Origin of the sequence: Frisingicoccus sp., assembly GCF_048388605.1 — a bacterium.
Taxonomy (GTDB): Bacteria; Bacillota; Clostridia; order Lachnospirales; family Lachnospiraceae; genus Frisingicoccus.
In genome coordinates this window covers 57,672-98,771 of the sequence record NZ_DBGCTU010000052.1, presented here as the reverse complement: position 1 = coordinate 98,771, position 41,100 = coordinate 57,672, and the positions used below count along the sequence as shown (strand labels likewise).

At 45.8% G+C, this 41,100-nt stretch carries 34 protein-coding genes and 3 tRNA genes (1 of these 37 cut by a window edge); 2 read left to right on the top strand and 35 right to left on the bottom strand.

The features are described 5' to 3' along the window. Window positions 1-495 precede the first annotated feature (495 nt). The 27 genes from ACMN7X_RS14480 to ACMN7X_RS14350 form a co-directional block, all read right to left on the bottom strand. Window positions 496-584, bottom strand: a tRNA-Ser gene (locus ACMN7X_RS14480). 136 nt (window positions 585-720) lie between these two features. Next, window positions 721-806, bottom strand: a tRNA-Ser gene (locus ACMN7X_RS14475). 240 nt (window positions 807-1,046) lie between these two features. Further along, window positions 1,047-2,069: a tRNA (adenosine(37)-N6)-threonylcarbamoyltransferase complex transferase subunit TsaD gene (gene tsaD / locus ACMN7X_RS14470; RefSeq protein WP_418748158.1), complete on the bottom strand. Its 1,023-nt coding sequence runs from the start codon at window positions 2,067-2,069 to the stop codon at window positions 1,047-1,049. A 12-nt stretch (window positions 2,070-2,081) separates the two neighbouring features. Next, window positions 2,082-2,990: a ribonuclease Z gene (locus ACMN7X_RS14465; protein WP_418748157.1), complete on the bottom strand. Its 909-nt coding sequence runs from the start codon at window positions 2,988-2,990 to the stop codon at window positions 2,082-2,084. Between the two features lie 16 nt (window positions 2,991-3,006). After that, on the bottom strand, window positions 3,007-3,213 hold the full coding sequence (locus tag ACMN7X_RS14460) for a hypothetical protein (RefSeq protein ID WP_418748156.1): 207 nt from the start codon (window positions 3,211-3,213) through the stop codon (window positions 3,007-3,009). Window positions 3,214-3,311: 98 nt separating this feature from the next. Next, window positions 3,312-3,767, bottom strand: coding sequence for a ribosomal protein S18-alanine N-acetyltransferase (gene rimI / locus ACMN7X_RS14455; protein WP_418748155.1), 456 nt, complete (start codon window positions 3,765-3,767; stop codon window positions 3,312-3,314). Further along, window positions 3,749-4,513, bottom strand: coding sequence for a tRNA (adenosine(37)-N6)-threonylcarbamoyltransferase complex dimerization subunit type 1 TsaB (gene tsaB / locus ACMN7X_RS14450; RefSeq protein ID WP_418748154.1), 765 nt, complete (start codon window positions 4,511-4,513; stop codon window positions 3,749-3,751). Before tsaB ends, rimI begins: the two co-directional genes overlap by 19 nt. Then, the gene (gene tsaE / locus ACMN7X_RS14445; protein ID WP_418748153.1) at window positions 4,513-4,947 is read right to left on the bottom strand and encodes a tRNA (adenosine(37)-N6)-threonylcarbamoyltransferase complex ATPase subunit type 1 TsaE; all 435 of its coding nucleotides are present in this window, start codon (window positions 4,945-4,947) and stop codon (window positions 4,513-4,515) included. The genes tsaB and tsaE overlap by 1 nt, the downstream gene beginning before the upstream one ends. Before the next feature lie 43 nt (window positions 4,948-4,990). Further along, the gene (locus ACMN7X_RS14440; RefSeq protein WP_418748152.1) at window positions 4,991-5,590 is read right to left on the bottom strand and encodes an ECF transporter S component; all 600 of its coding nucleotides are present in this window, start codon (window positions 5,588-5,590) and stop codon (window positions 4,991-4,993) included. Between the two features lie 26 nt (window positions 5,591-5,616). After that, entirely contained in the window at window positions 5,617-7,761 is a 2,145-nt protein-coding gene (locus ACMN7X_RS14435) for a Tex family protein (protein ID WP_418748151.1), read from the bottom strand. A gap of 71 nt (window positions 7,762-7,832) precedes the next feature. Next, window positions 7,833-9,041, bottom strand: coding sequence for a cofactor-independent phosphoglycerate mutase (locus ACMN7X_RS14430; RefSeq protein ID WP_418748150.1), 1,209 nt, complete (start codon window positions 9,039-9,041; stop codon window positions 7,833-7,835). Window positions 9,042-9,057: 16 nt separating this feature from the next. Continuing rightward, entirely contained in the window at window positions 9,058-9,501 is a 444-nt protein-coding gene (locus ACMN7X_RS14425) for an ACT domain-containing protein (RefSeq protein ID WP_418748149.1), read from the bottom strand. Window positions 9,502-9,517: 16 nt separating this feature from the next. After that, a protein-coding gene (gene prfB / locus ACMN7X_RS14420) for a peptide chain release factor 2 (RefSeq protein ID WP_418748148.1) occupies window positions 9,518-10,640 on the bottom strand; the annotation gives its coding sequence in 2 pieces (ribosomal slippage) (window positions 9,518-10,564 and window positions 10,566-10,640; 1,122 coding nt in all). A 16-nt stretch (window positions 10,641-10,656) separates the two neighbouring features. Then, window positions 10,657-13,272, bottom strand: a complete 2,616-nt coding sequence (gene secA / locus ACMN7X_RS14415) for a preprotein translocase subunit SecA (RefSeq protein ID WP_418748147.1) — start codon at window positions 13,270-13,272, stop codon at window positions 10,657-10,659. Between the two features lie 249 nt (window positions 13,273-13,521). Further along, the gene (hpf, locus tag ACMN7X_RS14410; protein WP_418748146.1) at window positions 13,522-14,049 is read right to left on the bottom strand and encodes a ribosome hibernation-promoting factor, HPF/YfiA family; all 528 of its coding nucleotides are present in this window, start codon (window positions 14,047-14,049) and stop codon (window positions 13,522-13,524) included. A gap of 550 nt (window positions 14,050-14,599) precedes the next feature. Next, the gene (locus ACMN7X_RS14405) at window positions 14,600-16,090 is read right to left on the bottom strand and encodes an SH3 domain-containing protein (RefSeq protein WP_418748145.1); all 1,491 of its coding nucleotides are present in this window, start codon (window positions 16,088-16,090) and stop codon (window positions 14,600-14,602) included. Window positions 16,091-16,332: 242 nt separating this feature from the next. Then, window positions 16,333-17,166: a S1 RNA-binding domain-containing protein gene (locus tag ACMN7X_RS14400; protein ID WP_418748144.1), complete on the bottom strand. Its 834-nt coding sequence runs from the start codon at window positions 17,164-17,166 to the stop codon at window positions 16,333-16,335. A gap of 9 nt (window positions 17,167-17,175) precedes the next feature. Then, window positions 17,176-17,880 carry an acyl-[acyl-carrier-protein] thioesterase gene (locus ACMN7X_RS14395; protein WP_418748143.1) on the bottom strand — a complete coding sequence of 235 codons (705 nt, stop codon included), beginning with the start codon at window positions 17,878-17,880 and terminating at the stop codon, window positions 17,176-17,178. Between the two features lie 83 nt (window positions 17,881-17,963). Further along, window positions 17,964-18,035 (bottom strand) — tRNA-Gln (locus tag ACMN7X_RS14390). Window positions 18,036-18,177: 142 nt separating this feature from the next. Continuing rightward, entirely contained in the window at window positions 18,178-20,166 is a 1,989-nt protein-coding gene (gene uvrB, locus ACMN7X_RS14385) for an excinuclease ABC subunit UvrB (protein ID WP_418748142.1), read from the bottom strand. A 753-nt stretch (window positions 20,167-20,919) separates the two neighbouring features. Beyond that, entirely contained in the window at window positions 20,920-21,999 is a 1,080-nt protein-coding gene (locus tag ACMN7X_RS14380; protein ID WP_418748141.1) for a hypothetical protein, read from the bottom strand. A 117-nt stretch (window positions 22,000-22,116) separates the two neighbouring features. Next, complete coding sequence (locus ACMN7X_RS14375) at window positions 22,117-23,514, bottom strand: MATE family efflux transporter (protein ID WP_418748140.1); 1,398 nt, start codon at window positions 23,512-23,514, stop codon at window positions 22,117-22,119. 213 nt (window positions 23,515-23,727) lie between these two features. After that, window positions 23,728-24,906 carry a S41 family peptidase gene (locus ACMN7X_RS14370; protein WP_418748139.1) on the bottom strand — a complete coding sequence of 393 codons (1,179 nt, stop codon included), beginning with the start codon at window positions 24,904-24,906 and terminating at the stop codon, window positions 23,728-23,730. 140 nt (window positions 24,907-25,046) lie between these two features. Continuing rightward, on the bottom strand, window positions 25,047-26,309 hold the full coding sequence (locus tag ACMN7X_RS14365; protein ID WP_418748138.1) for a murein hydrolase activator EnvC family protein: 1,263 nt from the start codon (window positions 26,307-26,309) through the stop codon (window positions 25,047-25,049). A gap of 15 nt (window positions 26,310-26,324) precedes the next feature. Beyond that, on the bottom strand, window positions 26,325-27,233 hold the full coding sequence (gene ftsX, locus ACMN7X_RS14360; protein WP_418748137.1) for a permease-like cell division protein FtsX: 909 nt from the start codon (window positions 27,231-27,233) through the stop codon (window positions 26,325-26,327). After that, on the bottom strand, window positions 27,223-27,906 hold the full coding sequence (ftsE, locus tag ACMN7X_RS14355) for a cell division ATP-binding protein FtsE (protein WP_418748136.1): 684 nt from the start codon (window positions 27,904-27,906) through the stop codon (window positions 27,223-27,225). Before ftsE ends, ftsX begins: the two co-directional genes overlap by 11 nt. A gap of 40 nt (window positions 27,907-27,946) precedes the next feature. Continuing rightward, on the bottom strand, window positions 27,947-29,035 hold the full coding sequence (locus tag ACMN7X_RS14350) for a PucR family transcriptional regulator (RefSeq protein ID WP_418748135.1): 1,089 nt from the start codon (window positions 29,033-29,035) through the stop codon (window positions 27,947-27,949). Window positions 29,036-29,332: 297 nt separating this feature from the next. Between ACMN7X_RS14350 and ymfI the strand changes: the two genes are divergently transcribed. Then, on the top strand, window positions 29,333-30,064 hold the full coding sequence (gene ymfI, locus ACMN7X_RS14345) for an elongation factor P 5-aminopentanone reductase (protein ID WP_418748134.1): 732 nt from the start codon (window positions 29,333-29,335) through the stop codon (window positions 30,062-30,064). A 95-nt stretch (window positions 30,065-30,159) separates the two neighbouring features. Here the strand turns inward: ymfI and ACMN7X_RS14340 are convergent, their stop codons facing one another. Genes ACMN7X_RS14340 through ACMN7X_RS14330 form a run of 3 tightly spaced genes read right to left on the bottom strand, consistent with a single transcriptional unit; the run spans window position 30,160 to window position 34,618 of the window. Continuing rightward, window positions 30,160-32,001, bottom strand: coding sequence for an ABC transporter ATP-binding protein (locus ACMN7X_RS14340; protein WP_418748133.1), 1,842 nt, complete (start codon window positions 31,999-32,001; stop codon window positions 30,160-30,162). Beyond that, on the bottom strand, window positions 31,998-34,151 hold the full coding sequence (locus ACMN7X_RS14335) for an ABC transporter ATP-binding protein (protein ID WP_418748132.1): 2,154 nt from the start codon (window positions 34,149-34,151) through the stop codon (window positions 31,998-32,000). Before ACMN7X_RS14335 ends, ACMN7X_RS14340 begins: the two co-directional genes overlap by 4 nt. After that, window positions 34,145-34,618 (bottom strand): MarR family winged helix-turn-helix transcriptional regulator, encoded by a 474-nt coding sequence (locus tag ACMN7X_RS14330; protein ID WP_418748131.1) that lies wholly within the window; start codon window positions 34,616-34,618, stop codon window positions 34,145-34,147. The genes ACMN7X_RS14335 and ACMN7X_RS14330 overlap by 7 nt, the downstream gene beginning before the upstream one ends. A 181-nt stretch (window positions 34,619-34,799) precedes the next feature. On the opposite strand from ACMN7X_RS14330, the gene ACMN7X_RS14325 reads away from it, so the two are divergent. Then, a complete protein-coding gene (locus ACMN7X_RS14325) occupies window positions 34,800-35,750 on the top strand; it encodes a 2-hydroxyacid dehydrogenase (protein ID WP_418748130.1) in 951 nt (316 codons plus the stop codon). 87 nt (window positions 35,751-35,837) lie between these two features. On the opposite strand, the gene ACMN7X_RS14320 is transcribed toward ACMN7X_RS14325, so the two are convergent. The 5 genes from ACMN7X_RS14320 to thiM all read right to left on the bottom strand — a co-directional run. Beyond that, entirely contained in the window at window positions 35,838-36,872 is a 1,035-nt protein-coding gene (locus tag ACMN7X_RS14320; protein WP_418748129.1) for an STAS-like domain-containing protein, read from the bottom strand. A gap of 201 nt (window positions 36,873-37,073) precedes the next feature. Then, on the bottom strand, window positions 37,074-37,922 hold the full coding sequence (locus tag ACMN7X_RS14315) for a MerR family transcriptional regulator (RefSeq protein ID WP_418748128.1): 849 nt from the start codon (window positions 37,920-37,922) through the stop codon (window positions 37,074-37,076). 90 nt (window positions 37,923-38,012) lie between these two features. Next, the gene (locus tag ACMN7X_RS14310) at window positions 38,013-39,347 is read right to left on the bottom strand and encodes an alanine/glycine:cation symporter family protein (protein ID WP_418748127.1); all 1,335 of its coding nucleotides are present in this window, start codon (window positions 39,345-39,347) and stop codon (window positions 38,013-38,015) included. A gap of 52 nt (window positions 39,348-39,399) precedes the next feature. Continuing rightward, the gene (locus tag ACMN7X_RS14305) at window positions 39,400-40,746 is read right to left on the bottom strand and encodes an MATE family efflux transporter (protein WP_418748126.1); all 1,347 of its coding nucleotides are present in this window, start codon (window positions 40,744-40,746) and stop codon (window positions 39,400-39,402) included. Between the two features lie 28 nt (window positions 40,747-40,774). Further along, on the bottom strand, window positions 40,775-41,100 hold the final stretch of the coding sequence (gene thiM / locus ACMN7X_RS14300) for a hydroxyethylthiazole kinase (protein WP_418748125.1). It continues 535 nt past the right edge of the window; the window shows 326 of its 861 coding nt (coding positions 536-861); its start codon lies beyond the right edge, outside the window; it ends in the stop codon at window positions 40,775-40,777.

Below are 41,100 nucleotides of genomic sequence, written 5' to 3'. Positions count from 1 at the left end.
AAGCACGCCGCCAGCGTTCATCCTGAGCCAGGATCAAACTCTCATGTTTGTGTCCTTCACTTAACGAGGTCTTTCACGAGTTTAGTGAAGACCAACCTCCCGACCCTTAGCGAGATGCGCCTGCATCGAGCTTAGTGGAGGGAGATCTCCTTGTTAAGTATAATCCTAACAGAATGACAACTAGCTGTTATCTTCCCGTTTTTTACTGACTGTTTTCACTTAATGAATCTGTCCTACAGATGAATTTAGTGAAAACGTCGTTACCTGTCCGCTTAGTGAGGTTCTTTCGAACTTAGCGGCAGCGTAACTACCTTTTTAGGTTTTGTTCGTTTTCTGAAATTCTTTATAAAGAACTTTTCGGGATTGTTTTATTGTTTAATTGTCAATGTTCGTCTTTTTTGATGTTGCAATCTTCTGTCGTGCAACTTCTTTATATTAGCACAACATTCGATTTCTGTCAACATCTTTTTCTTTTCAAACTGTTCTGTTTGAAAACGGAGAAGGAGGGATTTGAACCCTCGCGCCGCTATTAACGACCTACTCCCTTTCCAGGGGAGCCCCTTCGGCCTCTTGGGTACTTCTCCAAGTATGGCAGAATCAAAATTCTTTTATTTCATTTTCAGACGAATCTCCATTCAACCGGAATCAACAGGCTTCACTAAGATTCGCGAAATACGTTTCACGCCAATCCGAAACACATTTTCTTAAGCGTTCACGCAACGGAGAAGGTGGGATTCGAACCCACGGCCCCTTTCGGAGTCACTGGTTTTCAAGACCAGCTCCTTAAACCACTCGGACACCTCTCCAAAACAGTGCTTTAATAGTTTATCAGGTCTTTTTATGCTTGTCAAGCATTTTTTCTCATCCGCACATTTTTCTTCGCTATTTATCCATCGCCAAACGCAATGATTATAATATCATCAAGCCCTGTATATGTCAACATTTTTTTGACACTTTTTTCCCTTTCTACAGCGCAAAATTTTACCCCCTAAATATGGTATTTTTCGACCTGCACAAACACCAATTCAGAGGGCATTTTTCACAATTTATCGCTGACCGATTTTTAAATTTGGAACTGCATTCAAATCCAATCCGTGGCGTGTCCCGGCAAGATATTCATAATAAGCCGCACAGCCGATCATCGCCGCATTGTCCGTACAGAGAATCGGGGATGGATAATAAAATTTAAGTCCCGCAGCCTCACAGCGTTCCTTCATCGCCCGCCGGAGCGCTGAATTGGAAGCGACGCCTCCGGCCAAAGCCACTTTATCCATTCGGTACATTTTTGCCGCCTCAATAGTATGACTGACAATAGCATCCACCACCGCATCCTGGAAGGATGCCGCCACATCGGCACGGCAGATCTCCTGATGTTTCATCTCACAGGAATTGATATAATTAAGCACGGAAGATTTCAGACCGCTAAAGCTGAAATCCAGAGGTGCATCCGCCACATGGGCTCTCGGGAAAGCAATGGCCTTCGGGTTACCTTCTTTGGCCAACCTGTCAATTTTAGGTCCTCCCGGATATCCCAAGCCTATAGCCCTTGCTACTTTATCAAAGGCTTCTCCGGCGGCATCATCCCGCGTTTTTCCAAGAATCTCATATTTTCCGTAATCCTTAACCATCACTAAATGGGTATGGCCCCCGGAAACAACCATCCCGAGAAAAGGCGGCTCCAAATCTTTATTTTCAATATAATTTGCGGAAATATGTCCCTCAATATGATGCACGCCAATCAGGGGAATATGCTTCGCATAGCTGATCGCCTTCGCCGCGGCAACGCCGACAAGCAATGCCCCCACCAGTCCCGGGCCGTAGGTGACGCCGATCGCATCCATATCTTCCAGTTTCATATCCGCTTCAGCCAGGGCTTCGCGAATCACCGGATTGATTTTTTCTATATGCTTTCTTGAAGCGATTTCCGGCACAACTCCCCCATAAAGTTTATGCAATTCTATCTGTGATGAAATAACATTGGACAAAACCTCTCTGCCATTTTTCACAACAGCCGCCGCCGTCTCATCACAGGAAGATTCAATTGCCAGAATATAAATATCTTTTTCCATATCTGTACGCCTCTATTCCTCAAAATTCAATTCCATCGAACGTCGATCCTTCGCCGCATGGGCATTCGGAAAAATCCGCCGGACATCTTCCATAAATATCTCCGGATGATTAATTGCCGGACTGTAATGGGTCAGCCACAGTTCCTTAACCTGCGCATCTCTGGCTAGCCCCGCCGCCTCTTCAAAGGTCATATGCTTATATTTCACCGCATTATTAATATCGCCTTTTTCGCCGTACATACCCTCGCAGATAAACAAATCTGCATTTTTTGCATTCTGCCGGATAGAATCTGTCGGCCTCGTATCCGTTGTATACGTTACTTTAATCCCTTTTCTCGGTTCCCCAAGAACCATCTCCGGTTTATAAAACCGTCCTTCCGCCTCAACGGTTTCACCCTTTTGAAGGCGATTCCAATATTTCAGAGGCACATCATTACTCTTTGCCTTTTCCACATCAAAAAGGCCCGCCCTCGGTATAGAAATACTATAGCCGTAGCAGGTAATTTTATGATTGACGCGAAAAGCATCGATATGATATCCGTGGGTCTCTATATGCTGTTCTGTTTGTGTGAGCTCAATAAACTCTATTTGAAACGGAAGTTCCGGCGCGATCACCCGCAGAGAGTTTACCACCCGGGTAAGCCCCTTCGGCCCGATCATTACCAGGGGTTCTTTTCGGTCAGAATTTGCCATCGCCAACAGAATTCCCGGAAGGCCGCTGATATGATCGCCATGAAAATGCGTAATGCAGATGACATCCAGCGGGCGAAAACTCCAGCCCTTTTCCCGAATAGTTATCTGCGTTCCCTCGCCGCAGTCAATCAACAGACTGCTTCCATTATAACGGAGCATGAGGGACGTCAGCCACCGATAAGGCAGTGGCATCATCCCTCCTGTCCCCAACAAACACAAGTCCAACATATTATTCCCTCTTTATTTATATAAGTTCCGTTGTCTCTAAAATTTCCGGCGCATATTTGAAATTCCGAATCAAACGGTCATAACAATCCTCACACAGATTAATGACGTGTTTTTGTCCGTCCTTTTCTCTGGAGAAATATCCCCAGATTTTTTCAATATGCACATATTCTTCCTGCCCGATAATACGACCGCAGCAATTACAAATTTTTGTATTTTTTTCCATGATTTACTCCTTTGCATACCCTGCGCAGCGCGCCCATAATCTTGTCATCCGGTTTCGACCTGATTATACAAAATCTATCCAATTTAATACATAGGAGATTACTGGCAGATTGATTTTTCCTGCCAAACCATCAGTACAGCATCTTCTCTGGGATCAGAATAAAAGTCTTTCCGTATTCCGCATGTTTCAAACCCAATACTTTCATACAGCCGTTTTCCTGCTGTATTTCCCGCCCGAACTTCAAGGTAAAAACTTTCTGCTCCAAGGGACCTTCCGAGTTTCATCAACGCCCCGACCATGGCGGCCCCGTACCCCTTCTGCCGATATTCCGGCGCAATGGCCACATTGACAATTTCACCTTCGTCCAGCGCCTGATACAGACAGCAATAACCAATAACCTCATCTGAAGCCTCATCCGCTGTCACCAGCAAATGAGCCGACGGTTCTTTCAGGGAATCCTCAAAATTTTTCCGGCTCCACGCATCAGAAAAACAAACCTCTTCAACATGAGTCACCGCATCCAAATCCATTTCCGTCATTGGCCGGATCTGCATAACACTTCCTCCTGAGCTTCTCCCTTTTGGCGCTCCTGCGCCTCCCGTTTCCGGCGTTCCATCAATTCCCGTTCAGCCTGAGACAATCTTAAATATTCCGGCACATGCTCATCCGCTGTCTCCATACGTCCCTCTTCAAAATAAATCTTTCCGAGGGCTGCCAAAGCTCCGGCCCGTTGTGCATTCAAATGCGGCGGTGCGAAATGACATTCCACCTGAATATTTTCTTCGATATAGGCGCGATGAACCGGAACTCCATCACCCAAAAACACCACCGGTTTCCCCATGGCATTGATTTCCTGAACAATATCGCCAATTCCCACAGCCTTTTCCTTACAGAGGACACGGAATTTTTCCCCTTCAAAGGTATACAATCCCGTATAAACCTGCTGCCTTCTCGCATCCATGATCGGACATATCACCTGTTCCAGTCCATATAAATTGTAGGCAAGCGCATCCACCGTCGGCACATTGACAAGCGGTTTATTCAGCGCCAGTCCCAGCCCTTTCGCTGTCGCCGCGCCGATCCGCAGCCCGGTAAAGGACCCCGGTCCTCCGGATATTACAATAGCATCCACCGATTCCAGAGAAATCCCCGTCATCCGCACCACTTCATCCATCATCGGCAAAAGTGTCTGCGAATGGGTCTTTTTAAAATTCGTTGTATATTCTCCGATCAGTTTATCTTCCGTCATCAAAGCAATCGATGCCACAAGTCCCGAGCTCTCAATAGCCAGCAAAAGCATTATACGACGCCTCCTCTTTCCAGCGTAATTCTTCGATAGTCAAACCCTTTTTCCATATCCTTTTCAATAAAGATGCCGACAAAGTCCTCCGGCAATATCTCGCGAATCAAATCCGCCCACTCAATCAGGCAGACGCCCTCGCCATAGATATAGTCGTCAAAACCGATCTCATCCATTTCCTCCACATCGCCGATGCGATACACATCAAAATGATAAAAGGGCATTTTTTCTCCTTCATATTCCTGAACGATCGTAAAAGTCGGACTGCATACAGATTCTTTCACGCCAAGTCCGGCCGCAAAGCCCTGCGTAAACACGGTTTTTCCCACGCCCAGATCCCCGCTCAGGCAATACACATCCCCGGGCTGGGCTTCAGCGCCCATTTTACGTCCATATTCATATGTTTCATCCGCCGAAAAAGTTTCTACAATCATTTGAACCTACCTTTTTTAATGTAATATTATAACATACGCTTATTTAAAATTGAAGCGGTTTTTTCACCAGCTTAAACACATAATAGGACACAACCGCCATCATGATTCCCTTCAGCACATTAAAAGGCGTAATGCCGATAATAATAATTTTCCAAAGGCTGTTGATTTCCGGAAGGAATCCCGGCGTCATACTTCCCACAAATCCTATCAGTGCATCCACACCGCCGAACATGTTGGAATAGAGCGGCAAGGTGACAAAATAGTTGACGATCATGCCGGCAACGCACATCGTTATTGTTCCAACCACATATCCTGTCAGCAGACGGTGTTTTCCCTTCCACTTTCTGTAAATAAGACTCAGCGGAAGTACATAAGCGCTGCCCACGACAAAATTGGCCAATTCGCCGGCGCCAATTGTTTTTGTTGAAAGTGCTTTAATAATATTCTTGATCAGCTCAATAAATACACCGGCAGCCGGACCAAGGCCGAGGCCTCCAAGTATGGCCGGCACATCGCTGAATTCAATTCGGAGGAAGCCAAGATATCCCGGCGACTCCAGCAGCATCAGCACATAGGCCAATGCCGAAAACAAACCTACAATTACCAAATCTCTTGTTGAAAATAACGTCTTTTTTGACTGCATCTTTCCGTCCCCTCTTCGTGATGTATTTATATTTTCATGGTCAACTGAATGCGTTTTTTTGCCAGATCGACACTCATAACTTTAACATCAACCACATCGCCCACACTGACTACCTCCATCGGATGTTTGACAAACTTCTTGTCTGTCAGCTGGGAAATATGAACTAATCCGTCCTGATGGACGCCGATGTCCACAAAAGCTCCAAAATCAATAACGTTTCGCACCGTCCCCTTCAGAATCATACCTTCTTTTAAATCCTTCATATCCAGTACATCGGTGCGGAGGATCGGTTTCGGCATTTCATCCCTCGGATCCCTTCCCGGCTTTTCCAGTTCTTTGATAATATCCCGCAGGGTAATTTCGCCAACGCCGACTTCCTCACTCATTTTTTTATAATCTTTCATTTGCCGTCCGATGTCCGACAGCCTGCCGTTCAGAATATCTTCTTTTGTATATCCCAGCCGTTTCAGCAGTTCCTCAGCAGCCCCGTAAGATTCGGGATGAACGCTGGTCCTATCCAGAGGATTGTCCCCATCCGAAATTCGCATAAATCCGGCACATTGCTCATAGGCTTTCGGTCCAAGTTTCGGCACTTTTAAAAGCTGTCGGCGATTTTTAAAACGACCGTTTGTTTCCCGGTAAGCGACAATATTTTTTGCAATTGTCTTATTAATCCCGGAAACATATTCCAAAAGGGAGGCCGACGCCGTATTCAGATCCACTCCGACCCGGTTTACACAATCTTCCACTGTTCCTTCCAGCACATCGCCCAGCTTTTTCTGGTTCATATCATGCTGATATTGCCCCACGCCGATAGCCTTCGGCTCAATCTTGACAAGTTCAGCCAACGGATCCTGGAGTCTTCTTGCAATGGAAGCCGCACTTCTCTGTCCCACATCAAATTCCGGAAATTCCTCTGTGGCAAGTTTGCTGGCGGAATAGACCGAAGCTCCCGCCTCATTGACAATGACATATTCCACCCGGCTGTCCAGTTCTTTCAGCAGATCAACGATAACCATTTCAGATTCCCGGGATGCAGTGCCGTTGCCCAAAGAAATAAGGGTAATATTATATTTTTTTATCAATCGTTTTAAAACCGTCTTCGCCTCAGCAATCTTTTTCTGCGGTTCCGTTGGATAAATGACAACCGTATCCAGTACTTTTCCCGTTTCATCCACAACCGCCAGCTTACACCCGGTGCGGAAAGCCGGGTCCCATCCGAGAACAACCCGTCCCACAATCGGCGGCTGCATTAAAAGCTGCTCCAGATTTTTTCCAAACACTTTAATACCGCCGTCTTCCGCCTTTTCGGTCAACTCGCTGCGCACTTCCCGCTCAATCGCCGGTCCTATCAAACGATGATAGCTGTCCTCCACAACCGATCTCAACAGTGCGCTCATCGGCGAATCATCCCTGTGGATCACCTTTTTTTCCAAATACCGCAGTATCTTTTCCTCCGGCGCCTCAATCCGGACAGTCAAAAACTTTTCCTTTTCGCCGCGGTTGATCGCTAAAATCCGATGACCCGGAATCTTCTTCACCGCTTCCTGATAGTCATAATAATTTTCATAAACGGATTTTTCGTTTTCATCTCTTCCCCTGGAAACAATTTTTCCTTCATTTGCCGTCACCCTGCGGATATAAGTCCGATACTCTGCCGAATCGGAAATCATTTCCGCCAGAATATCCTTCGCTCCATCCAGGGCCTCCTCTGCCGTGGCCACACCCTTTTCCTCAGAAATATAGGCGGCAGCCTCCTCTTCTAATGGCCGTTTTGTCATCTGAAGCAGCAGAATATTCGCCAGCGGCTCCAACCCTTTTTCTTTGGCAATCGTTGCCCGTGTACGACGTTTCGGCCGATAAGGACGGTATAAGTCATCCACCGCCACCATCGTCGCCGCCGCTTCAATGGCCTTCTTTAATTCCGGCGTCAATTTCCCCTGTTCCTCAATAGAGCCAAGCACCTGAGCTTTTTTATCCTCCAGATTTCGGAGATACAAAAGCCGCTCATGGAATTGGCGCAGCACTTCGTCATTCAGCGAGCCCGTAACCTCTTTCCGATAGCGGGCAATAAAAGGAATTGTATTGCCTTCATCAATCAACTTGATCGCAGCCTCTGTCTGCCACGGTTTAATATTTAATTCCTGACTTATTGTTTTTACAATATCCATAGATTCTCCCATCGCAGAAACAGGCCGCCCATTACTGCGCAGCCTGTCCCTGACAATCGCCGTTTTTCCGGCTATTCACTCAACAGCCGGTCAATTAATTCATAGCCTTCTTCAATCACAATATTTCCGCTTTCAGCAGCTTCTCTTTCATTATAATTCCAGGATTTGCGCAGATCCTTCCGGCTGTCATACAGCATAAACGGTACCGGATTCGAGGAGTGGGTACGAATACAGATTGGTGTCGGATGATCCGGCATGATCAGAAGACGGTAATCTTCCCCGGATGCATCCATTGCCTCCACCAGAGGTTTAATGAGCCTTGCATCCATATTCTCAATCGCCTGGATCTTACGTTCAACACTGCCCTGATGTCCCATCTCATCCGGCGCTTCCAGATGTATGTACACAAAATCGCTGCCGCCTTTCAAAAGCGTCTCTGCAGCCGCCCGGGCTTTGCCTTCATAATTGGTGTGAAGCCCGCCGTTGGCGCCCTCCACATAAATATTTTTCATTCCTGCGCCCACGGCAATCCCCTTCAACAAATCCACTGCAGAAATCATTGCGCCTTTCAAATTTGTTTTTTCTTCAAAAGACGTCAGAGCCGGGCGTGTGCCCGCTCCCCAAAACCAGCAGGAATTTGCCGGCTTCAACCCTTTTTTGCGGCGTTCCACATTTAAAGGATGATTCTCCAGAATATCATAGCTTCTTCTCATCATTTCCCGCAAAGCCTCATTCTTTGGAAGGAAATCTTTAATCACCTTTCCCAGGTGATCATGGGGCGCGGCCAATTCAACAACCCTGCCTCTGTCCCAGATAAGCAAATGCCGATAGCTTGTTCCCAGATAAAATTTATAGGTTTCTGTTTCCAGCTCTTTACGAACGGCATCCAGTAGAATCGCTGCATCTTCCGTGGAAATCTCATCGGAGCTGTGATCAATGATCGTCCGCTCCTCATAGGGAATACCTTCTTCTTCAGAAAGTGTTACGATATTACACCGCAGGGCGATATCGGTTTCTTTCATATCGACACCGATGCTCAGAGCTTCCAGCGGAGAACGGCCGGTGTAATAGAGTCTCGGATTATAACCAAGGACAGACAGATTTGCCGTATCGCTGCCGGGACTCATGCCCTCCGGCACTGTGTGAGCCATGCCGATTTCTGATTTTTTAGCCAGCGCGTCCATAGTTTTTGTTTCTGCATACTCCAGCGGGGTCTTTCCGCCAAGCACTTCCAGCGGTTCATCGGCCATACCGTCGCCTAACATTATGATATATTTCATAACTCTTCCTTCCTCTCTATTCCCTGGATAATATTTTAAGGTAATGAACCCCCTGCGCCTTCTCCAACGCATCAATTAATTCCGACACATCGCCGGTCGTATTTAAAATTTCAATACTCAAAGTCACCGAAGCAATCCCATTCACCGGAATCGCCTGATGAATTGTCAGTATGTTCGCCTGATATTTCGCCACACAATTCAGTAATCCGGACAAAAATCCCGGTTCATCATCCAATTGAATCATCACCGTCAATGTCCGCCCCATGGAATGTTCATGAAAAGGGAAAATATCATCCTTATATTTGTAAAACGAACTGCGGCTGATGCCGACCTGTTCGGCCGCCTCCTGAACCGTCGAAACCTTTGACGACTCCAGGAGATGTTTTGCTTCCACAACCTTCAGAAGCACCTCCGGCACCGCTTTCCTTTTTACAACATAATAATCGCTGCGTTCCTTCATACTTTAGCCTCCGGCACTACTCTGCCTTGTTTTTGCCAATGCTCCGCCATTTCAGATAAGCGTTAATAAACGGATCGATATTGCCGTCCATGACACTGTCCACATTGCTGATCTCCGTGTTGGTTCGATGATCCTTTACCAGCTTATACGGCTGCATAACATAGGAACGAATCTGGTTGCCCCAACCGATTTCCTTAACTTCCCCGCGAATATCTGAAGCTTTTTCCTCATTTTCCTGCTGCTTCAAAAGATATAATTTAGCTTTCAGCATCTGCATTGCCTTATCTTTATTCATATGTTGTGAACGTTCATTCTGACACTGCACCACAATTCCCGTCGGCAGATGGGTGATACGGATCGCCGAAGATGTTTTATTAATATGCTGACCGCCGGCACCGCTGGAACGATACGTATCGATCCGCAAATCTTTATCATTGATCTCCACATCCAAATCCTCTTCGATATCCGGAATAACGTCACAAGAGGCAAAGGACGTCTGCCGCTTACCCGCTGCATTGAACGGGGAAATGCGCACCAATCGATGGATGCCCTTCTCCGCCTTCAGATAACCGTAGGCGTTGTCCCCGTTGATCTGCATGGTGATCGCCTTAATACCGGCTTCATCACCATCCAGAAAATCCAGGACTTCTGTCGCAAATCCGTGTTTTTCGGCCCAGCGGCTGTACATACGGTATAACATTCCCGCCCAGTCGCAGGCTTCCGTACCGCCGGCCCCCGCATGTAGGGTCAAAATGGCATTGTTGTCATCATATTCATCACTCAACAGTGTCGATATGCGCAGCTCCTCCAGTTCCTCAATGAACAGGTTCAGCGCATCCTCAATTTCAGGAATAAGACTTTCGTCATTTTCCTCATAGCCCATTTCAATTAAAGTCTCCACATCCTCATAGGCCGTTTCCAAAGCTTCATACTTTTCCACCGTATCCTTCAGATGTTTCAATTCCTTCATGGCTTTCTGAGAGTTGTCCGGATCATCCCAAAATCCGGGTTCCTCCATAATATTTTCTAATTCACCGATCCTGGACTTTTTGTAAGCCAAGTCAAAGTGAATCCCTCACTTCCGCTAATGGTGTTTCGTAACTGGTTAATGTTACTTTAAACTGGTCTAATTCAACCATTGCTTCACCTTCTTTCTTATTTTTTGCGTCCGCAGCACTGTTTATATTTTTTACCGCTGCCGCACGGACATGGGTCATTCGGATAAACCTTTCCTTCTTTACGGCGTACCGGCTGTTTTGCAGCGGAATCGTCTTTATTTGTTCCAGTGACCTTGGCAACCTCTTCCCGTTCGACGGTCTGCTGGATACGGATGTGCATAAGCGCCTGAACCGTATCCTCAGAAATTCCCTGAGTCATTTCATCAAACATATCGTAACCGGCAAAACGGTATTCTACCAACGGGTCCCTTTGGCCATAGGCTTGAAGTCCGATACTCTGACGCAGCTGTTCCATATTGTCGATATGGTCCATCCAGCGACGGTCGATCATTTTCAAAAGAACAACACGCTCCAATTCACGAACATGCTCTTCCTCCGGAAATTCTTTTTCCTTGGCCTCATAAATTTCAATAGCCTTATCCTGGAGTTCCTGAATCAGCTGGCCTGCGTTCTTACCGGCATGATCCTCCGGTTTCCAAGATACATTTGTATACGGGATCACCGGGATCAGGCCCTGAGCCAGGCTTTCCATATCCAGGTCTTCCACGGCAATCTTCTGCTCCAGCTTTTCCAAATCCTTCTCTTCCACCTGGCTTTCCGCCGGGATATGCATGTGAACATGATTTTTGACAACATCGCGGATCATCTTGAAAATGACGTCACGCATATTATCCCCGTCAAGCACACGGAGACGCTCTGCATAGATGATCTCACGCTGTTCGTTCATTACCTGGTCATATTCCAGGACATTTTTTCGAATTCCATAGTTATTGGACTCAATTTTCATCTGGGCCTTTTCCACTGCGCTGGAAAGCATCTTATGCTGAATTGCCTCGCCTTCTGGAAATCCGAGAGAATTAAAGACACCCATCAGTCTTTCTGAGCCGAAGAGGCGCATCAGATCATCCTCCAGAGAAATATAAAATCTGGATTCACCCGGATCTCCCTGACGGCCGGAACGTCCACGGAGCTGATTATCGATACGGCGGGATTCATGCCGTTCCGTTCCAATGATCATCAAACCGCCCAGCTCGGCAACGCCTTCGCCCAGCTTAATATCCGTACCGCGGCCCGCCATGTTGGTGGCAATGGTAACAGCCCCGGCCTGCCCGGCCTGAGCAACGATCTCCGCTTCCATCTCATGGAACTTGGCGTTCAATACTTTATGCGGAATTCCCCGCTTCTTCAGAGCATCACTGAAAATTTCCGAAGATTCAATAGTGATCGTGCCGACCAATACCGGCTGACCCTTTGCATGGGCCTCAACAATCGTATCGGTTACCGCATTCACCTTTTCCCGTTTTGTTTTATAAACTAAATCTTCATGATCAACACGGCGCACCGGTTCATTCGTTGGGATCTCGATAACATCCATGCCGTAAATGTCACGAAATTCCTGTTCCTCGGTAAGCGCTGTACCGGTCATGCCTGCTTTTTTCTCATATTTGTTAAAGAAATTCTGGAAGGTAATGGTTGCCAGTGTCTTGCTCTCCCTTTTAACCTTCACGCCCTCTTTCGCCTCAATGGCCTGATGAAGACCGTCGGAATAACGGCGGCCCGGCATAATACGGCCGGTAAACTCATCCACGATCAATACCTGATCATCTTTGACAACATAATCATGATCTCTATGCATCAGGTTATGGGCGCGAAGCGCGAGGATGATATTATGCTGAATCTCCAGATTCTCCGCATCTGCCAGGTTAGCAATATGGAAGAACTGCTCTACCTTCTTCACGCCATCCTCCGTCAGAGATACATTCTTCTCTTTTTCATTGACAATGTAATCACCGGTTTCAATAATTTCTTCACCCATGATCGCAGTCATTTTTGTCATTTCGCCGCTGGCCTCGCCCCGTTCCATCTGGCGCGCCAGAATATCGCAGGCCCGATAAAGCTCCGTGGACTTTCCGCTCTGCCCGGAAATGATCAACGGTGTTCTGGCCTCATCGATCAAAACGGAATCGACCTCATCGATAATGGCATAATGAAGTCCCCGCTGAACCAGTTTTTCTTTATAGACAACCATATTATCTCTCAGATAATCAAATCCCAATTCATTATTGGTTGCATAAGTAATATCGCAGGCGTAAGCCGCCTTTCTTTCTTCCGGCGTCATGCTGTTTAAAACAACGCCTACCGTCAGGCCAAGAAATTCATGAACCTTCCCCATCCACTCTGCATCACGTTTGGCAAGATAATCATTAACCGTAACAATATGCACGCCTTTGCCTTCCAATGCGTTCAAATAGGCAGGAAGTGTGGAAACAAGCGTCTTTCCTTCACCGGTTTTCATCTCGGATATACGGCCCTGGTGCAAAATGATACCACCGATCAGCTGCACCCGATAATGACGCATTCCCAATACCCGGTATGCGGCCTCGCGGACAACCGCGAATGCCTCAACAAGTAAATCATCCAAGGTCTCTCCGCGTTCCAAACGTTCTTTAAAAACAGCGGTCTTATTTCTCAGTTCTTCATCAGAAAGCTTTTCTACGGTTGGGGCAAGAGCCTCAATTTTATCCACCAACGGATAAATCCGTTTCAACTCTCTCTGGCTGTGAGTTCCCATAATCTTTGAAAACAAGCCCATCTTATCACTCCTACTAATCTTTCTATTTCATTTTCAGTATCTTCTATAAAACACGCACAAATTATTGTACCACAGAAACGGCGGTTTGCCAACGATAAAATCTCTCATATGGCGGACACCGGTCCACCCCGGGCGAACAAAAAAGGCCGCATCTCCGGTTCAACAAAGAGGCCGCTGCCCCATAGATATCGAAATATCTTTGAAGCAGCAGCCCCTTTTATAATTTATACCGGTTCAGATATATATTTTTTAATATTCCGGTTCAATCAAACCGTAAGTATTTCCTTTCCGTTTATACACCACATTCACATCATCCGTCTCCGCATTCCGGAATACAAAGAAATTATGACCGGATAACTCCATCTGGATGCAGGCCTCTTCCGGGTCCATCGGCTTCATTGCGAATTTTTTGGAACGCACGATTCGAATTTCTTCCGGTTCTTCGGTTTCCAGTTCAATAAATGCCTGCTGGAAATTGCCGCCGCCCCGATATCTGTTTACAAGGCGGGTTTTGTGCTTACGCATCTGACGCTCAATAATCTCCTGTACCAGATCAATCGAAACATACATATCATCACTTACCTGTTCAGCACGAATCACGCTGCCTTTAATCGGCACAGTCACTTCGATTTTCTGACGATTCTTTTCTACACTGAGTGTAACGATTGCTTCTGTCTCGGGGGTAAAATATTTATCCAGCTTACCTAACTTCTCATAAATCGTATCTTTGAGCCCCTGAGTCACATCGATATTTTTTCCGCTAATCGTAATACGCATAGATCTCACTCCTTACTGTGTAATGATGTTTTAATTATATCACATTTATTCATTCTTTCAAGTCAACTTGTTATATTTTCTGAAAATATTTTGTAATTTAACACATTTTTACAAGAAAACAGACGAAATAAAACCATTCGACACTATATAATAGACAACAAAAAAGTCAAGCGATTATTCTTATTTTTTACGATTTTTACGTTTTCACCAAAACATATTTTTGCCTCTTTTTTATTTCATTCAGCCTTTATACATTGTGGATAAAGTGGATAACTCTGTGTATAAGTCGATTTTTCCGAGAAAATCTAGATTTTTCAATGTGGATAACTCTGTGAATTGTGGATAACGTCAAATGAATATTTTTTGTTTTATACATTGCTTCGACATGTTTTTTGTGCATTTTTAATAAAATCCCCTATTTCGAGCTTTTTTTACATATTTTCTATCCACACCCTTCTCATTATTATGTGAAATTATAAAAAACACCCGATAAACCGTAAAGATCTATCAGGTGTTTTTTAAGATTATTATCAGAAAAAGGAAATCAAATTTAATCTACAATCCTTCTACAGCAATAGATATCGCCGCTGTAAGAAAGGCTGGTTTCAATAATACCTGTATCCCAGTTGCTGGCATGAATCGTGTTGCCATTACCAGAATAGATAGCAATATGCTCAATTTCTCCGTAAACAGAATAAATAACCAAATCACCCGGCTGTAATTCATCCACTGATACACCCCGCCCGCATACCGACTGAGTTGTACACGTTCTAGGAAGTGAATAACCAAAGTGTGCATATACGCTCTGAACAAAACCAGAACAATCAGTTCCGTTTGTCAAGGATGTTCCTCCATAAACATACGGGTTACCAAGGAACTGCCTTGCATAGTCAACAATCTCTTGTCCCTGGCTGCTGCTTGAAGATGAACTATTGTAAACTGGCTCTTCCTGAACCGGTTCAGTGGTTGTCAGGTAATCACTATGAATATAAGCAATTGTTCCATCGTAATCTACGCGGCTCCAGCCATTATCACAAATCCCCGTACGGGTAATATTGGCTCCCTTTCCAAGGCCTCCCACTCTGTCGGAAGCGGCATCTGCATTTATTCTGACATTCACTGCATCCGTTGTCCACACAGTTTCAGATACGTCTTCAATATATAAAGAGGATTCACTTCCTGTCTGCTCTGCAGGTGCCTCGGTTTCTTCAACAGGTGCTTCTGTCTGTTCCGCAGGTGCTTCCGTCTGTTCCGCAGGTGCTTCCGTTTCTTCAACAGGTGCTTCTGTTTGTTCCACAGGCGCCTCGGTTTCTTCGGCAGGCGTTTCCGTCTGCTGCGCAGCAGCCTCTGCGGCTAAACGTTCTTCTTCAAGCGCTCTCTGCAATTCTGCTTCACGCTGTGCTTCTTCTTCCATAGTAATTGCTGAAGTATAATCAACGCCGACTTCAACAGCCTGATTCTTTACATAACCTTCAACACCGTCTTTATTTACCTTTGTCCAATCCGACTCCGGAATCACGGCAATAACTTCAAGAATTTCTTCACTGCCGGCGGTGGCAATGACTTCTGCATCATCAGAGGCAGCAGCCTTAATCTCCACACTATCGGCAATAATCTTTGCATAACTGTTTACTGTCTCCGTGTTCTTTGCGACTTCCTCTGCAGCCTTACCTGTAACAACATAATCTGCAGATACATAACCCTCGCAATTGCCGGACTGAATATGTATCCATCCGTCAGCCTCATCAAGAATCTCAAAACCAGCGCCAAAATAAAGCTTTCCTACAGCTTCACTATCTACGCTCGGCTCCTTACGAATCATTACACAATCTTCCGCTGTGGAAATCCCTTTCTTATAAAATGGGGAAGCAACTTCCTCTGTTGCTGTATAAATAATTTTTCCCTGGATATCCAAATCTCCAAACGAAACATCATATTTTGTTGTAGTAATCGGAGCGGCCTGAACACCTATTGGATTTGTACCGAATACAACTGCTGCGGCAATACCAAAAACGCACGGTGCAAATTTTAATTTTCCCATTGGTCATTTCCTCCTAATCTAAGTAATTTTATGCAATCGTAATTTTTTTGTTATATTTACGTACATATATTACATTTTTGTTACAGGTATCATTTTAACAAACTCTCACCCCCTTGTCAACCTTTATTGTAATTTTTTTGTAACAATTCATTTACATTTTTAACATTCTTCCGTAATATGCCCTCGATTTTCTCCTATAAAATGAAAAACCGGAGGATCCTAATTCCTCCGGTCATAATCATTTACTGTTCATCATTAATACGTATTTTGTGCTGCTCTACCTGAATCTTTTTCATTTTAAGCAAATGTCCTACCGCCCGTTTAAAGGCTGCTTTGGACATGTTCAACTCCCTCTCAATCACCTGCGGCGACGCCTTTTCTGAAAACGGAAGCACGCCGTCATAACTCTCCAACACCTCCATGACAACCGCGGCATCCTTATCTATCTGAAATTCAACCCGCTCCCGCATACTTAATTCCAATTTTCCATCGTCTCTCACTGCGACGACTCGGGCCTTCACCATATCGCCAACCCGAAACTGTCCATGGGCATTTTTCTTCGGAATCATCCCATGATATTTACCGTCCACGGCAATGAACACACCCAGATTCGGATTTATCTGATACACAATTCCCTGCACCGTTTCATCTTTCGCATAAGGTGACTCTGCCGAGAGATATTCATAAATTTTCATCGTCGCGCAAAGCCGTTTACTCTTATCGATATATAACGCCACCGGATAACTCCTGCCGGGACGCACCTGTACTGTCTGTTCTTTATATGGAAGGAATAAATCTTTTTCCAATCCCCAATCTAAAAATGCACCGATCTTTCCAATCTCTTTAACTTTGAGAAGACCGATCCGACCCAAAGTAAGCATCGGCTCTTCGGTCGTCGCAATCAAACGGTCCCTGGAATCCCGATAAACAAAAACCTCAACCGAATCTCCGACACAGGTTCCCGCCGGAACATATTTTTTCGGCAGAAGAACAGCTTCCTGTTCGTCACCAACATACATTCCAAAATCCTTCATTCGGACAACCTTTAATATTTGCTTTTCACCCAATTGTATCATAATCTGCTCCTACTCTGTAAACTCCGTAATTACACATACTTCTCCCTCAATATCTTCCAGAAGAACGACGATCCGTCCCGATGCCTCCTGGCGTTTTGGAATCAATATGTCACCATACTTTGCCGAACGTTTATACTCCACTCGAATCTGCCGCACCGAATAATTATCCGGAAGATATTCCATCGCCACAGCCACATACCTGCCATTATTCATATGATGATTTGTATCCAGACAGGCTTTTGTGACCCGCACCGGTTCCAACGTCTCAAAATCACCGGAAATGGCTATTTTTCTACCGGCATAATCCATCGGCTCCTTAGGCTCCATTTGATAAGCCTCTATTTGAGCCGCATCCACCCTTACCGGCCTTCCCGTGGCAATATCGACCATAGCCCACACCGAATTAGCTCTCGCCATCCGGCATCCGGACGCATCATCGATAATAAAATTACGCATTCCCAAAGGACCTCTAAAATCATAAGCCCATGTTCCCACCGTTATCTGTTCACCGTATTTTGGATATCGCTCTACAATAATCTGCCAACTGTTCAGAATCCATACTTTTCCCGACCTTTCCATATACTCCGGACCAACGCCGAGAAAATCCGACTGAAAACAACTGCAATCCTGAAAATAATTAATCACCTGGGCCATATCCGCTTTATAATCCGCTCCAACTTCACTGTAAGTTACCGGCCGCTTCATACAATACATATTCCCACTCCTCTGCATACCTGTAAATGAAAAAATCAGACATTTCACTAAAGGTTTCCTTTAATAAAATGTCTGATTGATAACTGGGCTGGAAGGATTCGAACCTTCAAATGCTGGAGTCAGAGTCCAGTGCCTTGCCATTTGGCGACAGCCCATCATTGGCTCAACAATTGCATTATATACTATAATATACTTTTTGGCAAGTACTTTTTTAAATTTTTTTAATTGTTGCAAAAAAACTCTTTTATCCTATTTATTACAATAATATTCACAATTATTGAACCATTACACCCGAAATTAATCTTCTATGCTTTCCAACGCTTTCTTCAATTCAATTAACTTATCACGCAGCTCTGCCGCCTGCTCGAAGTTTAAATCTGCCGCCGCCGCACGCATCTGTTTCTCCACCTTGCCAATCAACTTTAAAAGTTCTTTCCGGCTCATAGATTCCGGATCTTTTATAAACTGCTCTTCTGTTTCGGCAATCGCTTTCGAAACAGCGATCAAATCCCGAACCGCCTTTTTAATTGTCTGCGGTGTAATTCCATGTTCCTCATTATAAGCCTGCTGGAGTTTCCGACGCCTGTTCGTTTCATCAATCGCCCGCTGCATGGAATCTGTCATTGTATCCGCATACATAATAACATGGCCTTCAGAATTTCGGGCCGCACGCCCGATTGTCTGTATCAACGAAGTTTCTGAACGCAAAAATCCTTCTTTATCCGCATCCAGAATAGCCACCAATGTTATCTCAGGGATATCCAGACCCTCTCGTAAAAGATTAATGCCGACAAGCACGTCAAACACATTCATACGCAAATCCCGGACAATCTCTGTCCGTTCCAGCGTATCAATATCGGAATGCAGATATTTTACCCGGATTCCGGCTTCCCGCATATAATCCGTCAAATCTTCGGCCATCCGTTTTGTCAGCGTTGTGATCAAAACTTTATGGCCCTGACTTGTCTCCCGATTGACCTCACTGATCAAATCATCAATCTGCCCCTTCACCGGACGGACAGATACCTCCGGATCCAGCAGCCCCGTTGGACGAATAATCTGTTCAGTCCGCAGCAGTTCATGCTCAGCCTCATAGACATTCGGCGTAGCCGAAACAAAAAGCATCTGATCGATCTTGCTCTCAAATTCCTGAAAATTCAGAGGCCGATTGTCCTTGGCCGAAGGAAGCCTGAACCCATAATCCACCAGTGTTGTTTTTCTGGATTGGTCCCCTGCATACATCCCCCGCACCTGGGGAATCGTCATATGGGACTCGTCCACAATAATAAGAAAATCATCCGGGAAATAATCCAGCAACGTATGCGGCGTTGCCCCCGGCTCCAATCCGGCCAGATGACGCGAATAATTCTCTATTCCCGAGCAAAAACCCGTTTCCCTCATCATTTCTATATCAAAATTGGTTCTCTCCGAAATACGCTGTGCTTCCAGCAATTTATCCTCGCTCTTAAAATACTGCACCCGCTCTTCAAGTTCCTTCTTGATATTTACAATCGCGGCCTCCATTTTCTCTTTAGAAACAACATAATGGGAAGCCGGAAAAATCGCCACATGCTCCAGCCGTGCTTTGATCTCCCCTGTCAGCGGGTCAAAGGAGGTAATGCGGTCAACCTCATCTCCAAAGAATTCCACCCGAACAGCCTCGCCTTCAGCAGCCGCCGGATAAATTTCCACGACATCGCCGTGGACACGAAATGTTCCGCGCTTAAAATCCATATCATTTCGCTCATACTGAATGTCAATCAGCTTTCGAATGACATCATCCCGCTCCTTCTCCATGCCGGGACGCAGCGAAACAACCATTTCCTTATAGTCAATCGGGCTTCCCAAACCATAGATGCAGGATACAGAAGATATGATGATAACATCCTCCCTCTCCGTGAGCGCTGCAGTCGCCGAATGGCGCAGCTTGTCAATTTCATCATTAATCGCCGAATCCTTTGCAATATAAGTGTCTGTCTGGGGCACGTAAGCCTCCGGCTGATAATAATCATAATAGGACACAAAATATTCCACCGCATTCTCCGGAAAAAATTCTTTAAATTCACCATATAACTGGGCGGCTAACGTCTTATTATGAGCCAGTACCAAAGTCGGCTTATTTAAAGCCTGAATGACATTTGCCATTGTAAAAGTCTTGCCGGAACCCGTAACGCCTAATAATGTCTGAAACTGGTTGCCCTCTTTAAAGCCTCTGACAAGGGCTTCTATCGCCTGTGGCTGATCGCCGGTTGGGGCGTATTCTGATACTAATTTAAAATGATCCATACATTTCTCCCTTTTTAATGTTTAATCAATATGTTTTAATACCCAATAGCCTTTCCTGTTAGATCCCTCTCTGGCAAGAGCGCCTTCTTCCTGTAGCCTTTTTATATTTATCTGAACCTGTTTTCTCGACAAATCCAGTTTCTCCATAAGCTATGACTAAATTATCGCTGGATTTTCAGCTATAAGGTCTAATATTGTCTGCCTTCTTTCGACTCCTTTTTGGCTCCTTTTCAGCTCCTTTTTCGGCTCTTTTTTCGGCTCTTTTGGAAACGCATCTAAAAATCCCTCATGAATATAAAATCTCGATATAAAATAACTGCGTGCCTCGTCCGTCTCAAACTCCGGTTTCGGAGAGCCATTTGATTCTAATGAGTCAAGAATTTTCTTAAATCCTGTGCAAGAGCTTTCTCCCGATTAGCAATACTTGCTTGACGTTCAGCAATTTGATTTGTCTGATTTTCCAACACAACCGTCACTAGTGTTCCCAAACAAATTGTAGTTAATAGAGAGATTACTGCCTGTCTTTCTTTTATCCTCGTATCTCCCTGCCTTTTCCATGCTCACCATTTTTCTCTCATTATACCACAGCACAAAAAGAAATTACAGAACAATTCAAACATTTGTTCTATCTTTTTTCTGGATTTTTATTCTCCGGTTCTTTTTGTTTCGCGAATTTTATCTCCCAAAAAAATGGAGCTGGCGCTTCACGATTTTTCAATCGAGAAAACGACAGCTCCTTTATTTTTGTGTTTATCACAGTTTTTCCAGCTGGGAGAGCCACTGAAGTGTAGGTTCTTTGGTATTCATGCCATAAATACGGTCGCTATGACCCAGCCACTGACTCAGATTCTCCAGGGTCAGAGAGCGGCAATAGTCCTCTAACTCCTGCCGGGACCGGAAAGGTTTCATATCCTCCCAGCCTTCCATCTCCCCAGGATACGGGTGCCCGTTCATGGCGGCATAGAGCAGGTTGCCCCAGTAAGCGGCACTCTCCTGCCGCAATAGGGCGGCAGCCACATCGCCCTTATAATGGGCGGCCAGGATTTCCAGCCGCTGCTCCGGATTGCTGTTTTCCAAAGCCTGGGGACAATCCTCCTGACAAAGCTGCGCCAGTACGGCGGCGCTGAGAGGATCTTTATCCTCCCATCCGTAGAGGTAGCTGCTGCATGGGCACTCAAAAGCCCTCTCATAAAACTCGTTATTTAAGCGATTCAGTGTATAAGCATAGACATAGACTCTGCCATGGTCCAAAGGGTTGCTGAAGCCGGTGAGTCCGTCAGCCTCTAAGGCCTCCCAGGCTTTCTCCCACACAAACTGTTCACAGCTATCGCTGGCCGTATACATCAGAGGCAACACGTCTGCAAAGGGAACTTTTGTCATAGGAACTCCTTCTTTGTGGTCAGAACATTCATTGACAGGCTTCTGCTCCCGGCTGGGTGATACCCCTGATGGCGCGGTCCGCGGCGCCGCCGATTCCTCCATCGACGAGGCTTTTGGCGCAGGTTGGAGTTCCGGCTTTGGTGCGGGTTCCTGAGGCAGATAGTCCTGAACACCAAATTCCTTAGCCAGCAAACGGGCAGCCTCCGCATGCCCCTCTTCGGCAGCAAAGGTTAAATACTGTTTTGCCTGCTTTTTGTCGCCTTTAGCTGCTTTCTTTTCATAGTTGGCAAGAAAGCAACGCCCAATCCAATAGTCAATCTCCCCATTCTCTTTTCCAAATGCCTTAAGAAGTGTGAGAGCGGCCCTTGAATAGTCTCCGCTGTCATACTGCTTCCGGCCCTCTGCTAAAATTTCAGCAGGTGACTTTTTCTTCCCGAATCCGAACAATCCCATAGTGCATACCTCCTGACATAAACATTATTTTTCTTCTCTTCATTATATAACGGACAACAAACGATTACAACAAATGAACACACATTCGGAGCATCTTTTGTCATACTATATCGAAGATTATAAAGATGGGCTGGAAAAGATTTCAAATGTCAATTTAAAACTTTTAGAAACCATCGCCAGAGACAGCGCACAGGCTAAAACATCCGCCGCCGGTCCGGCATACAAAACGCCGTCCAATCCAAAAATCGCCGGCAGCAAAATCAGCATTGGTACTAAAAAAAATCCCTGTCGTGGCAGAGACAGTATGATACCCTGCCTTACATTTCCTGTCCCGGTAAAATAACCGGCGGACAACGGCTGAACACCTGACAAAGCTATCGTCAACATATGAATTCTTAAATAGCGCTCAGCGAACTCGAAGTAAAGGTCATCGCCTCCTCCAAAAATTTGAATCAGTTCACGGGGAAAGATCTGACATATGAGGAAGGAAGCAAAGCCTATGATAAAGGACATCGTAAGCGCTTTATCATAAGCCTCTTTTACCCGTTCATAGTTTCCCGCTCCCATATTATATCCAAAAATCGGCTGACACCCCTGGTTTAATCCCATGATAAAAGCCCCGAGAAGCCCGTTGAGTTTCCCTGCAATTCCTGCAACAGCCAAAGGAATATCGTCCCCATAAACAGAAAGGCCTCCATAATAAATCAATGTATTGTTCATAACAATACCCACAAACATCATGATCATCCCATTGATAAATCCGCACAATCCCAATTTCACAATGCGGATGACATATCCCGGCCGTAATACCATCATCTCCCACTTTATGCTAAAGGTTTTAAACCGCAAAAAATAGCGAAAACAAAGAAAAAAGGAAATCGCCTCTCCGGCCAGCGTTGCCAGAGCTGCTCCCTGTATACCCCAATGAAAGCCAATAATAAAAAGCCAATCCAGCAGCATATTTATGACGGTGCCTGTCACATTACAAAACATGGCATAAACCGGACTCCCATCAGACCGAATCAGTGAACCGGCCCCATGAGTAAACACCTGAAAAGGAATCCCCAACGACATTGTTTCCAGATAAAGCTGAGCATAGGGCAATGTGTTTTCTGTTATTCCGCATAATTTTAAAATCTGTGTACTAAACGTCTGAATTAAAGCTAAAATAATAAATCCGAGGATAATCATCAGTGTGAGTCCGGTTCCCACAAAGCCTTTGGCCCTTTCTTTTTGTTTAGACCCCAGACACAAATTAAAGTTTGCCGCCGTTCCCACTCCGATCAATTGGGCAAAAGCTCCGGACAGCATCATCACCGGAAAAGTCACATGTATCGCTGCGTTTCCCAACATACCAACAGCATGACCGATAAAAATCTGGTCAATTATACTATATGCTGAATTAACAAGCAGGCCAACGACCGAAGGAACCGCGAATCTGCCGATCAATCCTATCACAGAGGCATATCCCAGAGAATTATCTTCAGCACGCATGCATCGTTCTGATTTTTCCATGCCCTCCCCTCCTGCTTTATCTCTACGCTTTACCCATTCAAAATATCCATTGATTTTTCCCTTTCCCACAGATAATTGCAGATACCCGCACTGTGCAGGGTACACCCTCTGCGCGACAGCTTTTTCCAATGCTTTGCATAAAAAAAAGCCCCATCCGATAATCATTTTATCCGATGGGGCCGCCCAAACTTTTATAAACTATTCAACTTTCTATTATTTTGCCTCGCCATTTAAATAATCCATGGCAGCCCGGAGCTGATTATCCTCCTCAGCCTCCCTGTCATATTCAACCACCTTATCCGGTTCAATCCCCGTTCCATGAATGCAGACGCCGGACGGCGTATAATATTTCGCCGAAGTCAATTTCACTGCCGAACCGTCCGACAACGGGATGATCGACTGGACAATCCCCTTGCCAAAAGTTGTCGTTCCTATAATTTCGGCTTCATCATAATCCTTCAAAGCCCCGGTGAAAATTTCTGACGCGCTGGCCGTATTTCCATTAACCAACACCGCCATAGGCACATCGATCCGATCATCATCCAATGCCCATTCTTCCTCCCGGTTGCCGTCTTTATCCTCCGTATAGACAAGCAATTCTTTCGGAAGTACCGTGTCCAGAATATCACAGACACTGTCCAGAAGACCGCCGCCATTATCCCTCAGATCGAAAATAAAGCTCTGCGCTCCCTGAGCTTCCAAATCCTCTGCCGCCGCTGAAAACTGCTCCGCGGTCACCTCGCCGAATTCAGAAATCTGGATGTAGCCGATCTGATCCTCCAGCATCCGATAAGATACCGTCGGCACATCGACAACCGCCCGCGTCACCTCAACATCGATATATTTATCCTCCGAAGCCCGGTAAATCGTTACCTGCACCGACGTGCCCTCTTCGCCTTTGAGTTTTGCGACCACCATATTCAAATCCTCGCCGCTCACCTCTTCGCCTTCCACCGCATAGAGGATATCATCTTTTTGAATACCGGCTTCCGCCGCCGGTCCGCCCTCAAAAGGCTTGACGATCGTAATCAACCCCGTACTCATATTCTGGGAAACATAGGCGCCGATCCCCGAATATTTTCCGGATGTGGACTCCATCACTGAGGCAAATTCTTCCGGCGTATAATAGGTTGTATAGTCCTCTTCCAGTCCGGCCACATATCCGGCATAAATCCCCTGTTCCAGCTTATCCAGATCAATATCTTCCGGATTCAGATAATAACTGCTGATCAGCTTATCGATTTTATCTATTTTTTCTTCAATTTCATCATAGCGCTGTCCCAGTCTTCCTGTTGACTGACCGCGGTAACTCTGCACACCGCTGACTCCGGCCCAGACAACTCCCATAACGGCTAATCCGGCCGCAAAGCTTACAAAATTTTTCTTATTCATATCTCTCAGCCTCACATTTTTTCATTCCATCCTATTGTACAACAAGTATTCCGGAATGCAAAGGGAAAACACAGATTTTTCACCGAATCTCAAAAAGGAGGCAGGATAATTCCCGCCTCCCTATATGTAATGTAAATTGATCACGGGCTGACATAACCCAACGGGTCTACCCAATAACCGTCATATCCGCCGGAAGAGCCGACCATCACACCAAAGTGAAGATGAGGACCTGTGGACCATCCGGTACTTCCGACTGCCGCGATCGACTGGCCCGCGCTGACATACTGTCCTGAGCTGACATACAATGCCGATGCATGCATGTACACGCTGAGCACACCGCCGCCATGGTCGATAACTACCCAGTTTCCGGCGCTGCTGCTGTATCCCGCAATCCATACGGTTCCGCTGGCCGCCGCATAGATCGGACTGCCATAGCTTGCGCCGATATCAATACCGTTGTGGCTGCCGCCGCGCCAATCCTGATAACCGAAAGTATCTGTCAGCATTGTCGTATCGCTCGGCCAAACCCATCCGCCGCCATAGGACGGTTTCGAAGCGCCGGACACATCCGGCACATAACTGCTGCCGCCGCCATCGCCGGAAGCCGCTGCTTCCTGTGCCGCTGCTTCAGCAGCCGCTGCAGCTGCCGCCGCTGCAGCGCGGATTTCCGCCTCAATCTCTGCCAGTGCCTGCTGCTCCATGGAAATATTTTCTTCCAGTTCCGCAATATACTCCTCCGTATACTCAATCGTCGCATTTAAAGACTGAATATAAGCGGCCTTTTCATCCAGAATTCCCTGAAGCTCAGCCTCCTGATCTTCCAGCTCCTGCTTGAGCTGTTTGATCCGCTCAACTTCCTCTTCCTGCTGTTTTTCAAGGGCTTCAATCTGTGTTCTTGTCTCCTGAAGACTCTGAAGCAGATTGCTGTCATAATCAGAAATCTTGGAAATATATTCTGTGCTGTTAAGCAGGGATGTAATATCCTCCGCCGCAAGAAGAATCTCCAGATAACCGGTCTCACCCTTTTTATACATCACTTTAATACGAAGTTTTAAAGTCTCATACTGCTGCTGCTCCTTTTCACGGGCAGCCGCCAGATCAATTTTTGTCTGCTCCAGCGCGGCTTCCGTCTGCTCCAGTTCAAGGTTTGTCGCATCAATCTGTCCCTGAACATCGGCTAACTGGCTGTCCAGAGCTGCAATCTCAGCCTCCGTATTTGCCTTATCCGTCTGCAATTCACCCAGAGCTGCATTCTGAGCCTCTTTTTCCTGCTCCAACGCCTCAATCTGCTGTTCTTTTTCCTCTTTATCGCCTTCATCCACGGCAAAAGCCGTCAAACTCAGCGAAAAAGCCATCACACAGGCCATCAGTCCGCTGAGCAGCCTTGTATGTAAACGTTTCATATCTTTTCTCCCTTCCTATACTCTCACATGTTTTCTCAAAGTCATATAACTTCCGATAAAACCAATACCCAATCCGATCGCAAGCGATATCGGAATAAGGATATTAAATACGTCATTCACATCCATGAATGTCAGTATTTTGTTTAATATTGAAAAGTGTTCCAAAACGAAGTCTACAACCATCGGATAAAGCAGCCGCAAACCGACCACCGGAATTGCAGAACCGATCAAACCAATCGTCATACCTTCAACAATAAACGGCCCGCGGACAAATAAATCCGTCGCACCAATGTATTTCATAATTGCAATCTCGTCCTTACGCACCGTAATACCGATCATAACCGTATTACTGATAAGGAAAATCGCAACGAATACCAAAATTAAAATAATGCCGATAGACACATAACCGATCAACCGGCTGAAATTCGTAAAGCTGTCCGCAATAATTTCAGAACCGTTGACTTCCGAAACACCGTCCAGCGTTTGAATATAATCGATCAGCTCCGCCTGTCTTGATGTATCCGACAGATAAACCTGTACGCTGGCACAATCCCACAACGGGTTGTCCTGATCCAATCCGGCAAGAATTCCTTCATCCCCATCCGGGAAATAATCCTGTTTAAAATTCTCCCACGCTTCATCCGCAGAAATATAAGTTGTTGAGTCAACCTCTTCCCGCGCCTCGATCAACCGCTGTACTTCCAGCATATGTTCCTCTGCCACTGTATCATCAAAAAACACCGTCAGCCCGACATTGGTTTCCGCCGCATGCACCATGTATTGAAAATTCGCTACAATACAATAGAAAATACCAAACATAAACAAACATGCGGTAATTGTTCCAATCGACGCCAGGGAAAACAACCGGTTGCGGCCAATATTTTTAAAGCCCTGCCGGATGGCGTAAAACATTCTACCAATCATTTGTTATTCCACCTTTTTCATCGCTGATAACCACACCTTTGTCTATCGTGATAACCCTCTTCTGCATACGTTCAACAATATCCCGATTATGGGTAACAACGACCACCGTGGTCCCTCGTTTATTAATATCCTCCAGAAGTTTCATAATCTCCCACGCATTCGCCGGATCCAGATTACCTGTCGGCTCATCCGCCAGCAAGATTGGGGGATTATTCACCAAAGCTCTCGCCAGAGAAACTCTCTGCTGTTCACCACCGGACAACTCACCCGGCAATGATTCCGCCTTATCCGCCAGCCCGACCAGGGTCAGCATCTGCGGCACCGTTTCCTTGATCACCTTCGCCGGTTTCCCGACAACCCGCTGTGCAAAGGCAATGTTCTCATAAACATTTCTGTCCTTGAGCAAACGGAAATCCTGGAACACAACGCCAATACCGCGGCGCATTTTCGGAACTTTGCGGCGGCGCAGACGTCCGATATTCTGACTGTTAATATAAATTCTTCCCGAAGTTGGCTCCAGCTCCTTTAATAACAATTTAAACAGTGTTGTTTTACCCGAACCGCTGCTTCCTACGATAAATACAAATTCACCCTTACGAATTCTAAGATTAACACCATTTAAAGCAGACACGCCTGTGCTATAAGTTTTGCAAACGTTATCTAAAACAATCACGTTATGACCTCCTTTTATCGCCGGTACCTTGCTTTAAATTTTAATACTCAAATGTCTCCATATACCTCATATACTTGACAACCATCAACGCGATCTTAAAGGTGATGGCGTCCTCAAATACTCTCAAATCCAGCCCCGTACTTTTCTGAAGCTTATCCAAACGGTATACCAGCGTATTTCTGTGAATATACAACTGTCTGGATGTTTCCGAAACATTCAGGCTGTTTTCGAAAAATTTATTAATTGTGATCAATGTCTCCTCATCCAGATCATCCGGAGACTTGCCGTCAAAAATTTCTTTAATGAACATCTTGCACAACGGCACCGGAAGCTGATAGATCAAGCGGCCGATACCCAGATTACTGTAAGCTACGATCGCTCTCTCGCTATAGAAAATCTTTCCTACGTCAAGCGCCATCTTCGCCTCTTTATAGGAACGGGAAACATCTTTGATCTCATGGACGATCGTTCCCAAAGCGATCCGGCACTTTGTCAGCCCTTCACCGTGCAGCATATCCAATAACCCTTTGCAGGACTTCGTCAATGCCTCATAATTTTCATTTTCCTTCACTTCGCGGACAACAATGACGCTCTTCTCATCAACCGCCGTAATGAAATCTTTTGTCTTTCCCGTATAAATCCCACGGACAATTTCCAGCCCGTTTAATTCTTTATCATTGTTTAACTCAATAATTACGGCGATCCGCCGAACATCCGTATCGATTCGAAGCTTCTTTGACCGATTATAAATATCTACCAAAAGTAAATTATCCAAAAGCAGATTCTTAATGAAATTATCTTTATCAAATCTTTCTTTATAGGCTACAAGCAGATTCTGAGTCTGGAAAGACGCAATCTTTCCAACCATATAAACGTCATCACTGTCCCCCTTGGCCAGAATGACAAATTCAAGCTGATGCTCGTCAAATACTTTAAAAAACTGAAATCCGCTGAGTACCTGACTGTCCGCAGGAGAATTGACAAAGTCCAAAACAGCATTCTCATATTCTTCTGCATTATTCATTGTGGATGCCAAAACCTTCCCCTCGGTATCCATAACGCACAAATCAACTCTGGTGATTGCTTTTAAGCCTTCCATTGTTGTCTGCAAAATCTGATTTGAAATCATATCTACCACCCTTACTTCTTATCATATAGTCCTGTTCCTATCAACTCCTTTCTCTATAATAGTGCAAATATGCCAAAAAGTAAAGGTTTTTTTATCCGTTTTTATAAAACAGACCCATGTAAATTACAAATTTGTTACAGAATAATTTCATTTATGAATTCTAACACATTTTTTAATTTAATTTTGCCTAAATTTTTTTGATGCTTTTTATTAAAAATGTATACACCCTCCGTCTTTTTATGCTATACTCAAAATTACTCAGTAATATTCAATAAAATAAGTAAGAGGAAATAGACTATGATACGTAAAACTGTCCTGATCACCGGTGCTTCCAGAGGCATCGGGCGGGCCATCGCCGAGACTTTTGCCGGCGCGGGATGGGCCGTTGGTATCTGCTGCAGGAAAAGCAAAGAAGATTTGCTTGATGTAAAAAAACATATTGAAGCCATGGGATGCCAATGCTATGACTTTATTGGCGATATGGGGGGCTATGAAGACGCGCAGCGATTTGTCGCCGGAGCCCGCAGGGTCCTCGGCCCGGTGGATTGTCTCGTCAACAACGCAGGCATCTCTCACATCGGTCTTCTCAGCGACATGGATGCCGGAGAATGGAATGAAGTTATTCGAACCAATCTTACATCGGTTTTTAACTGCTGTAAACAGGTCATTCCTGACATGGTTGCCCGCCAAACCGGAAGCATTATTAATATTTCTTCCGTCTGGGGCAATTGCGGCGCCTCCTGCGAAGCGGCCTACTCAGCCTCCAAAGGCGGCATGAACGCCCTCACAAAAGCGCTGGCAAAGGAACTGGCTCCGAGCCATATCACTGTCAACGCCATTGCCTGCGGCGCTATCGATACAGAAATGAACCACTTTTTGTCCGAAGAAGAACGATTTCAATTGATCGATGAAATTCCTGCCTGCCGGATGGGAACTCCGGATGAAGTCGGACGGCTGGCTCTCCGGCTTGCCGGAGAACATTCCTATCTGACCGGTCAGATCATCTCGCTGGACGGCGGCTGGATTTAAAAAAGTCCGGCCTGCGGCAAAATCACCGCGGGCCGGACTTTTCCTGTATACCTTATCGCGCGAAACTTGACGCAGCGCGCCCATGTGAAAAAATCTCAGGCAGTTTCTTCAAACTGAGAGTTATATAAGTCGGCATAAAATCCGCCTTTTCTGAGCAATTCTTCATGATTGCCCTGCTCGATGATGTCGCCGTCCCTCATAACAAGAATCACGTCGGCATCTTTAATCGTCGATAATCGATGGGCGATGACGAAGCTGGTCCGCCCTTTCATCAGATTATTCATCGCTTTCTGGATCCGTTCTTCGGTTCGCGTATCCACGGAGCTGGTCGCCTCATCCAGAATCAGCACCGGATTGTCCGCCAGAATCGCCCGGGCAATCGTAAGAAGCTGCTTTTGTCCCTGAGAAACATTGCTGGCATCCTCATTTAATTCCATCTGATATCCTCCCGGAAGGGTCTGAATAAAGTGATGAGCGTGGGCTGCCTTTGCCGCCGCGATAACCTCTTCATCCGTTGCTTCCAGCCGTCCATACCGGATATTTTCCATGATTGTTCCTTTAAACAGCCATGTATCCTGAAGGACCATTCCGAAAAGTTCTCTGAGTTCTCCCCGATTAAAATCTTTAATGTTGTGTCCGTCAACCAAAATCTGTCCCTGATTGACATCATAAAACCGCATGAGCAATTTGACCATCGTGGTCTTTCCTGCGCCTGTCGGCCCGACGATCGCCACGGTCTGCCCCGGTTCCACATCACAGCTGAAATCATGGATAACCGTTTTATCCGGTTTATATCCAAATCGTACATGCCGGAATGAGACCCGTCCTTCCGGCGCTTCCAGATGTACCGGATTTTCCAACGTGATATCTTCCTCCGGCTCTGCCAGGAATTCAAACACCCTCTCGGAAGCCGCAGCCATCGACTGAAGCATATTTGACACCTGGGCCACCTGGGAGATCGGCTGGGTAAACTGACGCACATACTGAATAAAAGCCTGAATATCGCCAATCTCAATGGTTCCCTGAATCGTCAGATAACCGCCGACAACAGCCACGGCCACATAGCCGAGATTTCCGACAAAATTCATGATTGGCTGCATCATGCCGGAAAAGAACTGAGATTTCCATGCCGAAGCATACAGCGTGTCATTTGTCTCAGAAAACTCTTTCAGTACCTCTTCCTCCCGGTCAAAGGCTTTAACGATATTCTGTCCGCTGTAAACCTCTTCAACCTGTCCGTTGATATGGCCCAGATATTCCTGCTGGGTGCGGAAATATTTCTGAGAGGATTTGACCACTGTCGTAATTAAGATCATGGATACCGGCAGAATAATAATGGCAATCAGAGTCATCAGTGGACTGATACTGAGCATCATGATCAAAATACCGATCACCGTCGTAATGGATGTGATCAGCTGGGTGACACTCTGGTTCAAGCTCATTCCCAATGTATCCACATCATTGGTGATCCGGGATAAAACTTCGCCGACAGTCCTTGACTCAAAGTATTCCAGCGGCATCCGATTGATTTTTTCGGAAATCTCCTTCCTCATTCGGAAACACATCTTCTGGGATATTCCCGTCATCAGCCAGCCCTGAATAAATGAGAAACAGGCGCTGACACCATAAATTCCTATTAATATAAGAAGAATCCGGCCTATTTTCCCGAAATCGATTCCCGCACCGCCGGAAAGTTTCGATAAAAGACCGTTGAAAATCTCGGTCGTTGCTTTGCTCAAAATCTTCGGTCCGACAATATTAAAAGCCGTACTGCAGATCGCGAAAATGATAACAAACACCAGGGCTATTTTATACCGCCCCATATAATTCAACAGCTTTCCGACACTGCCTCTGAAATCCTTTGCCTTTTCTCCCGGCATCATGCCCCGGCCCATCGGTCCGCGGCCTCTCATCGGTTGTCTTCTCTCTTCACTCATGATGCACGGCCTCCTTTCAACTCGGACTCGGATAACTGGGATTTCGCGATCTCCTGATAAGCCTCGCAGCTTTCCAGCAGCTCCTCATGACGGCCGATGCCGGCCACATGCCCGTCCTCCAGGACAATGATCTGATCCGCATGAAGAATCGTACTGATCCGCTGCGCCACAATAATGACCGTCGCATCAGAAACCTTTTCCTTCAATGCTCTTCGCAGAACAACGTCCGTCTTATAATCCAGCGCAGAAAAGCTGTCATCAAACAGGAATATTTTGGGATTTTTAGCAATAGCCCTTGCAATGGAAAGACGCTGTTTCTGCCCGCCGGAAACATTGGTTCCGCCCTGGGCGATCGGACTTTGATACATATCCTTCTTTGTCTCTATAAACTCTGTTGCCTGAGCAACCTGTGCCGCTGTCTTCATAGCTTCATCCGTAATCCAGTCGCCGCCGAATTTCAGATTGGATTCAATAGTGCCGGAAAACAGTACGCCCTTCTGCGGCACAAATCCGAGAAGGCTCCGCACCTTATTTCTGGAAAGTTCCCGGATATCAACGCCATCAATGGTAATCGCCCCGCCGGTCACATCATAAAATCTCGGAATCAAATGAATCATCGTTGATTTACCGCAGCCCGTACTTCCGATAATCGCAGTCGTTTCTCCCGGTTTCGCCGTAAAACTGATATGTTCAAGGGCATCCTCGCTGGCCCCCGGATACCGGAAACAGACATCTTTAAATTCAACATAACCTTTGGCCGCTTTCAGCTCATCATCCCGCACATGTTCCGCATCATGAATGGAAGGTTCTGTTTTTAAGACCTCATCAATACGGTCCGCAGCCACACCGGCCCTCGGCAGCATAATGGATATCATCGTCAGCATCAAAAATGCCATAACGATCTGCATGGTATAAGTGATAAAGGCCATCATATCTCCAACCTGAAGATTTCCCTGATTAATGCCATGAGCCCCATTCCATACGATCAAAACACTGATACCATTCATAATAAACATCATGGCCGGCATCATAAAGGTCATTACCCGGTTTGTAAACAACTGGGTCTTCATCAGATTTGTATTGGCTACATCAAAACGCTGTTCCTCATGCTTTTCTCGACTGAATGCCCGAATCACCGGAATACCGGTAAGGATCTCTCTGGATACCAGATTCAACCGGTCCACCAAATCCTGCATTTTCTTGAATTTCGGCATAGCAAGGGACATTAATATAAGTACCAGCGCCATGATCGCCGCGACGGCCACCACAATGATCCAGCTCATCCCTGTTTTTGTGTGGAGCACCTTAAAAATGCCGCCGATTCCGATGATCGGAGCATAGCATACCATTCTGAGCAGCATAACTTCCACCATCTGAATCTGCTGAATATCATTTGTACTCCGGGTGATCAGCGAGGCCGTTGAAAACTTATCCATTTCCGCATTGGAAAAGGATACAACTTTATTAAATACACTCTTTCTTAAATCCCGGCCCACACCGGCGGCAACCCTGGCGGCAAACAGGGACACAAGAATCGAGGCGCCCATCATCACCACTGCCAGACCGACCATCTGGATACCTTTTGTTTTCAGATAATCCATCTGAATATCATCCAGATTCATTCCGAGAGCCGCATATTCTTCTTTCACAAACAGAACGGCCTTCTGCTGGATGATCGACTCACTCATATCCCCGAAAGATGCCTCAACCTCATCCCTTTTGGCAATCATATCCTCTCGACTCACCATTCCCGCGTCCACGGCCTGACGGATCTGGCTCACATCCACCTCTCCGGATTCTTCCATTGAAGCTAAGATGAGCATCGGCATCCCGAAAGCATTGTCCATTTGTTCTAAAATATCATCATCCTTTGTATTCAATACATAGTTTCCCTCTTCATCCTCCTGATAATAAGGTTCTATGCTTTGAATCTCCTCATCTGTCATAAACAGACACAGATTTTCATAAGTTTCCTTCCGCATCCGTTCCGGCGTTGCCCGTTCAATGCCTCCCTGCTGAATTCCCACATCCACAATGTCCGATGTATACTGGGGCAGCGACAATTCACAACCGGCCTGAACAACAAGCAGAAGAATAATGGTAAGTACCATCGCCTTCGAATTTTTCAGATAGCTGAAAATTTTTAACATATCCGGTCTCCTTTCTCTGTCTTTTTCAGTTCATCTTCCATAACATCCACCATCTGGTTAAAAAGATTCAGAAGCTGCAGCATATTTTCCATGCCCATCCGCCCAATGACCCTCTCCGTATAATTCCAAAGAATTTCCCGACATTCATCCCGTTTTTTCAGTCCTGCCTCTGTGATAAAAACACGGGTATTCCTCCGGTCCTTTGAATCCGCATGACGGACAATATAATCTTTGCCCTCCATGCCTTTCAGCAGACGGCTGACGGCCGGCGAAGAAACCTTCATTTCTGCTGCCATACTGGAAACATAAATACCCTTTTCCCGGGCGCCGCACTGAGGACATCCGGAACACATCTCTAATATTTTATATTCCCCAACCGATATCTCCTTCAGCATGCCGCCCATGTTCAAATGTTTCAGACGGAACATAGCTCTGAACATTTCTTCCTGCATTTTCCTGTTTTTCATCTCTTCACCTCACTTAGTTAACATGGTTATTATTTAACATAGTTAACTATTTACAAGGATTTATTTTACACCCATTTCACCTGTTGTCAACCCCCATTTTATTCCGCCTTTTTTACTTGTTTCTAAACCGGTATTCCTGTATACTGAAATTAAAAAAGAACTATAAAAAGGGGGTTTTCAAATGAATGCAAAAACAGTTGTATTAAATGGGGAACGCATGAATTATGACCATCGGCTGGACTATTCGATTTTGTCCGATGAGGTGAAAGTCTATGAAACAACGGAACCGTCGGAGATTCTTGAACGTATTCAGGGATTTGACATTGTTGTCACTAAAGAAATGCCGGTTTCCGGCGATATTATCCGCCGGTTCCCGGATTCGGTGAAATTGATCTGCGAAGCCGGCACAGGATACAACAATCTGGATCTGGAGGCGGCCAGAGAAAAGGGGATTACCGTATGCAACGTGCCGTCCTACAGCACGGAGAGGGTGGCCCACACAGCCATCATGATGATTATGAATCTCAGCTCATCCATGCGCAGACAGATTGCCATGCTGACAGAAAATAACCACGATAATTTTACCAAATGTATGCAGGTTGACCATGTAGAGATCAATGCCAAGACACTGGGCGTTGTCGGCGCCGGACATATCGGCCGGGAAGTCATTAAAGTCGCTCAGGCCCTTGGAATGAAAATTCTGGCCTACGATGTCAACGCTGCCGGAGATGAACCGGGCATCCACTTCACTTCACTGGAAGAAGTACTCTCCCAAAGTGATTATGTGTCCCTGCACTGCCCGCTCATGCCTCAGACACGCCATATCATCAATAAAGATACCCTGGCCCTGATGAAACCAACGGCATTTATCATTAATACCGCCCGCGGTCCTCTCATCGATGAAGCCGCTTTGATCGAGGCTTTACAGGCAGGACGCATCGCCGGAGCCGGACTGGATGTTCAGGAGGTCGAACCGCCGGCTGAGGATAACCCGCTCTATCAGATGGAGAATGTCATCCTCACACCGCATATGGGCTGGCGAGGCCTTGAAACCCGCCAGCGCCTCGTCTCCATCCTTGCCGACGATATCAAAAACTATCTGAACGGCACACCGATTAATGTGGTAAGCTGATTTTAAAAAAACTCTTCTTTCCGAAAACCTTGAAACGGTTTCTGGAAAGAAGAGTTTTTCTCTTTTTTACCTGCCTTTTTTACTAACTCAATGAATCGTTTGTTTTACATGATTAATCATTTTTTCAACTTCCAGTGATATATTTATTGGAATCAATTTTACATTTGGATGTTCTCTGCTGAAAACAACAAATAATTCATGGGCAAATCCCTGACCAATTTCTTCAATTCCCGAAAAATCCAATTCTATTTCTCGAAATTTATCAAAACGATTGCACAACCTTTTTGCCTGAGACCTCGATACAGGGTATGTTTCATATATATTTTTTATCGGTATGCGTGTTTTTATAAAGCCTCCGTCTACATCTGCAAACATATCAAACACCTCCCTTAAATTCTTTTTGCTATAATTGGACAATTGCATAAATATCACGGTACCTCTTTCATCTCCCCACGTTTTTAAAGTATCTATTTCCCTTATGTCTTTAGATATATCATCATACTTATCGTGAGAAAATATTTTACCATCAGATAACGCAACAAAATTATCTAATATCCGAGAAGTAAAAAATATCCCTTCTCCTGAATGATTTTGGGTATCTGTTGTGAGCTTTCCTTTAAAAAGCTCGCTAATAGCGTCTTCCAGAGAATCATAATTATAATACTCTTTTATTTTTTTGAATATTCCAACGCCCTCATCATTAATTACAATAATTGTGTTCATATAATTTTGAGCAATTAATATAAATACAAGCTCTGCCTGCGAATGGTCAATGGCATTATTCATCATTTCCATAAAAGAATATTGCCATATCTGTTTCACGTTATCCGGTAATTTTTCAATATATTTCTTCACATATTTTTCATAAATGACATCCTCTTCCGATAACTGGCCGCTTGACCTTGCTAAGGTAAAAACTTCTATATTTTCAACAAAATTATAATTTCTTCCATCCTTACGAATTATTTCTGCTTTCTCCAACTCCCTGATATATCTATAAATCGTATTAAGCGAGACATTAAAAGCTTCTGCGGCCCTTTTTGCCATATCCGTCTGCCCTTCGTCAATTTTTTCCAATATATATCTTTTTATCCGTTCTCTTTTTTCAGAAGTAAAGCTCATCTGCATCACCTTAAATTTTAACTATATTTTTATTTTTTTTAATTATAACACGTTCAAAAATATCCGTAAAGTTAAAATGTCACTAAAAAACTCTTCTTTCCGAAAACCTTGAAACGGTTTCTGAAAAGAAGAGTTTTTCTCTTTTTTACCTTCCTTTTATTCGTTTACATCATTTAAAATAATATCCGGCATTTGACATGATTACACATTGTAAAATGCCTCTAAGGCTTCGCCCATAAATTTTGTCGCCCTATCGCCGTAAATATCATCATTCTTTTTCTGGAAATCCGCATCGTTTTTATACAATCCGGCCATTTCCAGCATCATCTTCGAAACATCTTTCATCTGATACAGCTGTTTGAATACAAAATCCAGCTCCCCGACAATTTCTTTAACCTCAAAGCTTTGAACATCTGCCCCCTTTACAGCCGCCAACTTCCGGAAAACGGCGTCAGATCGTTTGGACCATGCATCCACGATCTGCGAATTCGCAGGATTCGTCCCTGCCGATAAAACGCTGTCCTTATCTCCGTACCACTCCACCAGCTTTGCATAGTTTTTCTGAGCCTTTTTGCCGGAAGCGCTTTCCATGAAATGTTCCTTATACTGCTCCATACTTCCGTACTTTTCAATGAAAACCGCCTTATTTTCCTCCGACATATGATCAACAAGGGCCCCGTATAACTGTTCCACATCTGCTTTACTGAAAATTTCAAAATCCATCCTGTTCTCTCCTTTCAAAATATCATCGATACCGGCAATCAACCGCTCCAGCCGTTCTTTTTTCAGAATCAGTACCTGTTTCTGACTGCGGAGAAGCTGATTTTTATCCAGGTTGGGATTTTCCATGATGCTTTTGATTTCCTTTAACGGCATATCAAATTCCCGGAAAAATAATATCTGCTGTAACCTTTCCAGGGCTTTATCGTCATAAAGCCGGTATCCCGCTTCAGTCACGACCGTTGGCTCAAACAAACCAATCTCATCATAATAGTGAAGCGTGCGCACGCTGATTCCCGTTAATTCAGATACTTCTTTCACCGTTCTCATCTTTCGTCCTCCCATTCCTGAATCCTGAAAGGCTTTTTGCCCTTCTGAAATTTATCCTATCCTATGACGCACCGTGAGAGTCAATAGTTTTTATTTTAAATATTTTTGCGTTTCACCGGCGACAACATCCGACATGCAAAGCAAAGAAATCAGGTTTGGCAAAACCATCAGCGCATTGAGAACATCGGCAGTCATCCACACAACTCCCAGTTGAATGACCGGCGCTGCCGCCGCCGTCAAGATATAAAGCAGCCGATAAAAGATCAACCCGCGCCGCCCCGCCAGATATTCAACGCATCTCTCGCCATAGTAGGCCCATCCGAGAATCGTAGAAAAGGCAAAGGTAATGATGCCCACGACAAGGATTCCCGGCCCGACAATGGGAATCTGGGCAAAGGCCAGTGTTGTAAGCAGGCCTCCGTCCCCGGCCGTCGCCATATCGATCGCCGGATTTTTCATAATACTGCTCACCAGCACAAGCCCTGTAACGGCACAGACAACCACCGTATCCCAAAAGGTTGCGGTGGACGAGATCAATGCCTGTCGAACCGGGCTGCTCGTCTTTGCTGCCGCCGCCGCGATCGGCGCGGAACCCATACCGGCCTCATTGGAAAACAAGCCCCGGGCAATGCCGTATCGCATAGCCATCCGGACACCGCCGCCCGCAAGTCCTCCGGCAGCCGCCCCCGGGGAAAAAGCCATCACTGCGATCGTTTTCAAGGCAGGAAGTATAAAATCCCAATTAACGATAAGAATCGCCCCACAACCGCCGATATAGAACAAACTCATTAAAGGCACCAGCCGCCGGCATACTCCGGCAATGGACTGGATCCCTCCGAAAATCACAAGTCCGGCCAACACAGCGGACACAAGTCCTACGATCCCCGGCGAAATATTCAGACTTTCTTTACAAACCGCCGCAATGGCATTGACCTGAACAGCACAGCCAATGCCAAAGGATGCCATGGCCCCAAAAAGAGCAAACAGAAGGGCCAGCCAGCGCATGTGAAGTCCCCGGTCCAGGACATACATCGCCCCGCCCTGCATCCTCCCATCCTCTGTCCGGGTTCGGAATCTGACTGCCAGCAAAGCCTCACTGTAGGTGGTCGCCATTCCGAAGATCCCGGTCAGCCAACACCAAAATACAGCTCCCGGACCTCCCAGGGCAATCGCCGTTCCCACCCCGATAATATTGCCCGTGCCAAAGGTGGAAGCCAGCGCTGTCGTCAACGCGTCAAAGGGACTGACCTCGCCCTCACATCCCTCCTCACTTTTTAACGACCATCGGATTCCGCGAAACACAAAACGCTGAATCACCTTTGTACGCACCGTCAAAAACAGATGCGTTCCGAAGAGGAGGCCTATGAGCGGCCATCCCCACAAAAAGTCATTCAGCGTTCTTATTCCATTTTCAATAAATTCCATCCGCCGCCTCCGGCTTCAGATTTTACTTATATATATGCTCGGTTTTTTTCTTTCAGTCAGATTCTGTCCCCATTTTTTTCAAAACAGAAATCGATAAAGGCATCGCCAGTAAAAAAGTCAAAATATCGCTTACCATCTGGCACATTTCCACGCCCCTAAGCCCCAAAATCGAAGGCAGTATAAAAATCAAAGGCAGGAAAAACAAACCTTGTCTGGCCGCCGCCACGATCGATGCCCTCACGGCCATCCCGATCGACTGAAGAAACATATTGCTCATAACGACTCCGCCGCTCAAAGAAAAACTGATACATGAAAAGCGAAGCGCCGCAATACCAACGGCCGTCACCTCCGGGTCGCCTTTTCGAAAAAGTTCGACAAGCTGAGGAGCTCCAATATATCCGGCAATTGAAAGCAAGATCAAAAACCCGGCCGATGTTTTCAGACAGAAATAAAAAGCTTCCCGCACCCGGTCATAAAGCTTTGCTCCATAATTAAAACCGCAGACCGGCTGAAATCCCTGTCCAAAACCGATCAAAGCCGAATAGGCAAACATGGTGATTCTTGAGACGATGCTCATTCCGGCAATCGCCGCATCCCCATAAACCCCGGCCGCCATATTCAAGGCAATGGTCGCCACACTGCCAAGCCCCTGTCGGCAAAGCGACGGAAAACCGCCGCGCACGATCTCTTTTAAAAAGTAAGCATCAAACCGGACATTTTTCCAGCTTATATGAATTCCCGGCCCACTCTGGCTGACCCACAGCAATATAATAAAGCTGATAAACTGACTGATGATCGTCGCCAGCGCCGCGCCGCTGATACCCATATGGCAGACAAATATAAGCACCGGGTCCAAAACAATATTGATCACGGCTCCCACCACAATGCCGATCATACCATACATGGCATTTCCCTGAAAACGAAGCTGATTGTTTAACACAAGGGAGGCTGTCATATAAGGCGCGCCAATTAATATATACTTGAGATAGTCGACCGCATAGGGCAGAATTGTTTCCGTGGAACCCAGAAGCAGCGCCAGAGGCTTAATAAAAATCAGCCCGCATCCCGCCAGAACCGCTCCGGCGATCAGCGCTGAAAAGAAACCGATAGAAGCCATTTTCGAAGCCTCTTCCGTATTCTGCGCTCCGAGCTGACGGGAAATATAATTTCCCGAACCGTGCCCAAAGAAAAACCCGATGGCCTGAATGATCGCCATCAATGAAAACACAACGCCTACCGCCGCCGTCGCCGATGTATTAATCCGTCCAACAAAAAATGTATCCACCATATTGTAAAATGATGTGATCAGCATACTGATGATCGTCGGCACAGCCAGAGAACACACAAGGCGCGGTATCGGCTCCTCAGTCATATACTTAAACTTCTGTTCCCTATCCATGATTTAATTCCCCCAAATTATATCCGTATTATTCGAAAAAAGTTACCCGGATCCGACTGCGGATGTCCTCATCCGTCATACAAAAAAGAGCATCCTGAAAAGCCGTCTGAAAACTGCCTGTCCCCCGACACTGTCCGGCAGCCATCTCTCCGCTGATGCCAAGGACAACGCAGGCCGCCACAGCCGCCGCCATCGGTTTCCCGACAGACATATAAGTTCCGGCCAACACGTTCAGCATACAGCCTGTCCCCGTAATCCTTCCCATCATCTCACAGCCATTGTCAATCAGGCATACCTTTTCCCCATCCGTCACCAAATCCGTTTTCCCCGAAGCAAGCACAACGGCCCCGTAAG

Coding starts and splice junctions, on each gene's coding strand:
- ACMN7X_RS14350 (WP_418748135.1), bottom strand. CDS start 29,035: ATGATTTCAAATCAGATTTTGCAGACAACAATGGAAGGCTTAAAAGCA.
- ACMN7X_RS14460 (WP_418748156.1), bottom strand. CDS start 3,213: ATGGAAAAAAATACAAAAATTTGTAATTGCTGCGGTCGTATTATCGGG.
- hpf (WP_418748146.1), bottom strand. CDS start 14,049: ATGCGTATTACGATTAGCGGAAAAAATATCGATGTGACTCAGGGGCTC.
- rimI (WP_418748155.1), bottom strand. CDS start 3,767: ATGCAGATCCGGCCAATGACGGAAATGGATTTGGATGCGGTGACTCAT.
- tsaB (WP_418748154.1), bottom strand. CDS start 4,513: ATGCTTTTGCTGGCTATTGAGAGCTCGGGACTTGTGGCATCGATTGCT.
- ACMN7X_RS14400 (WP_418748144.1), bottom strand. CDS start 17,166: ATGATACAATTGGGTGAAAAGCAAATATTAAAGGTTGTCCGAATGAAG.
- ftsX (WP_418748137.1), bottom strand. CDS start 27,233: ATGATTGGTAGAATGTTTTACGCCATCCGGCAGGGCTTTAAAAATATT.
- ACMN7X_RS14425 (WP_418748149.1), bottom strand. CDS start 9,501: ATGAAGGAACGCAGCGATTATTATGTTGTAAAAAGGAAAGCGGTGCCG.
- ACMN7X_RS14380 (WP_418748141.1), bottom strand. CDS start 21,999: ATGGGATTGTTCGGATTCGGGAAGAAAAAGTCACCTGCTGAAATTTTA.
- ACMN7X_RS14330 (WP_418748131.1), bottom strand. CDS start 34,618: ATGAAAAACAGGAAAATGCAGGAAGAAATGTTCAGAGCTATGTTCCGT.
- ACMN7X_RS14310 (WP_418748127.1), bottom strand. CDS start 39,347: ATGGAATTTATTGAAAATGGAATAAGAACGCTGAATGACTTTTTGTGG.
- secA (WP_418748147.1), bottom strand. CDS start 13,272: ATGGGCTTGTTTTCAAAGATTATGGGAACTCACAGCCAGAGAGAGTTG.
- ACMN7X_RS14375 (WP_418748140.1), bottom strand. CDS start 23,514: ATGGAAAAATCAGAACGATGCATGCGTGCTGAAGATAATTCTCTGGGA.
- ACMN7X_RS14340 (WP_418748133.1), bottom strand. CDS start 32,001: ATGAGTGAAGAGAGAAGACAACCGATGAGAGGCCGCGGACCGATGGGC.
- ACMN7X_RS14325 (WP_418748130.1), top strand. CDS start 34,800: ATGAATGCAAAAACAGTTGTATTAAATGGGGAACGCATGAATTATGAC.
- ACMN7X_RS14465 (WP_418748157.1), bottom strand. CDS start 2,990: ATGTTGGACTTGTGTTTGTTGGGGACAGGAGGGATGATGCCACTGCCT.
- uvrB (WP_418748142.1), bottom strand. CDS start 20,166: ATGGATCATTTTAAATTAGTATCAGAATACGCCCCAACCGGCGATCAG.
- ACMN7X_RS14405 (WP_418748145.1), bottom strand. CDS start 16,090: ATGGGAAAATTAAAATTTGCACCGTGCGTTTTTGGTATTGCCGCAGCA.
- ACMN7X_RS14440 (WP_418748152.1), bottom strand. CDS start 5,590: ATGCAGTCAAAAAAGACGTTATTTTCAACAAGAGATTTGGTAATTGTA.
- ACMN7X_RS14430 (WP_418748150.1), bottom strand. CDS start 9,041: ATGAAATATATCATAATGTTAGGCGACGGTATGGCCGATGAACCGCTG.
- ACMN7X_RS14320 (WP_418748129.1), bottom strand. CDS start 36,872: ATGAGCTTTACTTCTGAAAAAAGAGAACGGATAAAAAGATATATATTG.
- ACMN7X_RS14395 (WP_418748143.1), bottom strand. CDS start 17,880: ATGTATTGTATGAAGCGGCCGGTAACTTACAGTGAAGTTGGAGCGGAT.
- ACMN7X_RS14435 (WP_418748151.1), bottom strand. CDS start 7,761: ATGGATATTGTAAAAACAATAAGTCAGGAATTAAATATTAAACCGTGG.
- tsaD (WP_418748158.1), bottom strand. CDS start 2,069: ATGGAAAAAGATATTTATATTCTGGCAATTGAATCTTCCTGTGATGAG.
- ACMN7X_RS14370 (WP_418748139.1), bottom strand. CDS start 24,906: ATGAATAAGAAAAATTTTGTAAGCTTTGCGGCCGGATTAGCCGTTATG.
- ACMN7X_RS14365 (WP_418748138.1), bottom strand. CDS start 26,309: ATGAAACGTTTACATACAAGGCTGCTCAGCGGACTGATGGCCTGTGTG.
- ACMN7X_RS14315 (WP_418748128.1), bottom strand. CDS start 37,922: ATGAGAACGGTGAAAGAAGTATCTGAATTAACGGGAATCAGCGTGCGC.
- tsaE (WP_418748153.1), bottom strand. CDS start 4,947: ATGATTGTAGAAACTTTTTCGGCGGATGAAACATATGAATATGGACGT.
- ACMN7X_RS14305 (WP_418748126.1), bottom strand. CDS start 40,746: ATGGATAGGGAACAGAAGTTTAAGTATATGACTGAGGAGCCGATACCG.
- ACMN7X_RS14335 (WP_418748132.1), bottom strand. CDS start 34,151: ATGTTAAAAATTTTCAGCTATCTGAAAAATTCGAAGGCGATGGTACTT.
- ymfI (WP_418748134.1), top strand. CDS start 29,333: ATGATACGTAAAACTGTCCTGATCACCGGTGCTTCCAGAGGCATCGGG.